This is a genomic window from Bifidobacterium sp. LH_743 (assembly GCF_056355775.1).
The window spans coordinates 1-57,671 of record NZ_JBKESZ010000004.1; the positions used below are offsets into that span (position 1 = coordinate 1).

50 protein-coding genes, 2 tRNA genes and 1 riboswitch (1 of these 53 running past the window's edge) are annotated in these 57,671 nt (G+C 58.8%); of the genes, 39 read left to right on the plus strand and 13 right to left on the minus strand.

The annotated features are described in order from the left end of the window. Positions 1-250 precede the first annotated feature (250 nt). The 8 genes from AC1ATL_RS06260 (at position 251) to AC1ATL_RS06295 (ending at position 6,823) form a co-directional block, all read left to right on the plus strand. Positions 251-727: a MarR family winged helix-turn-helix transcriptional regulator gene (locus AC1ATL_RS06260; RefSeq protein WP_476569374.1), complete on the plus strand. Its 477-nt coding sequence runs from the start codon at positions 251-253 to the stop codon at positions 725-727. Further along, positions 724-2,100, plus strand: a complete 1,377-nt coding sequence (locus AC1ATL_RS06265) for an MFS transporter (RefSeq protein ID WP_476569376.1) — start codon at positions 724-726, stop codon at positions 2,098-2,100. The genes AC1ATL_RS06260 and AC1ATL_RS06265 overlap by 4 nt, the downstream gene beginning before the upstream one ends. 59 nt (positions 2,101-2,159) lie before the next feature. Continuing rightward, a riboswitch (Fluoride riboswitch) is annotated at positions 2,160-2,237 on the plus strand. A 93-nt stretch (positions 2,238-2,330) separates the two neighbouring features. Next, the gene (locus tag AC1ATL_RS06270) at positions 2,331-2,786 is read left to right on the plus strand and encodes a fluoride efflux transporter FluC (RefSeq protein WP_476569378.1); all 456 of its coding nucleotides are present in this window, start codon (positions 2,331-2,333) and stop codon (positions 2,784-2,786) included. Next, positions 2,783-3,151, plus strand: coding sequence for a fluoride efflux transporter FluC (locus AC1ATL_RS06275; protein WP_476569380.1), 369 nt, complete (start codon positions 2,783-2,785; stop codon positions 3,149-3,151). The genes AC1ATL_RS06270 and AC1ATL_RS06275 overlap by 4 nt, the downstream gene beginning before the upstream one ends. A gap of 177 nt (positions 3,152-3,328) precedes the next feature. Beyond that, positions 3,329-3,946, plus strand: a complete 618-nt coding sequence (locus AC1ATL_RS06280) for an MptD family putative ECF transporter S component (protein ID WP_476569382.1) — start codon at positions 3,329-3,331, stop codon at positions 3,944-3,946. Next, entirely contained in the window at positions 3,946-4,632 is a 687-nt protein-coding gene (locus AC1ATL_RS06285) for an energy-coupling factor transporter transmembrane component T family protein (RefSeq protein ID WP_476569384.1), read from the plus strand. Before AC1ATL_RS06280 ends, AC1ATL_RS06285 begins: the two co-directional genes overlap by 1 nt. Continuing rightward, positions 4,626-6,158: an ABC transporter ATP-binding protein gene (locus AC1ATL_RS06290; RefSeq protein WP_476569386.1), complete on the plus strand. Its 1,533-nt coding sequence runs from the start codon at positions 4,626-4,628 to the stop codon at positions 6,156-6,158. Before AC1ATL_RS06285 ends, AC1ATL_RS06290 begins: the two co-directional genes overlap by 7 nt. Beyond that, positions 6,155-6,823, plus strand: coding sequence for a hypothetical protein (locus AC1ATL_RS06295; RefSeq protein ID WP_476569388.1), 669 nt, complete (start codon positions 6,155-6,157; stop codon positions 6,821-6,823). Before AC1ATL_RS06290 ends, AC1ATL_RS06295 begins: the two co-directional genes overlap by 4 nt. 43 nt (positions 6,824-6,866) lie before the next feature. Here AC1ATL_RS06295 and AC1ATL_RS06300 read toward each other — a convergent pair whose 3' ends face one another. Further along, entirely contained in the window at positions 6,867-9,404 is a 2,538-nt protein-coding gene (locus AC1ATL_RS06300) for an excinuclease ABC subunit UvrA (RefSeq protein WP_476569390.1), read from the minus strand. A gap of 23 nt (positions 9,405-9,427) precedes the next feature. Between AC1ATL_RS06300 and AC1ATL_RS06305 the strand changes: the two genes are divergently transcribed. Continuing rightward, complete coding sequence (locus AC1ATL_RS06305; RefSeq protein ID WP_476569392.1) at positions 9,428-9,841, plus strand: GNAT family N-acetyltransferase; 414 nt, start codon at positions 9,428-9,430, stop codon at positions 9,839-9,841. Between the two features lie 104 nt (positions 9,842-9,945). On the opposite strand, the gene AC1ATL_RS06310 is transcribed toward AC1ATL_RS06305, so the two are convergent. After that, positions 9,946-10,947 (minus strand): alpha/beta hydrolase, encoded by a 1,002-nt coding sequence (locus AC1ATL_RS06310; RefSeq protein WP_476569394.1) that lies wholly within the window; start codon positions 10,945-10,947, stop codon positions 9,946-9,948. 257 nt (positions 10,948-11,204) lie between these two features. Between AC1ATL_RS06310 and AC1ATL_RS06315 the strand changes: the two genes are divergently transcribed. The 3 genes from AC1ATL_RS06315 (at position 11,205) to AC1ATL_RS06325 (ending at position 14,171) form a co-directional block, all read left to right on the plus strand. Next, the gene (locus AC1ATL_RS06315) at positions 11,205-11,825 is read left to right on the plus strand and encodes a 50S ribosomal protein L25/general stress protein Ctc (RefSeq protein WP_476569396.1); all 621 of its coding nucleotides are present in this window, start codon (positions 11,205-11,207) and stop codon (positions 11,823-11,825) included. Between the two features lie 253 nt (positions 11,826-12,078). After that, on the plus strand, positions 12,079-13,206 hold the full coding sequence (locus AC1ATL_RS06320; protein WP_026645883.1) for a branched-chain amino acid aminotransferase: 1,128 nt from the start codon (positions 12,079-12,081) through the stop codon (positions 13,204-13,206). 215 nt (positions 13,207-13,421) lie between these two features. Next, on the plus strand, positions 13,422-14,171 hold the full coding sequence (locus tag AC1ATL_RS06325) for a trimeric intracellular cation channel family protein (protein ID WP_476569398.1): 750 nt from the start codon (positions 13,422-13,424) through the stop codon (positions 14,169-14,171). A 71-nt stretch (positions 14,172-14,242) separates the two neighbouring features. On the opposite strand, the gene rpsT is transcribed toward AC1ATL_RS06325, so the two are convergent. Beyond that, on the minus strand, positions 14,243-14,503 hold the full coding sequence (gene rpsT / locus AC1ATL_RS06330) for a 30S ribosomal protein S20 (RefSeq protein ID WP_003835031.1): 261 nt from the start codon (positions 14,501-14,503) through the stop codon (positions 14,243-14,245). Positions 14,504-14,659: 156 nt separating this feature from the next. Between rpsT and lepA the strand changes: the two genes are divergently transcribed. The 9 genes from lepA to AC1ATL_RS06375 all read left to right on the plus strand — a co-directional run bounded on the left by lepA (position 14,660) and on the right by AC1ATL_RS06375 (position 28,944). Next, positions 14,660-16,540 (plus strand): translation elongation factor 4, encoded by a 1,881-nt coding sequence (gene lepA / locus AC1ATL_RS06335; RefSeq protein WP_476569401.1) that lies wholly within the window; start codon positions 14,660-14,662, stop codon positions 16,538-16,540. Between the two features lie 8 nt (positions 16,541-16,548). Then, positions 16,549-17,712 (plus strand): radical SAM family heme chaperone HemW, encoded by a 1,164-nt coding sequence (hemW, locus tag AC1ATL_RS06340; protein ID WP_476569404.1) that lies wholly within the window; start codon positions 16,549-16,551, stop codon positions 17,710-17,712. 263 nt (positions 17,713-17,975) lie between these two features. Beyond that, positions 17,976-22,547 (plus strand): glutamate synthase large subunit, encoded by a 4,572-nt coding sequence (gene gltB / locus AC1ATL_RS06345; protein ID WP_476569406.1) that lies wholly within the window; start codon positions 17,976-17,978, stop codon positions 22,545-22,547. A 1-nt stretch (position 22,548) separates the two neighbouring features. Next, positions 22,549-24,096, plus strand: a complete 1,548-nt coding sequence (locus AC1ATL_RS06350; RefSeq protein WP_476569408.1) for a glutamate synthase subunit beta — start codon at positions 22,549-22,551, stop codon at positions 24,094-24,096. Positions 24,097-24,220: 124 nt separating this feature from the next. After that, positions 24,221-24,682, plus strand: coding sequence for a tripartite tricarboxylate transporter TctB family protein (locus AC1ATL_RS06355; RefSeq protein WP_476569410.1), 462 nt, complete (start codon positions 24,221-24,223; stop codon positions 24,680-24,682). 245 nt (positions 24,683-24,927) lie between these two features. Then, complete coding sequence (gene glgA / locus AC1ATL_RS06360) at positions 24,928-26,184, plus strand: glycogen synthase (protein WP_476569412.1); 1,257 nt, start codon at positions 24,928-24,930, stop codon at positions 26,182-26,184. Positions 26,185-26,303: 119 nt separating this feature from the next. Further along, entirely contained in the window at positions 26,304-27,155 is an 852-nt protein-coding gene (locus AC1ATL_RS06365) for an ABC transporter ATP-binding protein (RefSeq protein WP_476569414.1), read from the plus strand. A 69-nt stretch (positions 27,156-27,224) separates the two neighbouring features. Continuing rightward, complete coding sequence (locus AC1ATL_RS06370) at positions 27,225-28,286, plus strand: tRNA (adenine-N1)-methyltransferase (protein ID WP_476569416.1); 1,062 nt, start codon at positions 27,225-27,227, stop codon at positions 28,284-28,286. Between the two features lie 97 nt (positions 28,287-28,383). Continuing rightward, positions 28,384-28,944 carry a SixA phosphatase family protein gene (locus AC1ATL_RS06375; protein ID WP_476569418.1) on the plus strand — a complete coding sequence of 187 codons (561 nt, stop codon included), beginning with the start codon at positions 28,384-28,386 and terminating at the stop codon, positions 28,942-28,944. A 100-nt stretch (positions 28,945-29,044) separates the two neighbouring features. Here the strand turns inward: AC1ATL_RS06375 and AC1ATL_RS06380 are convergent, their stop codons facing one another. Continuing rightward, positions 29,045-29,413, minus strand: a complete 369-nt coding sequence (locus AC1ATL_RS06380) for an acylphosphatase (protein ID WP_476569420.1) — start codon at positions 29,411-29,413, stop codon at positions 29,045-29,047. Positions 29,414-29,593: 180 nt separating this feature from the next. Here AC1ATL_RS06380 and metE point away from each other — a divergent pair, with 180 nt between their 5' ends. The 3 genes from metE (at position 29,594) to AC1ATL_RS06395 (ending at position 35,978) form a co-directional block, all read left to right on the plus strand. Beyond that, positions 29,594-31,900, plus strand: coding sequence for a 5-methyltetrahydropteroyltriglutamate--homocysteine S-methyltransferase (metE, locus tag AC1ATL_RS06385; protein ID WP_476569422.1), 2,307 nt, complete (start codon positions 29,594-29,596; stop codon positions 31,898-31,900). 42 nt (positions 31,901-31,942) lie between these two features. Beyond that, a complete protein-coding gene (metF, locus tag AC1ATL_RS06390) occupies positions 31,943-32,782 on the plus strand; it encodes a methylenetetrahydrofolate reductase [NAD(P)H] (protein ID WP_476569424.1) in 840 nt (279 codons plus the stop codon). Between the two features lie 97 nt (positions 32,783-32,879). Next, positions 32,880-35,978, plus strand: a complete 3,099-nt coding sequence (locus AC1ATL_RS06395) for a bifunctional [glutamine synthetase] adenylyltransferase/[glutamine synthetase]-adenylyl-L-tyrosine phosphorylase (protein WP_476569426.1) — start codon at positions 32,880-32,882, stop codon at positions 35,976-35,978. 58 nt (positions 35,979-36,036) lie between these two features. Here the strand turns inward: AC1ATL_RS06395 and AC1ATL_RS06400 are convergent, their stop codons facing one another. After that, entirely contained in the window at positions 36,037-36,309 is a 273-nt protein-coding gene (locus AC1ATL_RS06400) for a hypothetical protein (protein ID WP_432624665.1), read from the minus strand. Positions 36,310-36,608: 299 nt separating this feature from the next. Between AC1ATL_RS06400 and pyrB the strand changes: the two genes are divergently transcribed. The 7 genes from pyrB to pyrE all read left to right on the plus strand — a co-directional run bounded on the left by pyrB (position 36,609) and on the right by pyrE (position 42,993). Beyond that, the gene (gene pyrB, locus AC1ATL_RS06405; protein WP_432624666.1) at positions 36,609-37,571 is read left to right on the plus strand and encodes an aspartate carbamoyltransferase; all 963 of its coding nucleotides are present in this window, start codon (positions 36,609-36,611) and stop codon (positions 37,569-37,571) included. Further along, positions 37,571-37,990 carry an aspartate carbamoyltransferase regulatory subunit gene (locus AC1ATL_RS06410; RefSeq protein WP_003809368.1) on the plus strand — a complete coding sequence of 140 codons (420 nt, stop codon included), beginning with the start codon at positions 37,571-37,573 and terminating at the stop codon, positions 37,988-37,990. The genes pyrB and AC1ATL_RS06410 overlap by 1 nt, the downstream gene beginning before the upstream one ends. 3 nt (positions 37,991-37,993) lie before the next feature. Next, positions 37,994-39,412 carry a dihydroorotase gene (locus tag AC1ATL_RS06415; RefSeq protein ID WP_476569429.1) on the plus strand — a complete coding sequence of 473 codons (1,419 nt, stop codon included), beginning with the start codon at positions 37,994-37,996 and terminating at the stop codon, positions 39,410-39,412. After that, positions 39,412-40,374 carry an orotidine-5'-phosphate decarboxylase gene (gene pyrF, locus AC1ATL_RS06420; RefSeq protein ID WP_476569431.1) on the plus strand — a complete coding sequence of 321 codons (963 nt, stop codon included), beginning with the start codon at positions 39,412-39,414 and terminating at the stop codon, positions 40,372-40,374. The genes AC1ATL_RS06415 and pyrF overlap by 1 nt, the downstream gene beginning before the upstream one ends. A 61-nt stretch (positions 40,375-40,435) precedes the next feature. After that, positions 40,436-41,254, plus strand: a complete 819-nt coding sequence (locus AC1ATL_RS06425; protein WP_476569433.1) for a dihydroorotate dehydrogenase electron transfer subunit — start codon at positions 40,436-40,438, stop codon at positions 41,252-41,254. Further along, positions 41,242-42,210, plus strand: coding sequence for a dihydroorotate dehydrogenase (locus tag AC1ATL_RS06430; protein ID WP_432622583.1), 969 nt, complete (start codon positions 41,242-41,244; stop codon positions 42,208-42,210). The genes AC1ATL_RS06425 and AC1ATL_RS06430 overlap by 13 nt, the downstream gene beginning before the upstream one ends. Positions 42,211-42,297: 87 nt before the next feature. Beyond that, on the plus strand, positions 42,298-42,993 hold the full coding sequence (gene pyrE / locus AC1ATL_RS06435) for an orotate phosphoribosyltransferase (protein WP_476569435.1): 696 nt from the start codon (positions 42,298-42,300) through the stop codon (positions 42,991-42,993). 123 nt (positions 42,994-43,116) lie between these two features. Here the strand turns inward: pyrE and AC1ATL_RS06440 are convergent, their stop codons facing one another. The 5 genes from AC1ATL_RS06440 to AC1ATL_RS06460 form a co-directional block, all read right to left on the minus strand. Next, positions 43,117-44,040: a LysR family transcriptional regulator gene (locus tag AC1ATL_RS06440; protein ID WP_281775129.1), complete on the minus strand. Its 924-nt coding sequence runs from the start codon at positions 44,038-44,040 to the stop codon at positions 43,117-43,119. 91 nt (positions 44,041-44,131) lie between these two features. After that, entirely contained in the window at positions 44,132-44,767 is a 636-nt protein-coding gene (locus AC1ATL_RS06445) for an HAD family hydrolase (RefSeq protein WP_476569437.1), read from the minus strand. A 104-nt stretch (positions 44,768-44,871) separates the two neighbouring features. Next, positions 44,872-45,327 (minus strand): AEC family transporter, encoded by a 456-nt coding sequence (locus AC1ATL_RS06450; RefSeq protein WP_476569439.1) that lies wholly within the window; start codon positions 45,325-45,327, stop codon positions 44,872-44,874. Next, complete coding sequence (locus AC1ATL_RS06455; RefSeq protein ID WP_476569441.1) at positions 45,321-45,848, minus strand: AEC family transporter; 528 nt, start codon at positions 45,846-45,848, stop codon at positions 45,321-45,323. Before AC1ATL_RS06455 ends, AC1ATL_RS06450 begins: the two co-directional genes overlap by 7 nt. A 108-nt stretch (positions 45,849-45,956) precedes the next feature. Then, positions 45,957-47,732: a bifunctional ADP-dependent NAD(P)H-hydrate dehydratase/NAD(P)H-hydrate epimerase gene (locus AC1ATL_RS06460; RefSeq protein WP_432622573.1), complete on the minus strand. Its 1,776-nt coding sequence runs from the start codon at positions 47,730-47,732 to the stop codon at positions 45,957-45,959. A gap of 110 nt (positions 47,733-47,842) precedes the next feature. Between AC1ATL_RS06460 and AC1ATL_RS06465 the strand changes: the two genes are divergently transcribed. The 3 genes from AC1ATL_RS06465 (at position 47,843) to AC1ATL_RS06475 (ending at position 48,821) form a co-directional block, all read left to right on the plus strand. After that, on the plus strand, positions 47,843-48,544 hold the full coding sequence (locus AC1ATL_RS06465) for an ABC transporter ATP-binding protein (protein ID WP_432622571.1): 702 nt from the start codon (positions 47,843-47,845) through the stop codon (positions 48,542-48,544). Between the two features lie 95 nt (positions 48,545-48,639). Further along, positions 48,640-48,712 (plus strand) — tRNA-Asn (locus AC1ATL_RS06470). 36 nt (positions 48,713-48,748) lie between these two features. After that, positions 48,749-48,821, plus strand: a tRNA-Asn gene (locus AC1ATL_RS06475). A 150-nt stretch (positions 48,822-48,971) separates the two neighbouring features. On the opposite strand, the gene AC1ATL_RS06480 is transcribed toward AC1ATL_RS06475, so the two are convergent. Further along, complete coding sequence (locus AC1ATL_RS06480) at positions 48,972-49,349, minus strand: transcriptional regulator (RefSeq protein WP_432622569.1); 378 nt, start codon at positions 49,347-49,349, stop codon at positions 48,972-48,974. Between the two features lie 174 nt (positions 49,350-49,523). Between AC1ATL_RS06480 and AC1ATL_RS06485 the strand changes: the two genes are divergently transcribed. After that, on the plus strand, positions 49,524-50,144 hold the full coding sequence (locus AC1ATL_RS06485) for a M23 family metallopeptidase (protein WP_432622567.1): 621 nt from the start codon (positions 49,524-49,526) through the stop codon (positions 50,142-50,144). 109 nt (positions 50,145-50,253) lie between these two features. Then, the gene (locus AC1ATL_RS06490) at positions 50,254-52,083 is read left to right on the plus strand and encodes an AMP-dependent synthetase/ligase (RefSeq protein ID WP_432622597.1); all 1,830 of its coding nucleotides are present in this window, start codon (positions 50,254-50,256) and stop codon (positions 52,081-52,083) included. 88 nt (positions 52,084-52,171) lie between these two features. Here the strand turns inward: AC1ATL_RS06490 and AC1ATL_RS06495 are convergent, their stop codons facing one another. Both AC1ATL_RS06495 and AC1ATL_RS06500 read right to left on the minus strand, forming a co-directional pair. Then, positions 52,172-53,680 carry a type 1 periplasmic-binding domain-containing protein gene (locus AC1ATL_RS06495; protein WP_476569444.1) on the minus strand — a complete coding sequence of 503 codons (1,509 nt, stop codon included), beginning with the start codon at positions 53,678-53,680 and terminating at the stop codon, positions 52,172-52,174. Between the two features lie 124 nt (positions 53,681-53,804). Then, a complete protein-coding gene (locus AC1ATL_RS06500; protein ID WP_432622563.1) occupies positions 53,805-55,025 on the minus strand; it encodes an NADP-dependent isocitrate dehydrogenase in 1,221 nt (406 codons plus the stop codon). A gap of 135 nt (positions 55,026-55,160) precedes the next feature. Between AC1ATL_RS06500 and AC1ATL_RS06505 the strand changes: the two genes are divergently transcribed. The 3 genes from AC1ATL_RS06505 to AC1ATL_RS06515 form a co-directional block, all read left to right on the plus strand. Beyond that, on the plus strand, positions 55,161-56,279 hold the full coding sequence (locus tag AC1ATL_RS06505; RefSeq protein WP_476569446.1) for a GuaB3 family IMP dehydrogenase-related protein: 1,119 nt from the start codon (positions 55,161-55,163) through the stop codon (positions 56,277-56,279). Between the two features lie 153 nt (positions 56,280-56,432). Then, on the plus strand, positions 56,433-57,071 hold the full coding sequence (locus tag AC1ATL_RS06510) for a hypothetical protein (RefSeq protein WP_476569448.1): 639 nt from the start codon (positions 56,433-56,435) through the stop codon (positions 57,069-57,071). Positions 57,072-57,179: 108 nt separating this feature from the next. Then, positions 57,180-57,671: the 5' portion of an AMP-dependent synthetase/ligase gene (locus AC1ATL_RS06515; protein ID WP_476569450.1), read on the plus strand. The gene runs 1,557 nt beyond the window's last position; only the first 492 of its 2,049 coding nucleotides appear in the window; the start codon lies at positions 57,180-57,182; the stop codon falls past the right edge of the window.

Genomic DNA, 57,671 nt, shown 5'->3' on the forward strand with positions numbered 1-57,671 from the left:
CGACGCCAGATACGACTCGAGGGACGCACCCCGGAGGAGTTCCGGGGCATGTCCCTCGCGGTCTAGGGCTGTATCCTAATTAACAGCGTCCAACAATCGGGGCGCAGTTCAAAGCGGGATGGCCCTTTTATTGTTCAGGGCGATAACGGTTTGAGGCCTTGCGGCGGGTGCTTGCATACAAGGAAATCCACAAACAGATTGTACAAGTAGCTTGTATAAGTGCTATGGTGGCCAGCTGGAGGCAATCGAAATGGATGCGAAAGACGAATATTCGACATCGGATGTCGCCATGGAATTGGCGATTGCAGTCAGCAGACTGCAGGCTCGGATGAGGTATGAGGCCGGCATCGCGGAACGGGGCATCACGGCGTCGCAGCTTGCCATGCTGAAACGGCTGGACACTGAAGGGGAGCTGTCGGTATCGACCTTGGCCGCATACGAACATGTATCGCAGCAGGCCATCACCCAGCGTCTTGAATTGCTGAGACCCACGGGGTACGTCGTGCAGCATGCCGATCCGAATGACCGTCGCCGTCGGTTGATCGGGCTGACCGATGAGGGTCATGCGCTGCTGGACCATATAGCCGCCAGCCAAACGACCTGGCTGTCTCATGCCATCGAGCGTTCATTGGATGACGCTGAGCGCGGGGCGCTCGCCGCTGCGACCGCATTGATGGAGCGCATCGCGTCTATGGAGTCGCTGCCGGAAGAAGATGACGCGCGATGAAGACGGCTGATGAGACAAAAGAGGCTCCCGCATTCTCCGGAATCTTCATCATGGCGATGATATTCGGAGTCGGGCTCAACCCGGTCAACAGCACGCTCATCTCGACGGCTCTCGCGCCGATTTCACACGATTTGCGAATCGATGCAGGACAGGCGACCCTGCTGATATCGGCACTGTACCTGACATGCGCCATCGCGCAGCCGACGGCTGGCAAGCTTTCCGAAATCATCGGTCCGCGCTCGGTGTTCATGGCAGGTGCGGTATTGGTCATGATCGGAGGGCTGATTGGCGGTTTCGCTCCGAATCTCGGCGTGCTGCTGACTTCGCGTGTGCTCATCGGCGCGGGAACGTCCTGCGGCTATCCTGCCGCCATGTTGCTGGTGCGAAGACGCGCCGATCGCATGGGATTGGCGGAACCGCCTTCCCTGGTCCTTTCCATACTCGCCATGGTGGGTTTGGTCCTTATCGCTGTCGGTCCGCCGTTGGGTGGCCTGCTGGTCACCTTCCTGGGATGGCGTTCCACCTTCCTCGTCAACGTACTGGTCGGCATTATCACTATTGTGTTGGGATTGGCAAGCATCGAACCCGATCCAAAGCGGGGGCGTCGTATGACCGTGTCCTTCTTCGCCTCGCATCTTGATGTCGTGGGCCTGCTGCTGTTCTCCGCAGCAATCAGCGCGCTACTGGTCTTTCTTATGAGTCTGCCAAGACCCGATACGATGTCCGGCTGCATCACCGTCATCGCTTTGATTGCTTTCATCATGTGGGAATCGCATGCGACGACGCCTTTCGTCGATGTGCGCTCGCTTGCATCGGATAGCGCGATGACATTGAATTTTCTGCGCGCGATGCTCACCATGCTTGGCGCTTATGTGGTCATGTACGCCCTGCCCCAGTGGTTGGAGGATGCCTGCCATATGAACGCAGGCATTTCAGGCATGTTCATCATTCCGATGGGCGTGGTGGCGACGGTGGCTTCGCTGTCCATCGCGAAGACGCCGAAAGTGCGGCTGCCGTTGATCGTATGCTGCTTGGCGATGATTGCGGTGGGCGCGTTATTGGCTTGCGCATCATCCACTGGCATGGTCGTATTGCCGTTGGCCGCCTCCGCGGTCGCGGGATTGGTGCTGGGACTGAGCATGTCGACCAGCCAGACCGTCCTGTACCGCAGGGCAATCGCCGAACACATCGGTACGGTATCCGGCCTGCTGCGCACGTTCATATACATCGGTTCCATCGGCGCGTCCTCGGTGAGCGGCATGTTCTTTGGGAAAACGGTTACGGATGGCGGGCTGCACGGCATTGGCGTCACGGTCGCGATTCTGGGCGTTGTCGCATTGCTGGCGACGACCATGGATCGTACGTTGCGATAGCGCGATGTGTCTGTCCGCATCGTGAATGATGATGCGGACAGACACATGCGGCGGATATACTGGGCTACGGTGATGGAACTCGCCTGAAGCCCTTACGGGTTTCGAACCGCAATTCCGCTGATGGTTCCTATGGCATGGGGTGTGCTGTACCCTATGGCATTCAGCGGTTGCGGCAATGCCGTCCGTTTGTGTCTGCCATGTGGTGCGTCGCCTCGTTGAAAAGAGGATGCATGGCACGACAACATATCATTCGGCTTGACCTTGTATGCGTGGTGTTTCTCGGCGGATGCGTCGGCACCGCATTGCGCTACGCCTGTTCGAATATTCCCGATTACGGTGCGTTCCACATAGGTACATTCGCGGCGAATATGGTCGCCTGCTTTGTATATGCGACGCTTTCGGCATGGCTGGGAGAAACCCGCAGGGTCGCAGGACGGGCGAAGGAATATGTGAACCGGGGATTCGGCATGGGCATGTGCGGAGGTCTGTCCACCATGTCCACCCTCGCCTTGGAGGAATTCGTTATGCTGCATGGCGGCAGAACCTTGGATTGCGCGGCATACTGCTGCGCGACCTTCATCGTCGGATGTGCGCTGGCATATGCCGGGGCGCTTGTTGGTTCGCGTGTCGCCGATTCGGAACGAGATGACAGGCGCGATGCGTCGGATGGTGAGGTGGACCGATGAACGTGATCATCACCATATCGGTATGCCTTTTCGGCGGTCTCGGCGCCGCCGTCCGATACATCTGCGATTCCTGCATCAAGGCCCATTGGCATAGGGCCTTCCCTTTGTCGACATTCGTCATCAATGTTGTGGCCGGTTTTCTGGCAGGCGTGGTCGCGGGATTGTACGCGCGTCGGTCCATGCCAGATTCCACGCATGTTTTGCTGGCGACCGGCTTTCTTGGCGGATTCTCCACATTTTCGACCATGATGAATGAATCCGTGACGTTGGTGCGTGGCAGCCGGTTCGCCGTGTTCGTGGGATACATGCTCACATCGGTTGCGGTTCCCGTGGCTGCCGCGGCGTTGGGATATGCCATCGTCTGAGATTGGGGAGTGACATGAATCATGGCATCCGCCTTGTCATGGCTTGATCGATCGCTGTTCGAATCGTTCGATATGGCATGGATTCTCGTGGGAAATTAGGGAAAAACTATTGTCTTTTCCTTGTTCCATCGATACATTGGTGGCTGGCCCATCCAAGCAATATCGAAAGGACCCACCATGACGCAACGGGACACGTCGACCAAGTCGAAGCACCTGGATGTTCCCGATCTCATCATGATCGGAGTGTTCACCGCCTTGTATTTCGTGCTGGTCGCCGTGGCCACGCTGTTCAGCTCCGTCGTCCTGATGGGGTTCGGCATGATCCTTCTTCCCGCGGTCGCCGCGTTGATCTGTGGTTGCGTATACATGCTCATGGTCGCCCGGATCGGGAAATTCGGCGCGATCAGCGTGATGGGCATCGTTGTCGGACTGTTCCTGTTCGTGTCCGGGCACTTCATTCTCTCCCTTGCTGCGAGCGTCGTGTTTCCTGTCATCGCCGATGCCATAGCGCGTGTCGGGGAGTATCGGAACAAAGCAGGCATCCTGGCAAGCTATGTCGTGTTCTGCTACAGCCTCACCGGTCCGATTCTGCCATTGTGGTTCATGAAGGATGCGTATGTGGCCAATCTGCAGGCACGTGGCAAGGACGTGTCCTATATCGATGGTGTTTTCGCGCATGTAAATACCGGTACGTTTGTCATCGCCATGGCGGCGATACTCGTATGCGCGTTGCTTGGAGGCTGGTTCGGACAGCGTATGCTGAAGAAGCATTTCGCGAAAGCCGGCATCATCTGATGGCCTTGGATCCAAGAACCAAATTGTACTTGGTGGCGTTGGCCAATCTGCTGCTGTTCTTCCACGTCGACGTGGCAGTGGAGGCTCTTACGATGCTGCTGCTCTTGCTGCCATTGGCCATTGCGGGAAGACGTACGGTCGCGGCGCGTTCCGGATGCATCTATCTTTTGCTGTTGGCGGGAACGTGGGCATCAACGCTCGATGATGGCGGCGGCTGGTTGCATATGCTTGGATTGCTGTGCGTCGGAATCCGGATGATGATGCCTTGTCTGGTCGCCGGCATATACGCATTCGCCACGACCACGGCCAGCCAATTCGTATGTGCCTTACGACGTATGCGCATTCCGGAGTCGATTGTGATCCCGTGCGTCGTGTGCATCCGTTTTTTCCCGACGATTTATGACGATTACCACCAGATTCGAGACGCGATGGCGTTGCGCGGCATTGCACAGGGATCGTTTGCCTTGCTCCGTCATCCGGCGCAATCGTTGGAATACATCCTTATGCCGTTGCTGATGAACGCCACGGGCGTTGCTCAGGATTTGTCTGTCGCCGCACTGACCAAAGGAATCGGCATCAGTGGGCCGCATACGTGTCATACCGAAATCCGCATGCATTGGGTTGACTGGGTGTGGATGCTCATCTGCACGGTTCCTCTGGCATTGGGCATTGGAGGTGTGTGGTGAGCATCGGAAACGAGATGGAGCGTGCGGTCGCATGGACACGACGGTGCTCGTTCGCATACCGTGCAGACGAAGCCGACGAGGCCGACGCGTTAAGTGATGTCAGTTGCACCATATCGCGTGGCGAAATCGTCATATTATGCGGGCAAAGCGGCTGTGGAAAAACCACGTACACGCGTCTGCTCAATGGTCTGATACCTGGTTTCCACTCCGGTGATCTGCGGGGTTCCCACGTGACCTGTGGAATCCAAGCGGGATCGGCTCCTGTGGAAAGTTATGTGGGCCGGGTCGGCAGCGTGTTCCAGAATCCGAAAACCCAGTACTTCAATGCTGATTCCACCGACGAATTGGCATTCCCCTGTGAGAATGTGGGCATGCCTCCGGCGCGGATTCGGCAACGCGTGCATGATGTCGCCGAACGGTTCCATGTCAGGCATCTACTGGGTCGCCGGATCATGTCGCTTTCAGGTGGCCAGAAGCAGCAACTTGCCGTGGCAGCGTCGACCATGCTGACCCCCAGCCTGATCGTCATGGATGAGCCGACAAGCAATCTGGATATGCCGGCGATTCGTCGGTTGCATGACATGATCGCTGGATTGAAGGCCGATGGAATGACCATCGTCATCGCCGAACATCGTCTTGCATGGTGTGCGGATCTGGTCGACCGTTTCATAGTGTTCAACCACGGTGCGATTCATGGCGAATACAAGGCATCCGATTTCCGGGCGTTGCCCGAACAACGTGTTGCGGAATTGGGATTGCGCGCTCTCGATGACGAACCATACAAACTTGCTGTGCGTCGAAAGCTGTTGCATGTCGACGCTGCATCCAACAAGGATGGAAGGCAAACCGTCATTGGTGTGCGCGGTCTGAACGTGGGTCATGAGGAACGGGGATTCCTGGGTCGTAAGACTCCCGTGTTCGTACGGGGCATTCCCGATTTCGACATTCATGAGGGTGAGATTCTCGGCCTTATGGGACCGAACGGAGCCGGCAAAAGCACTTTGGCGCGTACGTTATGCGGACTCGCCTCTCCATTGGGCGGCATGGTGTTGCTGGACGGAATGAAAGTCGGACGCAATGCCTTGACCCGTTCCGGGTTCCTTGTCATGCAAGACGTCAATTACCAGCTGTTCTCCGACAGTGTTCGCGAGGAGGCGTTGCTGGGACTTGATGGAATGGACGCCGAAGTGCGTGACCGATGCGATGCGGTGCTGCGGGACCTTGACTTATTGGATTGCGCACGGCGACATCCGATGAGCCTGTCCGGCGGGCAGAAGCAGAGACTGGCCATCGCCTGCGCGCTGATGAGCGACAAGCGGTTCATCGTTCTGGACGAGCCTACCAGCGGGCTGGACCGGCTGCACATGACCCAAGTCGGCGGGCTCCTGCGCAAGCTTGCCGACAACGGCAAGGCGGTACTGGTCGTGACGCATGATTACGAGCTTGCCGCCCAGTGGTGCGACGGCATCATAACGCTGGAGAACGAAACCTATGACGAACCTGAAGGAGAGGAACATCCGGCATGAATTTCAATGTGAACGAGTGGCTGGGGGACTGGGTCAGCTTCGAACATCTGATTGACAGTCGTGATCCGAACTTGGAACAGGCTTGGAAGGATTCCACGAAAGCCATGCGTTCCAAACCGTTGTTCGCAATCATGATGCTTGGCGATGCGCGACGCTTCTGGTCGAAGGCATGCAGGACCTCGGGCAAGGAGCGGCGGGACGGCATCGGTGGATGGCATATCGATCGGCTGCCGGCGAACGGCGACGATGAAGGTGCGGCAGATTTCCGCCTGACCTGGTTGGACGAAGAACGCAAGCCTATCGCAACGCACGAATATCGTCTCAATCACGTACATGATAAGGGGCTGGAAGGCAAGCCCTGCTATGTGTTCCATGCGATTGATGCCGGCGCTTCCGATCCATTCGCCGTGCTTGTCGCGATGAATCCCATGCCCGAACGCTCTGCGCTCAGACATGGGGGACTGCTTAGCCACCTTCATTTTCAGTATGCCTCCGATGAAAACAAGCTCATCAAAGGCAGGGGGAAGCAAGCCGTATTGCGCCGTCGCATGTGGTATCCCACGATGTGTGCCGGCGAAGGAGCGCTGATCGATCAATGCAACATCGTGCGCGCGCTTCATCATCTTCCGGCATGGAAGGAACTGCCCATCCCACCATCGGATTGACCTTGGACGGCGAGGCGGGACGGCGGTCGCGTCTCGCCCGAAGTCATAGGTAACGCCCTGTGACGCTTTCCGGACATACGGCGACCTGTGAGGGGGATCCCGCGCATACCACGCGTCCGCCCGCGTCTCCGCCGCCCGGTCCCATGTCAACCACATAATCCGCGTTCGCGATCACATCCAGATCATGTTCGATGACGATTACCGTGGCGCCACTCGCCACAAGCTCATCGAACACGCGCAGCAACACCCGGACGTCAAGTGGGTGCAGGCCGATCGTCGGCTCGTCGAACACGAACACCGCATCATGCTGCTTCCGCCCCATCTCGCTGGCCAATTTCAGACGTTGGGCCTCCCCGCCGGAAAGCGCCGGCGTCGGCTCTCCCAAGGCAAGATAGCCCAGACCCAGCTCATGCAACGTGGCAAGTTTCGTCCGAATCGATTTGATGCCGCTCAATACGGGCATGGCATCATCGACGGTCATCGCCATCAACTGCGGCATCGAATATGCTGTTCCGTCCGCGCAGGGGAGCGTCAGGTCAGCAACCATATCGGAATACCGCGAGCCATGGCATGCCGGACATTCGATATCGACATCGGGCAGGAACTGCACGTCAAGGGAGATCGAGCCTGTACCATCACATGTCGCGCAACGCAGTTTGCCAGTGTTGTAGGAGAATGCCCCCGCCTTCATGCCGACGGCCCGCGCGGCATCGGTTTTCGCGAATGCGCGACGAAGATCGTCATGGACACCGCAATAGGTCGCGACGGTGGAACGCACATTCGCGCCAATGGGCGTGGCATCGATCAGATTCGCCTTCGCCACGCCATCCGCTTCGAAGACACGTATCTGCGAAGGACCCGCTGAGCCATCAATCCGCGAGCATAGGGCGGGCATCAGCAGCTCCAATACCATCGTGGTCTTGCCGGAACCGGAAACCCCTGTCACGACGGTCAGCCGTCCCCGGGGAATGTCGATCGACAACGGTCCGACGGTATGCAACCGGCCCGTCTCCATATGAATGCGTCCCGCGGAGAACATCTCACGGTCGCCGGTCGTCCCGCGCACACGGTCATGGACGTTGCCTCCATGAGCAAGAAACGGCGCTATGCGAGATCCGGTCGTGCCGATCACCTGCCGTACCGTTCCCTGCACGATCACGCGACCGCCTTTCGCGCCGGCGTTCGGTCCCATTTCGATCAGATGGTCGGTTTCGGCCAGCACGCGGGTGTCATGGTCGACCACCACCACCGAATTGCCGTCATCCACCAGATCGCGCATCACGCCAAGCAGCCCGTCGACATTCGCGGGATGTAGGCCAATCGAAGGTTCGTCCAGCACGTACAGCACGCCGGTGGTGCGATTACGCACGGCGCGGGCAAGCTGCACGCGTTGGCGCTCGCCGGTGGACAGGGTCGCCCCGGCGCGGTCCAGCGACAGATATCCGAGCCCAAGCTCCAGCAAACGCCGTGACGTGTCAAGGAACGAATCGCAGATGTTGCCGGCCATGGACCGCATATGAGGTTCCAACGATTCCGGCACGGACCGTACCCAGGAGACGAGTGAGCTCAATGGCATCGCGGTTGCTTGGGCCAGATTGATGCCCTTGATCCGTGGCTGCCGGGCACGTTCGGAGAGTCTGGTTCCGCCGCAATCGCCGCAGGGGCGTTCCTTGAGGAACCTCGCCACGCGTTTCAGTCCTTTTTCGTCCTTGGCTTTGGCCAGTGCGTTCTCCACGGTGTACACGGCGTTGTAGTACGTGAAATCGAGTTCGGCGAAATCGTCGCCTTTCTTCGGTTTGTACAGGATGTGTTTCTTGACGGCGGGGCCGTTGAAGACGATGTCGCGTTCTTTGTCGGTGAGCTGGTTGAACGGCACATTGGTGCGCACCCCCATGGCTCCGCACACCTGTTTCATCAGATCCCACATCAGCGATCCCCAAGGCAGCACGGCCCCATCATCTATGCTTTTCGATTCGTCCGGCACCAGCGATGCGCGATCGACGTCGCGCACTATGCCGGTACCTGAGCAGGTCGGGCATGCACCGGCGGAATTGAAAGCAAGGTCCTCCGCGGACGGCGGATGCATTAGTTCACCGCAATTCGTGCAATGCATCGGCAGTTCTGCGGCGACATCCATCGTCGGCTTGTTGCGGAATCCGCAATGGCCGCACACATGCTCGCCGACGCGGGAGAACAGCAGACGCAGGCTGTTGAGCAGCTCGCTCATCGTGCCGAACGTGGAGCGGACGCCGGGCACTGACGGGCGTTGGTGCAGCGCCAATGCCGCCGGAACATGCCTCACCTCGTCGACGGTCGCGCGGCTTGCCTGCGTCATGCGTCTTCTCGTATAGGTCGACAGTGCCTCAAGATAGCGTCGCGACCCTTCCGCGTACAGTACGCCTAGCGCAAGAGAGCTTTTCCCCGAGCCTGAGACTCCGGCCACTCCGACCAGACGGTTCAGCGGTATGTCGATGTCGATGTCCTTGAGATTGTGCACGCGGGCTCCGCGCACTTCGATGCATGACGGCGAGGGCCGATGTTCTTGCGTTCCAGATAAGAAGACGGGTGAGGATGATTCCATGCCTGCAATTCTATGCTGGCCATATGGCTATTACATATACTGACGAGAAGAAATTCACCAAGGAGCAGACCCAGCGCCTGTTCCTTTCGGTCGGTTGGGTGTCCGGCCAATACCCCGAACGTTTGCATAAGGCGTTGATGGGGTCGTCCACTGTGTTCAGCGCGTGGGACGGCGATCGTCTGGTGGGTCTGGTGCGTGTGCTCGACGACACGGAGATGGTGGCGTACATGCATTATGTGCTGGTCGACCCCGAATACCAAGGGCATGGCATCGCCGGCCACCTTGTCGGCATGGTCAAGCAACGTTATCGCGATTACCTGTATATCGAGGTCATGCCTGAGGAAAGCAAGAACGCGTCATTCTACCAGAAGCATGGATTCCATATCATGGAGGATGGCGTCGCCATGCAGATATGCAATCCGGGGGAGCGGCGCTGATAGGGCAGGCGTTAGCGCCGACGTGATTCCATAGGACAAGTGATGGAATCACGATTGTCCGGATGAACTCCGTCACCTGTCCCGATCGCGCCGGTGCCGAGCTGTCAGATTTTGAATGAACGGTGGATGAACCCGTATACGGTATCCCAGTAAAGCTTTGGATTCACGGCGGAGCTTTCCATATGTCCGGCGTCTGGAATCAGTAGCCGTTCGCGGTCGATGCTGGCGCAGGCGTTGTAGTTCATGTCCAGGAAACGTGGGCTGACCATGAGGTCCTTCCCTCCGTGGATGAACAGCATCGGAATGACCGCATGCCGCAATGACGGTATGCAGGACGCCTCGGTGAAATCATAGCCGGCACGGCGCTTGCAGATCAGACCCGCCGCGTCCACGCATGCCGCGGCGAGAAGCTTCGGCATGTGGAACATGCCCCGCGCGCTGTCGATGAATTCCATGCGGGCGGAAGTGTATCCGCTTTCGGCGATCGCTGCAACGACATTGCGCGGCAGTCTCGGATCGCCGGCCGTCATCATCACGGTCGTGGCGCCCATGGATCCTCCGGACAGTAGGATGCGTGCCTGACCGTCGCTCTCCACGATCAGGCGTATCCAGTCGAGCAGATCGTTGTGCTCCAGCCATCCCATGCCTACATATCGTCCCTCGCTCAAATCCTGTGCCCGCTGGGAGGGGACGAGGGCGGTGAATCCCAAGCGGGCGTACCGATGCGCCCATTTGGCCTGTTCATCGGGAGCTCCGGTATAGCCGTGCACGCAGATGGCGTATAGGTGCGGCGTCGGGTCTATACGATCCGGATCGAACAGCCAGCCATGCAGTCTGAGCCCATCATGGCTGGTGATGGATACCGGCTGCTGTGTCTCGGAGAACCATTGTCCGGCCTCTCTGGCCTCGCCTTGATCCATCTTCTCCTTTCGGTCCGGAGCGATTAACGCCTGGTGGAAGATGGAATGCTTCCATTGCGTGTCGATGGCGAAGCGGAACAGCATGTCCGCCGTCGCGGTGAACAGTCCCGTCGCGGCGACGGTCGTGATGCCGGCCGCAAGCTGGACATTGCGTATGAGTTTGGAACGGTCATGCATCGTCGCCATTTTCTCGATTCCTTACCACTGGTTGGTGTTGCCTGAATATGATTGTACGTGCCTCAACGCGTGTCCGCCGTCGTGCGCGCTCCATGGTTTTGGGCATCGTGGAATGTCGTGGCGTGCGGTATACTGAAGAACTGTTGTCTTGGCGAGGGAGGCTTATGCCTCCGTTATCGACTTGGCGTGTGGTGGAGACTCCTGGGTTTCCGTGCGGCCCGTCGATGCGCTGAAACATGGAAACGATTTACAAGGAGATATTGATTATGGCTACCACCATCACTCTTGAAGGCGCCGCCCGCACTGAGTTCGGCAAGGGCGCTGCCCGCCGTCTGCGCGTCGCCAACCTCATCCCGGCCACCGTGTACGCCGGCGGCGAGGACCCGGTCTTCGTGCAGCTGCCGATGAAGGAGACCACCCTGTCCCTGCGCCACACCAACGCCTTGTTCACCATCAAGTATGGTGACGAGACCAAGATGGCCGTCGTCAAGGACGTTCAGCGCAACCCGGTGAAGCGCATCGTCGAGCATGTCGATTTCTACGAGGTCAAGGCCGGCGAGAAGATCGACGTCGAGGTGCCGGTGTTCGTCGAAGGTACCCCGAAGGGCGCCGCTGTCGCGTTCGTCGACATTCAGGAGCTCAAGGTCCGCGCCGATGTGGCCAACCTGCCGGAGAAGATCGTGGTCAACGTCGATGGTCTGACCGATGGTTCCAAGGTCTTCGCCAAGGATGTCGTTCTGCCGGAAGGCGTCGTGCTCGACATTGAGGATCCGGAAGAGTCCGTCGTCACCGTCGAGATTCCGGAAGACACCGTTCCGGAGACCCCGGCTGCCGATGACACTGCCGCCGCTCCGGCTGCCGACGCTCCGGCTGCCGACGCTCAGTGAGTCCGGTTTTCCCGATTCAGGTCTGATTCCGACGCGTGGAGCGTCGGCACCGCAAGGTCCATGCGTGTTTGTGAAAATACGCATGGACCTTTGCGTTTCCCTGTGGCTCCTCGTTATCTCATATCGCGAACGCCGGTTATCGAAAGCGTTTATGGTGTGAGAAAGTACATACCAGAACCCGGCGCCACAAGCGCCGGAAACCAATAACCGCTGGCCGCCTTCGGACGGCTGATGCAACTAGAAGAAGTAAAGAATGACTGAACAGAATCATCACGATCCGGCGGAGCTTGACAAGCTCGCCGAGAAGTTCACCGTGCTCCCGAACGACAACCCGGCATCCGACGCCAAGCGTGCCGAACTCATCGACAAGCCGGCCTTCGGTCAGGTCTTCTCCGACAACATGGCCCACATGACTTGGACCAAGGGCGAAGGCTGGTCTGACCGTCGCATCGAGCCGTACGCGCCGTTGAAGATGGACCCGGGCGCATCTGTTCTGCATTACGCCCAGGAATGCTTCGAAGGTCTGAAGGCCTACCGTCACGCCGACGGCTCCACCTGGCTGTTCCGTCCGGACGCGAACGCCGAGCGTTTCCAGAACTCCGCCAAGCGACTGTACCTGCCGGAACTGCCGATCGACGACTTCATCGGCTCCGTCGCGGCGCTGGTCAAGCGTGATGTGAACTGGGTCCCGTCCCGCCGTGAATACACCCTGTACATGCGTCCGTTCATGTTCGCCTCCGAACCGTTCCTGGGTGTGCGCGCGCCGCAGGAAGTGGACTACTGCGTGATCGCCTCCCCGTCCGGCCCGTACTTCCCGGGCGGCGTGAAGCCGGTCAACATCTGGGTTGAGGACAAGTGGTTCCGCACAGGCCCCGGCGGCACCGGCTTCGCCAAGTGCGGCGGCAACTATGCGGCCTCCCTGCTCGGTGAGTACACCGGCATCGACCACGGCTGCCAGCAGGTCTGCTTCGTCGACGCCGCCACCAAGACCTATCTGGAGGAGCTTGGCGGTATGAACATGATGGTCGTGCACAAGGACGGCCACGTGGAGACCCCGTCCCTGACCGGCAACATTCTGCCGGGCGTGACCCGTCGCTCCCTGATTCAGCTCATCCAGGACAACGGCCACGATGTGGTCGAGACCATGATTGCTCTGGACCAGCTGCTCGAGGACATCAAGTCCGGTGAGGTCACCGAGGTGTTCGCCTGCGGTACCGCCGCCATCATCACCCCGATTGGCCGCTTCAAGTCCGAGAAGTTCGATGTGACCGTTGCCGACGGCGGCTCCGGCGAGTTCACCATGGCACTGCGCAACCAGCTGCTCGGCATCCAGCTCGGCGAAATCGAAGATCCGCACAACTGGATGTGGAAGGTCTGCTGATTCTCCGATCGACTGTCCGCGATGACGGATAGTGACATATACCGCTGAAGGGCGGGATATGCGTTATGCAACATGCTCCGGTCTTTTGCCGGGCTCTTATGGTGCATGGCTCATATCCTGCCCTTTGGCTTTCTTGTTGCGGGTATCGTTCCCCATTGTGCTATTTTTGACTGTTGTTCGGAAAAGAAGCATGCGGGGGAAAAGGGGAGCGGAACATGGAAATCGCGTTGGAAAGCAACGGCTTTTTCATGGGCATCGAATATCTGGCAACATTCTGTTGCGGTATGGTTGGCGGACTTGCCGCAGTACGCAAAGGTTACGATGTCTTCGCGATTCTCGTCACCACTTGGCTCACCGCATTGGGCGGCGGCATCATCCGTGACGTGCTGCTCGGCGCGCTCCCTCCCGCCGGCGTCTCCGACAAAGGACTGGTCGTCACGGCCTTGCTTGCCGCCGTAGCCGTTGCGGTCATCCATCCTGAAATCAACAGGCTCAAATGGTCCATGCTGTCTCTGGACGCGTTGGCTCTGGGGCTTTATGCGGTTAATGGCACGTCCAAGGCCATGATGTACCACATGTCCGGCACCACGGCGGTGTTTCTTGGCATGTTCACCGCATTGGGAGGCGGCCTCATCCGTGACATGCTCATCAACGAGGTGCCCATGGTGATTCGGGACAGGCACTGGTATGCGGTACCTTCGGCCGTCGGTTGCGTGCTGACGGTGCTGGTATGCAAGGGAGTGAACTTGGGAGTGGTCAGTTTCGCCGCCGAAGTGGTGCTGGATGTGCTGATTGTGGCGCTGATGGTGGGCATGCGACTGATATCCGTGATTTTCGACATCCAATTGCCGGGCGCATTGGTCAGGCACAATACCTATCTGCCGAGTGAATCCAAATATCTCAAACGTCCGGTCATCCATCCCGATAAGGACGATGACGATGTCGACCGCGATGGCCGTCAGTAACGGAGCATGAAAAGGAAGAAGCCCCGCAGGAAAACCTGCGGGGCTTCTTTTATGCTGTGAGTTGTGAAAACTCAGAGAGCGTTGATGGCCACGGCGAGACCGGACTTACGGTTGGCAGCCTGGTTCTTGTGGATCACGCCAGCGCCGGCGGCCTTGTCGAGCTTCTGGGCTGCGACCTTGTAGGCGGCTTCGGCGGCGGACTTATCGCCAGCGGCGATGGCTTCGCGGGTGGCGCGAACGGCAGTCTTCAGGCTGGACTTCACGGCCACGTTACGCTTGTGCGCCTTCTCGTTGGTGAGAACGCGCTTCTTCTGCGACTTGATGTTTGCCACTATTTCTCCAAACGACGTTTGCTATAAGGACATACAAACGATGATGATAACATGGCACGCGGATAAATCGCCAATGCATACAGGAGTGTCGTGTAGGGACATGCCGACACTACCGGTTAGAATCGTGTGCGTCGAATATTTCCAGAGGAGGATGGCGTGGGGCAGCAGCATAATCAGCCCGGGTACACCGATCAGTCGTTGATCCGCAATTTTTGCATCATCGCGCATATCGATCACGGCAAGTCGACGGTGGCGGACCGTATCCTGCAGCTGAGCGGCATCGTGCCGGAACGAGAGATGCGCGACCGTTTCCTCGACCGCATGGACATCGAACAGGAGCGCGGCATCACCATCAAATCGCAGGCGGTGCGTGTGCCATGGACTGTCGATGGTACCGAATATACGCTTGGTATGATCGACACTCCCGGCCATGTGGATTTCACATATGAGGTGTCTCGTGCGCTGGCTGCCTGCGAGGGCGCGGTGCTGCTTGTGGACGCGACACAGGGCATCGAGGCGCAGACCCTGTCGAACCTGTATATGGCCATCGACCATGATCTGGCCATCATCCCAGTGCTGAACAAAATCGATCTGCCGAGCGCTGAACCTGATAAGCACGCCGAAGAGATCGCTGGCCTGATTGGCTGCGACCCATCCGACGTGCTGCGTGTCTCCGGCAAGACCGGCGAAGGCGTCGCCGAGCTGCTCGACCGCATCGTCGCGGAGGTCCCCGCGCCGAAGGGCAATCCGGATGCTCCTGCCCGCGCGCTGATCTTCGATTCCGTCTACGACTCCTATCGTGGCATCGTCACCTACATCCGTATGGTCGATGGCGAGCTGAAATCCCGTGAGAAGATGCACATGATGGGCATCGGCATGACCCATGATCCCATCGAAATTGGTGTCATCAGTCCGGACATGACGCCGACCAAGGCGCTTGGCGCGGGCGAGGTCGGTTATGTGATCACCGGCGCGAAGGACGTCAGCCAATCCAAGGTGGGCGACACCATCACCTCCGCAATCAACCCTGCAACCGAGCCGCTCGACGGCTACCGCGACCCCCAGCCGATGGTGTATGCCGGCCTGTTCCCGATTGACAACGCGCAATATCCGGAATTGCGTGAGGCCCTCGACAAGCTCAAGCTCAACGACGCGGCTCTGATTTACGAGCCGGAGACCTCCGTGGCGTTGGGATTCGGCTTCCGCTGTGGATTCCTTGGTCTGCTGCACATGGAGATCGTCACCGAACGGTTGGACCGTGAATTCGGACTCGACCTGATCTCCACCGCCCCGAATGTGCCGTACGAGGTCACCTCGGAGGACAATTCCGTGCATCGCGTTACCAATCCGAGCGAATTCCCCGAAGGCAAGATCAAGAAGATCGTCGAGCCGATGGTGGCCGCCGACATCATCACGCCGAAGGAGTTCATCGGCCCGGTGATGGATCTGTGCCAAGACCATCGCGGACAGATGGGCACCATGGAATACATCTCCACCGAGCGTGTGGAGATGCACTACCGCATTCCGCTGGCGGAGGTCGTATTCGACTTCTTCGACCAGCTCAAGAGCCGCACCAAAGGTTACGCCTCGCTCGACTACCATGAGGACGGCGAGCAGGCTGCTGATCTGGTGAAGGTGGATATTCTCATCCAAGGCGAGAAAGTCGATGCGTTCAGCGCCATCGTGCACCGCGACAAGGCATACAGCTACGGCGTGATGATGACGAAGAAGCTGCGCGAGCTCATCCCACGCCAGCAGTTCGAGATTCCCATCCAAGCCGCCATTGGTTCACGCATCATCGCACGAGAAAACATCCGCGCCCTGCGCAAGGACGTGCTCGCCAAGTGCTATGGCGGTGACATCTCCCGTAAGCGCAAGCTGCTCGAGAAGCAGAAGGCCGGTAAGAAGCGCATGAAGATGCTCGGCCATGTGGAAGTGCCGCAGGAGGCTTTCATTGCGGCTCTGTCCACTGGCGAGGCGGGCAACGACCGTGACACCAAGGACAAGATCCGCGCCGCGCAGAAGTCCGAAGGCTGAGTCCGCCCGTGACGTTCGAGGTTTACATCCATGTCCCGTTCTGTCTACGTCGCTGCGGGTATTGCGATTTCAATACCTATACGGCTTCGGATATGGGCGAGGGAGTGTCCCGGGGCCATTACGCGAGCATGGTGATTCGCGAAATGGCAATCGTCCGTGATTGGCAGACGGAACACGGCGTATCGGAACCGAACGCGTCCACCGTCTTCTTTGGTGGCGGCACTCCGACCACGCTCAAGGCATGCGATTTGGTGTCCATGCTGGATGCGGTGCGCAATACATGGGGCATTGCGGATGATGCGGAAATCACCACCGAAGCGAATCCTGATACGGTGGATGCCGACTATGTGAAGGAACTTGCTGATGGTGGTTTCAACCGTATTTCCTTCGGCATGCAGTCCGCGGTGCCGCATGTGCTTGAAACGCTCGACCGTACGCATACTCCGGCGAATGTCGCCGCTGGTGTTGCCGCGGCCGACGCGGCGGGCATGCGTTCCAGCGTCGATCTGATTTACGGCGCGCCGGGGGAAAGCCTTGACGATTGGCGCACCTCCGTGCGCACGGCCATCGATCTGGGTGTCAACCATATCTCCGCATATGCGCTCACCGTGGCGCCAAATACGAAAATGGGACGGCGAATCGCGGCGGGCACGCTTCGAAGGCCGGATGATGACGACGAGGCGAACAAATATGAGATAGCCGATGCGATGTTTTCCGAGGCCGGTCTCGAATGGTACGAAATCAGCAATTGGGCTCGTCCCGGCTACGAATCGCAGCATAATCTCGGTTATTGGAGGAATGTCGATTGGGCCGGTCTCGGACCGGGGGCGCATTCGCACTATAACGCCCATGGCGGCGTGTGTGGAATTCGTTCCTGGGACATCGCGCATCCGAGGCTTTGGGGGGCTGCCGTCAACGAAGACTCCGTGCCATGGTCCGGGAATGAGGCCATCGATGCCGGAGAGGATGTCGAAGAGACCATCATGCTTGGTCTGCGTCTGCGTGAGGGGCTGGATACCACACGTCTCGAGGGTGTTATTCCGGAAGACGCTTGGCACGGACTCGAGGACGATGGACTGATTACGCGCGATGGAATGCGGGTGGTGCCCACATTGCGCGGCCGGCTGCTCAACGACACCATCATCGAACGACTGTTCTCATTCCTTGATTGAGGAGACGCGCCGTGGTGTTCGGACAGGGAGGAGGACACGCCGGACGGTTCTTTGTGCGACGCAAACGGATATTCGCGAAACATATTGGAATCTAGCCGTTTACACGGAGGAAATATTCCGCGGTGAAGTAGTTGACCATTGACTTTTCCGGGCATTCGTTATATGGACACGTGACAGTGGATGACATATGGGCGCGGTATTCTAAACCACGCATTAAAGAACCGCAAGACTTTTCTTGCCCAAAAACATTGAAGGTGGTTTCGGTGACTTTCCACGCCCCGTTAGATCTGACGATCCATGATTCCCAAGGTATGTATGATCCTGGAGCCGAGCACGACGCTTGCGGTGTGGGTATGGTCACCACCCTCAACAAGCGTCCGGAACGCAAGATCGTCGATGACGCCATCGAGGTGCTGGTCAATCTGAACCACCGTGGTGCCGTGGGCGCCGAGGAGAACACGGGTGATGGTGCCGGCATTCTGATGAGCATGCCGGACGAGTTCATGCGTGCCACCGCCGGTGTCGAATTGCCTGAGGAGGGTCATTACGCCGCGGGCATCGCTTTTCTGGACCGTGACATCGCCACGTCCGGCCAGCAGGAGCAGGCCATCTCCGAAATCGTTCGGGAGGAGGGCCTCGATGTGCTCGCATGGCGCGTCGTGCCCACCAATCCGGATGGACTCGGTCTGCAGGCCCTGGCCAGCATGCCGGCGTTCAAGACACTGATTGTGGCCGATCCGGAAGGCAAGCTCGGAGGCATCGAGCTCGATCGCAAGACGTTCCGCATCCGCAAGCGCGTGGAACATGAAGTGGGCATCTACTTCGCGTCCTTGTCCGCACGCACCATCACCTACAAGGGCATGCTTACCACCATGCAGCTCAAGCCCTTCTTCCTTGACCTGTCGGACGAGCGCATGAAGGCGAAGATTGCCATCGTCCATTCCCGTTTCTCCACCAACACGTTCCCAAGCTGGCCGCTGGCCCAGCCTTTCCGTCTGCTGGCCCACAATGGCGAAATCAACACCATCCAAGGCAACCGCAACTGGCTGTCCGCACGTGAAGGCCGTCTGAGCTCCGAACTGCTTGGTGAGTTCAAGCCGTTGTTGCCGATTACCACTCCGGGCTATTCCGATTCCGGAACCTTCGACGAGTGCCTCGAACTGCTGCATCTCGCAGGTCGTTCCATGCCCCATGCCATCTCCATGATGCTGCCGCCGGCATGGGAGAACAACGATCAGCTCGATCCGGACGTCAAGGCGTTCTACGAATACAACAACACATTGATCGAACCGTGGGATGGTCCGGCGCATATTGTCTTCACCGATGGCACTCAGGTCGGCGCACTGCTCGACCGCAACGGCTTCCGTCCGGGACGCTGGCAGGTCACTGATGACGGCTACGTCGTGCTTGCCTCCGAGACCGGCGTGCTGCCGGAGATCGCCGAGGAGCACATCGTCACCAAAGGACGCTTGGAACCGGGCAAGATGTTCCTCGTCGACACCGATGAGGGACGTATCATTCCGGATGAGGAGATCAAGAAGAGTCTGGCGTCCCAGCATCCGTATCGCCAGTGGGTGGAGGGTAACTCCGTGGAGCTCAGCCAGCTGCCCAAACGAGAGCATGTCAATCATTCCGGTCAGTCCGTGCAGCGAAGGCAGCGTGCCTTCGGCTACACCGAAGAGGATTTGAAGCTGCTGCTTACGCCGATGGCCAATACCGGCAAGGAGCCGTTGGGCTCCATGGGCAACGACACGCCTCTTGCGGCGCTTTCGAAGCACAGTCGCATGCTGTTCGACTACTTCACCCAGAAGTTCGCGCAGGTCACCAACCCGCCGCTCGACTGGGAACGCGAGAAGATTGTGACAAGCCTTGAATCCGCCATCGGCCCGGAGCCGAACCTGCTGGCTGATTCTGAGCTGCATGCCAAGAAGATCCTCATTCCGCTGCCGGTGCTCAATTCCGATGAGATGGCGCAGCTCAAGCGTCTCGACCGCGCCAAGATTCTCGGTGGCTACTACAAGCCGTTCATCGTCAAGGGTCTGTATCAGGTTGCCGGAGGCGGCCAGGCATTGAAGGAACGTCTTGACGAGATCTTCCAGGAAATCGATGAGGCGATTGAGAACGGCGCCAACTTCCTGGTGCTTTCCGACCGTGACTCCAACTATGCGTGGGGTCCGATTCCGTCGCTTCTGCTCACCTCCGCGGTGCAGCACCACCTGTTGCGTCGCCATACGCGTACGCAGATCTCTATGGTGGTCGAGGCCGGAGATGTGCGTGAGATCCATCATGTCGCGCTGCTCATCGCCTACGGCGCCGCCGCGGTGAATCCGTATCTGGCTTTCGAGTCAGTCGAGGACCTGTCCCGTAAGGGCTATCTCAAGGTCGATGCGGAAACCGCCGTGAAGAACCTGACCAATGCGCTGTCTACAGGCGTGCTCAAGATCATGGCCAAGATGGGCGTCTCCACCATCATGAGCTATCGTGGCGCCCAGCTGTTCGAAGCCGTCGGCCTCAACAAGGACGTCATCGACGAGTATTTCACCGGCACCACATCCCGTGTGGGCGGCGTCGGTCTCGACGAGCTCGCCGAGGAAGTCGCCAGCCGCCACCGCGTGGCCTATCCGACCCAGTGGACCGCCCGCCCGCATCGCAACCTGCGCACCGGTGGCGACTACAAGTGGCGTCGTACCGGCGAGGACCATCTCAACGATCCCGAGGCCATCTTCCTGCTGCAGCAGTCCACCCAGCGTGGTGACTACAACCTGTTCAAGAAGTATTCGAACCACATCAACGACACGTCCAACCGTCTGATGACGTTGCGCGGCCTGATGAAGTTCAAGCAGACCCGCAAGCCGATTGACATCTCCGAGGTCGAACCGGCCAGCGAAATCGTCAAACGCTTCTCCACCGGCGCCATGAGCTACGGCTCCATTTCGCAGGAGGCGCACGAGACGCTCGCCATCGCCATGAACAAGCTCGGCGCGCGCTCCAACTCCGGTGAGGGCGGCGAATCCGAGGACCGCATCAACGATCCGCTGCGTTACAGCAAGATCAAGCAGATCGCATCCGCGCGCTTCGGCGTGACCAGCGACTATCTGGTTCATGCCACCGACCTGCAGATCAAACTCGCCCAAGGCGCCAAGCCTGGCGAGGGCGGCCATCTGCCGGGAGCCAAGGTTCCGCCGTGGATCGCCAAGGTGCGTCACGCGACGCCGGGTGTCGAACTGATTTCCCCGCCGCCTCACCACGACATCTACTCGATCGAGGATCTGAAGCAGCTGATCAACGATGCGAAGATGGCCAACCCCAAGGCTCGCATCCACGTCAAACTCGTCTCCGAGTTCGGCGTGGGTACCATCGCTGCAGGTGTGGCCAAGTGCCATGCCGACGTGGTGCTGATCTCCGGCTACGACGGCGGCACCGGCGCGGCTCCGCTCAACGCCATCAAGCATGCCGGCACCCCGTGGGAGATCGGTCTGTCCGAAACCCAGCAGACGCTGGTGCTCAACGGTCTGCGCTCCCGCATCACCGTGCAGTGTGACGGCGAGCTCAAGACCGGTCGTGACGTCGTGATCGCGGCGCTGCTCGGCGCCGAGGAATTCGGCTTCGCCACCGCGGCACTGATCGTGGAAGGCTGCGTTATGATGCGCGCCTGCCAGAAGAACACCTGTCCGCAGGGCATCGCCACGCAGGACCCCGAGCTGCGTGCGCGCTTCAAGGGTAAGCCGGAGCATGTGATCAACTTCTTCATGTTCATCGCGGAGGAAGTTCGCGAACTGCTCGCCCAGCTTGGCTTCCACACGCTGGAGGAAGCCGTAGGCCATGTCGAATGCCTTGATCAGGACGACGCCATCAAGCGTTGGAAGTCCGATGGCATCGACCTGAGCAATGTGCTCATGCAGCCGGGCCCGGTTCCGGGAACGATTCTGCACAAGACGATCGAGCAGAACCATGAGCTCGACAAGGCTCTCGACAACAAGCTCATAGAGCTTGCCCAGCCGGCCCTCGACAAGAAGGAACCCGTGCGCATCGAAATGCCGATTCGCAACGTGAACCGTACCCTCGGCACCATGCTCGGCTACGAGATTACCAAGCGGTACGGCGAGGACGGACTGCCGGACGACACCATCGACATGACGTTCCATGGTGCGGGCGGCCAGTCCATCGGCGCCTTCATCCCACGTGGCGAGACCATCCGCGTATATGGCGAGGTCAACGACTACGCGGGCAAGGGACTGTCCGGCGGCCGCATGGTGGTCCGTCCGGAGGACGGCATCACCTTCGACCCGCATACGAACGTGATCGCCGGCAACGTCACCGGTTTTGGCGCCACTTCCGGCCAGATGTTCGTGGCAGGCCGTGCGGGAGAACGTTTCGCCGTGCGCAACGGCGGCGCCACATTCGTGGTGGAGGGAGTGGGCGACCACGGCTGCGAATACATGACCGGAGGCACGGTCGTGATTCTCGGCTCCACCGGACGCAATCTCGGTGCCGGCTTCTCCGGAGGCAACGTCTACGTGCTGGATCTCGACATGAAACAGGTCAACCCGACCGCTGCCACCAATGGTGCATTGCTGTTCGAGCCGTTGGACGCCAAGGAGAACGAGTTGGTGCACGCTCTTGTCAAGCAGCATGCGGAAGAGACGGGCTCCGCTTTTGCGAAGACCCTGCTCGAGGACTGGGACAACAGCGCCAAACGATTCACCCACATCGTTCCGAAGCACTTCCTCGCCATGCAGAAGGCGATGAAGGAAGCCGAAGAGAAGAACATCGATTTCAATACGCCCGGCGTCTGGGAACAGGTGTACGAGCAGGTTATGGAAGGAGCGCGCTGACATGGGAGATCCTCGTGGATTCCTGAAGGTCCGTACCCGTCGCGAACTGGCCGAACGCCCCGTCGAGGAGCGAATCAAGGACTGGTTCGACGTTCACACTGAATCCGGCCTGCAGTCGTGGACCACGGAACAGGCCGCACGATGCATGGACTGCGGTACTCCGTTCTGCATGAACGGCTGCCCACTGGGCAACATCATCCCCGAGTTCAACGATCTGGTTCGTCAGGAGAAGTGGGAGGATGCCTACAACAGGCTGTCCGAGACCAACAACTTCCCGGAAGTCACCGGCCGCATCTGCCCGGCTTTGTGCGAGGCGGCCTGCGTGCTTGGTATCCATCAGCCGGCGACAATGATTCAGAACGACGAGCGCACCATCATTGACCAGGCTTGGAGCCTCGATTACGTCAAGCCGCTGCCACCGCAGCGTCTGACGGACCAGACCGTTGCCGTGGTCGGTTCCGGTCCGTCTGGCCTCGCCTGCGCCCAGCAGCTCACCCGCGCCGGTCATACGGTTGTCGTGTACGAGCGCGATGACGCCATCGGCGGCCTGATGCGCTACGGCATCCCGAACTTCAAACTCGACAAGCGTCTGATTGACCGCCGTGTGGAGCAGATGGAAGCCGAAGGCACCGTGTTCCGCACCGGTGTGGAGATCGGCAAGGACATCTCTTGGGACGATCTGCGTTCCCGTTACGATGCCGTGGTGGTGGCCATCGGCTCCACCGTGCCGCGTGACATGAAGATCCCCGGCCGTGAGCTCAAGGGCATCCACTTTGCCATGGAGTTCCTGCCCGACGCGACCCGTCGTGTGTACGGCGTCAAACCGATTAACGACATCACCGCCGAAGGCAAGCACGTCGTCATCATCGGCGGCGGCGACACCGGTTCCGACTGCCTCGGCACCGCCATCCGTCAAGGTGCGAAGGACGTCACCGTGCTGCAGATCATGCCGCAGGAACCGAAGCAGCGTCCCGACAACCAGCCGTGGCCCACGTTCGCACGCCTGTACAAGGAGACCTCCTCCATGGAGGAAGGCTTCGAAACGCAGCGCGCCGAATACGTGTACAGCACCGATTCGGTGAACTTCGTCGGCTCGGAAGAGGACCAGGCCAAGGTGAAGATCGAGCACTCCACCGCGACTGAAGGCTTCGTTTCCGACGAGAACGGTCATGTCACCGGTCTGAAGGTAGTGAACGTCGCTCCGGGAGAAAACGGTCCGTTTACCCGTCAGGCCGGCACGGAACGTGTGATTCCCGCTGACTTGGTGCTCATCTCCGTGGGCTTCCTGCATCCGGACACCACCACGCTGGTGGACCAGCTGCCAGTCGATCTCGACGGTCGCGGCAACGTGGCCCGCAACGACAAATTCGCCACGTCCCAGGATGGTGTTTTCGCTTGCGGTGACGCCGGCCGTGGACAGAGCCTCGTGGTGTGGGCCATTTCCGAAGGCCGCTCCTGTGCGGCTGCGGTCGACGAATACCTTACCGGTGCCACTGAGCTTCCGGCGCCGATCGTCGCATCCAAGCGTCCGATGATGCTGCCGCGCTGAACAACGGCGTAATCGCAATAAGGGAAGGCAGGCAGCCCGACTCACGAATGGTGAGCCGGGCTGCCTGCCTTTTGCCGAGAATGCGGTAAAGTAATCCCAGCACCATGTAACAAAGGAGTGACCAATGCCAAATCGTGCCGAACGACGTGCCCAGGCCAAGCGCAATCGCCGAGGAGTGCCGCAGCAATATGACCAGACTCAGGGGCGCGCGCGTTCCGGAATGCTGGACGAATACCAGCTGCAGGAGAAGTCCCGTCGTCTGCAGGACGGCACCGATGGACCGTGGAAGCCGAGCGCCAGTACGATCACGGAAAACGAAAGCGTGCTGAACACCAATCCCGATTACAGGAATCCGAAGATGTTCAAGGCCCCGCATTCCATTCGTCAGTGGTTCCGTGTGGCCAGTTGGGTGCTGATTGCCGTCGCGGCCATCGCCTTCCTGGTGATCATGTGGCTTCCGTCGCATCCGATGTGGCTGATTGCCACGGTTTCCATTGTTTTCGCGGTCGGTGTGCTGAGCCTGTTCTTCACGGCCGGTGACTCGAAACACAATCCGAACCTCGACCAGAATGGCACAGCCGTCTGAACCGTCCGGTTTTTTTGGGGGGAGAATCGCTCATGTCGTCGAACATATGAGACGGCATGGGCGATTCTCGCATATTCCGTGGAACAAAGAGGCAGGCAGTGGCATGAAAACGAACGTCAAATTGCAGTCGTTTTCAGAAAATGAAAAAAAGAGATGATGAGGGAATGAAACAATACGGCATTTTCTGAAAAACTGTTTTACAGTAGTACTTGGAATGACTGGCAGACTCGAGGAGGAGAACAGACATGAAAGTAGACATTCTATCCCGCGAATACCCCCCCAAAGTGTACGGAGGCGCTGGAGTGCATGTGGAGGAGCTTTCCAAAGTGCTGGCGGAACGGGTTGATGTGACCGTCCGGGCGTTCGACGGCCCACGCACGCCATCCGATGTTCCCGAGATCCCGGGTGCCGATCCAAAGGGGTCCCTCAAGGTCGTCGGCTATCGCGTGCCGGAGGAAATGCGGGATGCGAACGGCGCTTTGAAGACGTTCAGCGTTGATTTGCAGATGGCCAACGACGTCGATGCCGACATCATCCACGCACACACGTGGTATGCATGCCTTGCTGGATATCTTGCCAAGATGCTGCATGACACACCATTGGTCATTACCGCGCACTCGCTTGAACCCTTCCGTCCTTGGAAACGTGAACAGCTTGGCGGCGGATACAATCTGAGCTCGTGGGCGGAGAAGGACGCCTACGAACATGCCGATCGGGTCATCGCCGTGTCCGCCGGCATGCGCAAGGACATTCTTACGGCCTATCCGGACCTCGACCCGGACAAGGTGGTCGTGGTGCACAACGGCATCACCATGAGCCAGTTCGAGACTCCAGCGGATGACGATCCCGGCTGGCAGGTGTTCGACCGTTATCATATCGACCGTACCAAGCCGACGCTACTGTTCGTCGGCCGTATCACCCGCCAGAAAGGTCTGCCGTACCTGCTTCGGGCGCTGCATTTCGTCGATCCGAACGTCCAGGTCGTATTGTGCGCGGGCGCTCCCGATACGCCGGAGATCATGGAAGAAGTCAAAACCGCCTTTGCCAAACTCGACGAGGAACGTGGCAATATCATCTGGATCGAGGAGATGCTGCCGAAGCCGGAACTTAACGCGCTTGAACATGGATGCGACGCGTTCATCTGCCCGTCCATCTACGAGCCTCTCGGCATTGTGAATCTGGAAGCCATGGCTTGTGGCCTGCCGGTTGTCGCTTCCGCCACCGGTGGTATCCCGGAGGTGGTCGTGGACGATGAGACCGGCTATCTGGTCCCGATAGACCAATTGCATGATGGCACCGGCACACCCACCGATCCGGACAAATTCGTGCATGATATGGCTGATGCCATCAACCGCATCATGTCCGATCCCGAAAAGGCGAAGCGCATGGGACGCGCGGGTTATGAACGTGCGCGCGACCATTTCAGCTGGGAATCCATTGCGGACAAGACGGTCAAGGTCTATGAGGATGTGCTCGCCGAACATAAGCGGGCGGAGAAATAATCCGGGGACGGGAAACCGGCCATAGGGCAAGACCCTGCATGAATGCCTTCTGCCGACGCATTACGCTGGTAGGAGGCATTCATCATATCCAAGCTGTCATTTGGAATCGTGGAGGAACTATGAGCGAACAGGATGTCGCATTGAAACTGTCCGGTGTGGAATTCCGCCGTCGCAGGCGTGTGATTCTCACCAAAGTCAATCTGGAAATCAAAAAAGGCGAGAAATGGGTGTTGTTCGGCCCCAACGGCATCGGCAAATCCACCTTGGTGCAGATGATGAGCACCCGGGGCTTTCCCTCCGAGGGAACGGTGGACATCCTCGGCAACCGTCTCGGCAAGGTGAATGTATTCTCCTATCGCAACCGTATAGGACTGAGCTCCGCGGAACTCGGCCGCGCGTTCCCGCCACAGGAGGATCCTCTCGACGCCATCGTGACGGCTTTGACCGCCACGACCGGCCGCTGGCGTGACACCTACACCGATGAGGATTACGCCAAGGCGCGTTCGCTTATGCGCGAATTCGGCATCGAATATCTGGAAGGCAAGATGATGTTCAAGCTTTCCGAAGGTGAGCGCACGCGCGTGCTCATCTGCCGCGCATTGATGGCCGATCCCGACCTGCTGATTCTTGACGAACCGACCACGGGGCTTGATCTGGGCGGGCGCGAAATCGCGTTGCGCGCATTGAGCCGTGTTGGTGCCGAACAGTCCGACCGTGCCGTGATTCTGGTGACGCACAGGCTTGAGGAGATTCCGCAAGGTTTTGATCATGTGGCCATCATGGGCCGTATCACCGGCAATGAGGCGGACGCTTACGCGGACAATGTGGCCGGGAACGATCCGGCGCCGGGCACCATCGTGTATACAGGTGATCTGGAGCATGGCTTCACTTCCGAACGGTTGAGCCAAGTGTTCGGCTTGGAGTTGAACGTGACTCATGCGAATGGGCGTTGGAATGCGTACGCGGTGTGATGTCCGGATGATGCCGCCGATAAGGTAGCATGTATGTTCGGATTGTCCGGTGACGAACGGTAAGGAGAGATGTCCATGCGTCGAGGCGCGTTGAAGGCCGGTGAAAAGGTACAGTTCACGGATCGAAGGTCCAACAAGATCACCGACCAATTGGTGCCTGGTGGTGTGACGCAGACCTCGCATGGCATCATTCTGCATGATGACGTGATCGGACGGCCGGAAGGTTCGGTCGTGGTGACGGTGAGCGCGAAACGCGAGGCCCAGGTCAACCAAATTCATCCCGAACGTGACGCGAACAAGCCATGGAAGGGCACGCGTGCCATCGGCGGTTGGGAATTCGCCGTGATGCGTCCGCGTCTGGCCGATTATGTGCTGTCCATGCCTCGCGGCGCGCAGATCATGTATCCGAAGGACATCGCGCAGGTCATCCAGCTTGGGGATATCCGTTCCGGAATGAATGTGCTGGAATCCGGTGCCGGATCGGGGGCGATGAGCATCAATCTGCTGGATGCCGTGGGGGAGAAGGGCAGTCTGACCACCATCGAGATGCGTCCGGAATTCGCTCGCGTCGCCGAAGCCAATGCGACGGTGTATTTCGGGGAACGCCCCTCATGGTGGGATTTGAGGACCGGTGATTTCGATTCGGTTGCGGCCGAACTGCCGGAACATTCCTTTGACCGCATCATGTTGGATATGCTTGATCCGTGGAACCGGCTTGAACAGGCGTACCGTGTGATCGCGCCCGGTGGCGTGCTCGTGGCCTATGTCACCACCACGACGCAGCTCAGTCGTATGGCCGAGGCTTTACGTGATGCCGGTTGCTGGACCGAACCGGATATTCAGGAGACTCTGGAACGCGATTGGAAGGCGCAGGGACTGGCGGTGCGTCCCGACCATCAGATGATAGGACATACCGGGTTCCTCATGGTCTCTCGCGCGATGGCTCCGGGGTTCCAAGCGTTGCGCAAACGCGACCGAGCCACGAAGGACACGATTACCGACATCGATTCGATGACGGACGAGGAACGCGCCGAACAGCTTGAGGACCTGCAATTGCGGGACATCTCCGATCGCAAGTTGCGCAAGGTGCTGCGGGATCTCGACGCGCAGGTCGAAGCCATAGGTGAGTAGGATTCCCGCGTTTCCTGCCATGTTCCGCAGGAATATCTGCGACAATGGAACACGGATATTGAAACGCGGCGATGGATTCTGATCGGAGCGGACCATCATGGGAACAAGTCTGAAAAAGGTTGCCAAAAAAGCCAAGGGATACAAGTATGTGCTGCTGGTGATGCGCCATGCCAAAACCGAACCATTCGGAGGCGATGGCAATGATTCGGGCCGTGAGCTCACCGACAAAGGGCGCAAGCAGGCCAAGGCCGTGGCGAAAGGTCTGGATGCGATGAAGATGGTGCCGGACCGAATCGCATGTTCCAGCGCCACCCGTGCGCGTCAGACCTGCGATAGACTGCTGAAGGTCTTCGGCGACGAACCGAAGGTCGATTATCGACAGAACCTGTATGAGGGCGGAGTGCAATCCGTGTTCGACGAGCTTGCCCAAACCAAGGACAAGCATCATAGATTGTTGGTGCTTGGCCATGAGCCGACCGTGTCGATCGCCTGCCAGTGGCTGGCGAGTGCGGAATCCGACCCGACGCTGCTCGACATGCTGAACCTGGGTATGTCTCCTGCATCGATCGCCGTGTTCGGCTCCAACGAGCCGTTCGGCAAATGGCAGCTGCATAGTGGCGAGCTGATCGCCCTGCTTACGGCCAAGGATTTCGAATAATATTCGTGTCTGGGCGAAGCCGGCAACGCTGTGACGCGGACCGGCGTATTACGATTCCCGGTGATCTCGCCGCGTGCTCCCATCATGGGACGAAATCGGATCATTCGTCGTACTTCACATGGAACGTACGCTCTCCTTGCGATACGGGGATATTCGTGACGTCCACATGCGATACGCGGCTCCATTCCGGTCCTTCGCAAAGTTTTTCGTACATGGCGAACAGTGCCTGCTGGGACCCCTGCGCCTCCACCTGCACGCTACCGTCGCGCAGGTTGCGCACCCAGCCTGTCACATTCAGCTTGTGTGCCGCAAGAGCGGTGAAATAACGAAATCCCACGCCCTGCACCCTTCCCGATACGGTGGCGCGCATACGCAACAGCTTGCTTTGCGAAGCCACCCATGCCTCCAATTCCTCTGTATTCCTCTTGCTGGCATGCCGGTCGTTCTGCGTCATTGCGTCCTCCACCATCGAAGCCCCCTTACATGATGTTTTCCCTGGTCATCAGGCCACGTTATCATGGATTCGGGTATTTTGGGGTGTTGATATAAGGCCGCCTTATAACGACACTCAAATTTTCCTAATGCCTTATGGCAAGTGGTTTTGTGATAGCTTGAGCGGGTTGCATTGTTCATTTCAGATGGAGGATTCATGTCCGCTCTCACTTCCGTCTCCGGTTTTCCGCGCATCGGCCAGAACCGTGAGCTGAAGAAGATTATCGAAGCGTATTGGAAGGGCAACGCCGCCCTTGAAGAGGTGCGTGCCACCGCCAAGGAGCTCCGAGCCAAGCATTGGAAACTGCAGAAGAATGCGGGCATCGACCTGATTCCGAGCAACGATTTCAGCTATTACGATCAGATGCTTGACACCGCCATCCTGCTGAACGTGATTCCGCAGCGCTACCAGCGTCTCGCCTTCGACAACCCTGAGGAGACCCTGTTCGCGATGGGCCGCGGCTATCAGGGCGACAAGGGCGATGTGACCGCCCTACCGATGAAGAAGTGGTTCACCACCAACTACCACTACCTGGTTCCCGAGATCGACGAGGCCACCGAGATCAAGCTGGGCAGCACCAAGCCGTTCGACGAATTCAACGAGGCCAAGGAGCTGGGCATCCTCACCAAGCCGGTGCTCATCGGCCCGTACACCTTCCTCAAGCTTGCCCGCAACCCGCAAGCCGAAGAGCTCGAATACGACAAGGGTCTCGTCAACGCCGTCGCATCCGTGTACGCCGAAATCGTCTCCAAGTTCGCGCAGCTGGGCGCCGAATGGATTCAGATCGATGAGCCGTATCTGGTGCTCGACAAGGAGCCGGGTGACATCGAACTATTCAAGAGCCTGTATGCCAAGATCCTGCCGGCACGCAACGGCAAGGTCAAAGTGCTGCTCAACACCTACTTCGGCCACATCGCCGACATCTACGAGACCGTCAATCTGCTCGGTTTCGACGGCATCGGACTCGACCTCAACGAGGGTCGTGAGGAGAACCTCGCCGCCGTCAAGCAATATGGCGTCGCCGAGAACACCACCATCTTCGCCGGCGTGATCAACGGCCGTAACATCTGGCGCAACAACTATGCTGTGAGCCTCGGCCTGATCGACGCGCTCAGGCAGGTCACCGGGAGCGTCGCCGTCTCCACCGCCAGCTCCCTGCTGCACGTGCCGTTCAGCACCGAGGGCGAGACCGGTCTCGCCGACGATGTGCGCAAGCACTTTGCCTTCGCCGTCGAGAAGCTCGGCGAGTTGCACGAAGTGGCTGTGCTTGCCGACGCCACCGATGACGAGAAGAAGGCTTCCACCGAACTTGCCGCCAACCAGGCGCTGTTCGACGGTACCCGCGTCGCTCCCGATCCGGCTGTAGCCGCCCGTCTCGCCGCACTGACTCCTGACGACTTCGTTCGTCAACCGGCCCGCACTGAGCGCCAGAAGGAGCAGCGTGAGGCGCTTGGCCTGCCGCTGCTGCCGACCACCACTATCGGCTCCTTCCCCCAGACCAGGGAGATTCGCGCCGAGCGTGCCAAGCTGCGCAAGGGCGAGATCGGCAAGGCCGAATACGACGAATTCATGAAGGCTCAGATTGACGCCTGCATCAAGCATCAGGAGGAGATCGGCCTCGACGTGCTCGTCCACGGCGAATTCGAACGCAACGACATGGTCGAGTATTTCGGCCAGAACCTCAACGGCTTCCTGTTCACCAAGAACGCTTGGGTGCAGTCCTATGGCACCCGTTGCGTGAAGCCTCCGATCGTGTGGGGCGATGTGTCCCGCGCCAATCCGATCACCGTGGAGTGGAGCGCCTACGCGCAGTCCCGCACCGACCATGTAATGAAGGGCATGCTCACCGGCCCGGTGACCATCCTCAATTGGTCCTGGCCGCGTGAGGACATCACCCACGAGCAGCAGACCCAGCAGCTCGCCCTCGCCATCCGCGACGAAGTGCTCGACCTGGAGAAGGCCGGCATCAAGGTCATCCAGATCGACGAGGCCGCACTGCGCGAGAAGCTGCCGCTGAGGAAGACCGATTGGCACAAGAAGTACCTTGACTGGGCCATCCCAGCCTTCCGCCTGGTGCATTCCGCGGTCAAACCGACCACGCAGATCCACACCCACATGTGCTACTCGGAGTTCAACGACATCATCAAGGACATCGATGCGATGGACGCCGACGTGATCTCCTTCGAAGCCTCCCGCGGCGATCTGGTGGTACTTGACGCCATCCATGACGCCAACTTCGAGACCGAGGCGGGCCCGGGTGTCTACGACATCCATTCCCCGCGCATCCCCTCCGAACAGGAGATCGAGGACCGTATCTACGAGATCCTGAAGAAGATGGACGTGGAAAAGGTCTGGATCAACCCGGATTGCGGTCTGAAGACCCGTGGCAACGCGGAGACCTGGCCGAGCCTGGAGCATTTGGTGGCCGCGGCCAAGGCCGTGCGCGCCAAGCTCTCCAAGTAACATCCGTAAAGGCAGACAAGGCAAGGATTTCCAAGGAATCACATGCATTCGCCAATGTTCTCGCTGGAGGTGTTCCCTCCCAAGCGCACCAGTCCCGTAGGAACCATCTACGACACGTTGGATGGTCTGCAGGGACTGGATCCCGATTTCATCTCCGTCACCTACGGCACGGGCAAATCATCCGATCGCACACTGACCGCGCGCATCGCGCACACGGTGGGTGAGTACGGCATTCCCTGCGTCGCCCACCTGACCGCGCAGTATCTCGACAGAGACGACGTGGACGAAGCGCTCGACCTGTTCGACCAGGCCGGCGTTTCCGGCGTGCTCGCCCTGCGTGGAGACCGTGTCGAAGGTGCCGAACCGGCGGGAGTGTTCGACCATGCGAGCGATTTGGCCGCCTACATCCGGCAGAAAAGGCCGAATCTCAAGATCTATGGCGCCTGCTATCCGGAAAAGCATCCTCAGGCGGCGACGCTTGACGAGGACATTGACAATCTCAAAAAGAAGGTCGACGCCGGTGTGACGCATCTGATTTCGCAGCTTTTCTACGATAATGAGGATTTCCTGCGATTCGTGGACAAGGTGCGCGCCGCCGGCATCGATGTGCCGATTGAAGCGGGCATCATGCCGGTGATGAACGCGAAATCGGTGCTGCGCATGTCGAAGATGTGTCAATCGCGTGTGCCGGAGAAACTTTCCGTCCTGCTCGACAAGTGGGGTGGGAATATCGCTTTGCTGAAGGAAGTCGGCATCACGTATGCGTCCGAACAGATCTGCGATCTGGTGGCACGCGGTGTTGATGGCGTGCATCTGTACACGATGAACCATCCTTGCGTCAGCCGACGCATCTGGTCCAACGTCAAACCATTCTTCGTCTGATTCCAGGCGATGCAACAAAACGATAAAGGGATGGCCCGGTCACGCCGAGGTCATCCCTTTGTCATATTCAACGGCATAGGCAGTTATCATGGGAACCATGGGTTCTACGCAAAAGTTTGGGGTGCTCGATCTGATTCGGGCTGGATTGCAGGATTTGGACATGGCACGCGAATTGCTTGACGAGCTGCGTGCCGACGGCATCGACGACGACCGGCTGCATCTGCTGATGGAGACATTGGAAAAGACCTGCGATCCCGACGTCGCGTTGCGCAATCTCGTGGACATCATCAAGGCCCTGCAAAGCCAGGGACGCGATTTCCGGCAGGTCATCACCGACGATGAAGGACTTGTCCGGCTGGTCACCGTGCTCGGCGTGTCCGACGAAATGGGCAAACTCATGCGGTTCCGCCCCGAACTCGTCATGGCCGCAGCCAGCGACTCATGCGAAAGCCACCTGTACAACCACACCCAGCGACGCGCGCACGTGCTCGAAGCGGTCGGCGCCGACCCCGCCGACAACCGCATGCCAAAAGCTTCGAAAACCCTTGCGGAGGCGGCGACCGCCTTGCGGCAGACCTATAGGAAACAGCTCGCCGCCATCATGGCGCAGGACGCCACCGCGGAAGACCCCATCCAAATCCAGCCGAGAATCAGTCAGGAATTGTCCGACCTTGCCGACGCGGCTTTGGAGGGAGCGCTTGCCATCGCCCGCAATGAGGTGGACGGCAGCGAACACGTGCGCTTCGCCATCATCGGCATGGGCAAACTTGGTGCGAGGGAACTCAACTACGTGTCCGACGTTGACCTGATTTACGTGGTGGAGCCCGCCGATAAGGACACCAACGGCATGATGCTCAACCGCATCGGTACGAAAATGGCCACGACCCTGCAACGCGTATGCCAATCCGTCATCATGGGAGTCGCCGAACCCACCCTCTGGCAGATTGATGGGGGATTGCGCCCCGAAGGCAAGGACGGTCCTCTCGTACGCAAGCTCGAATCGCATAAGGCATATTACGAGCAATGGGCGGAGAACTGGGAATTCCAAGCCCTGCTCAAGGCACGTCCCGTCGCTGGAGACCCCGATCTTGGGCAAGCCTATATGGATATGACCCGACCGTTCGTATGGACCGCATCCAAACGAGACAACTTCGTCTACGATTGCCAAAAGATGCGTAAGCGTGTCGAAGACCTCATCCCGGCACCGTTGAAGGACCGTGAGATCAAACTCGGCCGAGGAGGTCTGCGCGACGTGGAATTCACCGTGCAGATGCTCCAGCTCGTCCACGGCCGTGCCGACGAGTCGCTGCGCACCAGCTCCACCTTGGAATCATTGAGGCGTCTCGCCGAAGGCGGATACGTCTCGCGCAGGCAGGCCAAAAAACTCTCCTGGGATTACCGGTTCGAACGTGTCATGGAACACCGCCAGCAGATGTGGGCGCTGAAACGCACCCACCTGTTCCCGGACCTCGGCAAAGCCAGCATCGGCGGCATGGAACGCAAACGCGACACCAACGACGACGAGCTCAACCACAACCTCGAGCTTCGTCGACTCGCGCGTGCCTTCCGCATGCATCCCGAGGAACTCGTGGACAAATATGACGAAACCCGACGTGAGGTTCGTCGCCTGCACATGGACATCTACTATCGGCCCATGCTGCCCATCAGCGCCGGACTTGATGACGAGCAGGTGGAACTGTCCGCCAGCGCCATGCAGGAACGCTTCGCATCCATCGGATTCGACGACCCTGACGCCGCCATGCGCCATGTCACAGCGCTGACCGCCGGCATCTCGCGAGCCGCGAAGATCAACCGCATCCTGCTGCCCGCCGCTCTCCAATGGCTCGGCGAAGGACAGAATCCCGACATGGGACTGCTCAACTGGCGCAAGCTCGAAGAGCATTTCGGCACGGAAAGCGAATATCTAGGATTCCTGCGCGACTCGCCGTCGGCCGCGCAACGACTCTGCCACGTATTGTCCAATTCCCGTTTCCTAGGCGACGCGCTCAACAAATCCGTCGAATCCGTCACATGGCTCGGCGATGACGACGATCTGCAACCGCGCTCCCGTGAAAGCCTCGACGTGCAGACCCACGCGTCGCTCGAACGCAATGCGGACAACATCAACGACTTCGCCAATTCCATCCGAGCCATGAGACGTCACGAAATCGAGCGTATCGGACTGGGATGGATGAGCGGCGTCATCGATGACAAGGCGTCGCTCGCAGGTATGACCGACGTATACGACGCGGCCATCGACGCGTCACTCACCTGGGCCATCCGCCATCGCACGAAAGACATGGGACTGGCCGAGTCTCCTGCCGCGATCGCGATCATCGCCATGGGGCGTTACGGCGGAGGCGAAGTGAACTTCAGCTCCGACGCGGACGTCATCATCATCTACCGTCCCACGGATGGGGCCGACGACGCCCAAGCCAACCTTTTCGCAAGGAAAGCGCAGGAGGACCTCCGCGCCATCCTGCAAGGACCGACCACTCTCGAACCCAAAATCGAACTCGATATGGATTTGCGTCCCGAAGGCAAGAACGGTCCACTCGTACGTTCCTACGCATCCTGCGAGGAGTACTACCGCTCCTGGGCCAGCACCTGGGAACACCAGGCGCTGCTGCGTGCACGATACGCGGCGGGCGATGCGGCGCTCGCCGAAGACTTCCTTATGAACATCGCCGACCCATTGCGTTATCCCAAGACAGATTTGACGGAGCTTCAAATCGCGGAGATCCGCAAACTCAAGGCGCGCATGGAAGCCGAACGGCTGCCGCGCGGCGTGCGCAGGGACCGGCATCTGAAGCTCGGAAAAGGCGGGCTGTCCGATGTCGAATGGACGGTCCAGCTGTTGCAATTGCGGCATGCCGGAGACAATGCGAACCTGCGGGTCAATGGAACGTTGCAGGCGCTGGATGAATTGGAACACCGCAGGCTGATCAGCGCCGGCGATGCCGTTGTTCTGCGCAAGGCATGGCGCATGTGCACGGCGGCGCGCAATGGCAACTATCTGTGGAGTGGGCGCGTCAGTCAGGCGGACATCCTTCCCGACGACACGTATTCGTTGGGTGGAATCGCCGTTTATCTCGGTTACGATGCGAATCGTGGACAGCATTTCGAGAATGACCTGCTCGCCGTGATGCGCAAAAGCCGCGATGTGATGGAGAGGCTTTTCTACGACCGTTCATGACGGACGGCATATCGCCGTGCAGGACAGATTCGGTACGCCCGATTCCCCTCCGGCCGGTTCAGCGGACGTACATCGACAGCACGATTGCGACCAGCGCTACGAGGACCGCTGCGCCGAGAGCAAGGGCTTTGCTTCCGTGCTTGTGCGTACCGAACACCGTTATCAGCGAGATGACGGCGAACACGATGGACACGTCCACGAAAATGGAGCAGAAGAACTTCGCCAGCACGGGTCTGCCGAACGCCAGCGGGATGGAGATCACTGCGAACACGATGGCCGCGATCGCGCTTTTGGAAATGGGCTTCTTCATTGAATCATTCGTATTGCTCATATCCGTATGTTCCTACCTCGGTCTGACATTGCCATTGTTTATAGAACTATAGATAGCATGGTCTCATGCTTCCTCCATTTGTGCCGACCGGCCGATGCCTGTCTTCGCATATGGGAGTCTGATACGTTCCTCCATGCTGGTTTTCGATTTGACGCAAAGATATGAACACGCGGTGAATGATGGGAGTCAGCGTTTCAGGCTATAGTTGGCTAGGTCACTTCGAGTGGCCACCTTCAACCACAAGTTGCATGAAAGGTGAGCCGTTGTCCTCAGTACTCGAACCGGCGATTGAAACGCCGATGGTCGGAAAAAGCGTCATCACGCTTGATGATCTTTCCATTCGTCAAATCCAGGAACTGCTCCGTAAAGCGCAGTACATCGATTCCCATCGTAAGGAAGTGGCGCACACCTGCGAAGGCAGGGTGCTCGCCACTTTGTTTTATGAGCCGAGCACGCGCACGCGTCTGAGCTTCGAAACCGCCATGCTGCGACTTGGCGGCAAGGTGATTGGCTTCGCCGGTGCTCAGCTTGCGTCCGTCACCAAGGGTGAGACCATCGCCGATACACTGAAGACAGTCTCCAACTATGTGGACGTCGTTGCCATCCGCCACCCGAAGGAGGGCGCGGCGCTCGTCGCCTCCCGTGCCGCATCCGTGCCGGTCATCAACGCCGGCGATGGCGGGCACATGCATCCGACGCAGACCTTGGCCGATCTGGCCACCCTGCAGTCCCGCTTCGGTCGCGTCACCAACCTGACTGTCGGCCTGTGCGGCGACCTCACCTTCGGCCGCACCGTGCACTCCCTGATTGAAACGCTGTGCCGCTTCGGCAATGTGAACTTCGTGCTGATCAGCCCGGACGAGCTCAAGACCCCGCAGTACGTGCTCGATCGCATCAACGCCACCGACTCCTGCTCCTATACCGAGGTCAAGGATCTCGTTTCCGTCATCGGAGACCTCGACGTGCTGTATATGACCCGCGTGCAGAAGGAACGCTTCTTCAACGAGGACGATTACCTGCGTCTGCGCGACACCTACATTCTCGATGAGGCGAAGATGGCGTATGCCAAGAAGGACATGGCAGTGCTGCATCCGTTGCCGCGTGTCAACGAGATCGCGGTGGAAGTGGATGACGACCCGCGCGCCGCCTATTTCGAACAGGTCAAGAACGGCATGCTCATGCGCATGGCGCTGGAAAGCTCGGTGGTCGGCGACGAACTGCCGGGATACGAACCGTCGGAAGCCAAGGAGGTACAGGCCTGATGGAGGTCACCAGCATTCAGAACGGCATCATCATCGATCACGTGCCGGCCGGCACCGCGCTCAAGGTGCTCGAATATTTGAAGATCGATCCGTCCAAAACCAAGCTCGCGCTGATCATGAACACCGACAGCCATATGTACGGCACCAAGGACATCATCAAAATCGAGGACGAGACCGAGTCCATCGACCTTGACGTGCTGGGGCTCGTGGCCCGCACTGCCACCGTTGGCATCGTACGCGGCGGCAAGATCGTCGAGAAGAAGAAGCCGACCCTGCCCGAGCATGTGGTGAACATCATCAAATGCGTGAATCCGCGTTGCGTGACCACCACCGAACCTGCGGTGCAGATGTTCCATCTGGTGCATTCCGATCGTCAGGAATACCGCTGTGACTACTGCGACGAGGAAGCGAAGTTCTGACCCATGTCCCTCACCCTTCACGACATCAAGGTCTGGAACACCGGAGAGATCATCGACCTGGTCATTCCCTCCGATACGAACGAATCCGTGGATGCCTCGGCGATGACCATCGCTCCCGGATTCGAGGATCCGCATGTTCATTTCCGCGATCCCGGGCAGACGTACAAGGAGTCCATGGTCTCCGGCTGCGCGGCCGCCGCATCCGGAGGATACACGAACGTGCTCATCATGCCGAACACCGTTCCCGCGATGGATGGCATGAAGGTGGAGTCCGGTCAGCCGGGCGCGTCCGAAGTGCTTGATGCCGGATATGACACCGTCATTGATTATTTGCAGCATTACGAGGCTGCACATGATGTCAAATTGCCGGTCCGCTATGACCTGTGCGTGTGCGCGTCGAAGGGGCGTGCCGGCAGAGAGGCCACCGATGTGGCCGACTGGATCGGATATCTGCCGGGACATGATGACGACCACAAGGACGCCTACCAACTGGCGCATCCTGTGACCGCCGTCAGCGATGACGGCGCGGCCGTGACATCGGACATTCTCAAACAGGTGTTCGAGAATGTCAAGGAATCGGGCTTGTATCTCATCGAACACTGCGAGCATCATGACACCGGCGCGGTCAACGAAGGACCGGTATCGCGCGAACTCGGCGTTCCCGGCATCCCGGAGGACACGGAGCTCAAAATCGTCGAACGCGACATCGAGATGGCCCGCGAGACCGGTGTGCACGTGCATTTCCAGCATGTCAGCACTGCGATCTCCTTCGAAGCGATCCGCAAGGCCAAAGCCGATGGGCTTCCAATCACCTGCGAGACGGCACCACACTATATCGCATTGAACGACGAGGCGTTGCTCAAATACGGCACATTGGCGAAGATGAATCCGCCGCTGCGCTCCGAAGCTGACAGGCAGGCCACCATCGCAGCCATCGCCGATGGCACGGTGGATCTACTGGCCACCGATCACGCGCCGCACACCATGGAGGAGAAGGAGCTTGGTTTCCTCGCTGCTCCCAATGGCATCATCGGATTGGAATGCGCATACGGTGTGTGCCATAAAGTGCTTGTTGACGGGGGATTCATCTCCGATGAGCGGCTCATCGAGCTGATGTCCACTGGTCCGGCCGCGCTCATGGGCCACGACAAGACCGACATCACCGTCGTACTCGACGAATACGCCGATGCCGTGCCCGGAGACGATGCCACCAAACGTGTGCTCGACCTGGGCCGTGTTCCTGAAAGCGAACGAGTGGATCTGGTGGTGCTGGATACCGATGAGGAATGGACGGTCGACCCGGAACAGTTCCACTCCTCGGCACGCAACACCCCATTCGGCGGTTGGCAGGTCACCGGCCGGCCGCTCGCCACCGTCATCGGCTCGCAACTGGCATTCAGCCGTATCAACAAGGAGGACTGATGGACCGTCTCATCGAAGCCATCGAAGCCAAGCAGAACCCAAGCGTCGTAGGTCTCGACCCCACCGAAGCCTTGGTGCCGGAACAGATCGTGGCAAGCTTCGCGGAGGAGATTGGCGAACAGGTCGAGGATCCGACGGAGGCGCCGGCCACCCAGCTTTCCGTCGCTTTCTTCGAATTCAACCGCGCCATCATCGACGCCGTGGCTGACATCGTACCGGCGGTCAAACCACAGATTGCCATGTACGAGGCGCTCGGTCCCGCCGGCATCGACGCCTACGCCATGACCTGCGAGTACGCCAAACAACAGGGACTGTACGTGCTCGGAGACGTCAAGCGCGGTGACATCGGCTCCACCGCCGCTGCCTACGCCCACCACCTGAGCGGAGTCGGAACGGGGGAGGACGCTTTCGATCCGTGGCATGAGGATGCGGTCACTGTGAACCCCTATCTCGGCACCGACGGCATCTCGCCGTTCGTCGAGGCCGCCACTTCGGCCGATAAGGATATTTTCGTGCTGGTGCGCACCTCCAATCCATCCAGCAGCGAACTTCAGGAGCTTGAACTCGCCTCCGGCGAACATGTATATGAACATGTCGCCGATTTGGTCGAAGGCTGGGGTGCCGAAACCGTCGGCAAGAGCGGATATTCGCGTGTCGGCGCCGTGGTCGGCGCCACACATCCCGAGGAAGGCAGGACTCTGCGCGCACGCATGCCACATACGTTCTTCCTGGTGCCGGGCTACGGCGCGCAGGGAGGCACTGCGCAAGGCGTGGCCGGCATGTTCGACAAGGACGGCATGGGAGCGCTCGTCAATTCGTCACGCGGAATCATCGGCGCGTGGAGGAAATCCGGGAAATACGACGAATCCATGAGCGCGGACGACGCGCTGGACCTAGTCGCCGAATCGGCACGTGAGGCGGCGAAGAACATGCGTGACGATTTGCGTGCCGTATTGCCGTAAGCTGTGGAAAATCAATCCCAAGTAACATGTCCCATCACACGAAGCATAAAGAGAGGAAGCCATGACCGCCGCAGCAACGTTCATGCCGACCGTCACGGAGGCAAGGGAGGCTGGATTCTTCCCCAGCCGACATACGGTCGAAATCGTCGATAACCATAAATTGGCCGACGGTGTGTACCGTCTGACGTTCCGTGACGAATACATCGCCGGGCACGCCAAGCCGGCGCAGTTCGTAGACGTGTATTCCAACGATCCGACCCGACTCATGCCCCGCCCGTTCGGCGTGGCCGAGGTCGAAGGCGACGAGGTGAGTCTTATATTCGCCGTCGTGGGCAAAGGCACCGCCGAGTTCGCCGAGCTGAGCGCGGGAGACGCAATCCGCGTGATGGGGCCCCTTGGCAACAGTTTCGACACCAAGCGGACGGCGAATTACGTACTGGTGGCCGGCGGCCTCGGCGTGCCGCCGTTGGTGCGTGCCGCGCAGCATATCGCAGGCCTGGAGCACGCTACAAGCACTGCGGTGTTCGGTTATCGCAATGTGCGTTTTGGCGATGAGTATGTTGGCCGATACGCGGACAAGGTGTACAGCATCGACGAATCCGAAGGCAACGTCATCACGTTGCTCGATCGTATCGAAAACGAACTGACGACGGGGGAGAGGAAGCCAGTCATCCTTTCATGTGGTCCGTTGCCGATGATGAAGGCCGTTGCGGCATGGGCGGCGAAACGCGGCATCGAGGCTCAGCTGAGCCTCGAACAGCGTATGGGCTGTGGTTACGGCACTTGCGTGCTCTGCACCGTCGACACGGCCGAAGGGCGGCTGAAGGTCTGTTCCGACGGACCGGTATTCACCCGTGAACAACTGGGATGGGGGGAGTGAGCATGAACGTGGAGCAACCGCAGCATGCGAACCTGTACGAACAGCACGAATGGAAGCATCCCACACAGGTGGCGGGTGTTCCATGGAAGAATCCGGTGGCCACGGCTTCCGGCACATTCCAATACGCGGCGGTGCGCTGGTTCTACGATGTGAGCCAGTTGGGGGCTGTCACCACCAAAGGTGTCTCTCCGGTGCCGTGGGAAGGCAACCCCGGCGTGCGTACCGCGGAAGGTCCGTCCAGCAACATCAACGCCGTCGGGTTGCAGAATCCGGGCGTCGACCATTATTTGGAGGACGACCTGCCCAAGCTCAAAGCCATCAACGCGACGGTCATAGCCAACGTCGCAGGCCATTGCGACGACGACTACGCCGAAGTGGTGGCCAAACTCAACGATTCGCCGGCCGATATGCTGGAAATCAACGTGAGCTGCCCGAACGTGTCCGCCGGTGGCATGAGCGTCGGCACTGATCCGGTGGCATTGTCCAGGCTCATCACCCGGCTGCGCAAGATCACCGATAAGAAGATGATCGTCAAGCTCACGCCGAACGTTACCGACATCACCGTGCCGGCGCGCGCCGCCGTGGAAAGCGGTGCCGATGCGTTGAGCCTGATCAACACGCTGCTTGGAATGCGCATCAATATCCGCACTGGCGAGCCGATTATCACGCACGTCACCGGTGGTGTTTCCGGCCCTGCCGTGCTGCCCGTCGGCCTTGCCGCGGTGTGGCGTGTGCGTGCCGCATTGCCGACCATACCGATCATCGGCATCGGCGGCATCGACTCCGGTGAGACGGCCCTCGAATATCTGTATGCCGGAGCCAATGCCATTGAAGTCGGTGCGGCGGCGTTGTTCGAACCGACCGCACCGCTGCGTGTGGCCCGCGAGCTTGATGACCTGCTCGACGAGCGTCCCGAGCTTGCCGACAAGCTCGCAAAAGGGGAGACCTGGCGCTGATTCGGCCGCCGGCACGGCGAATAATCATCCATCGCGGCCATAGGTCGCAGTCAACCGTCGAAAAGTCGAAAAAAGGATAACCAACAAATGACCGCTTCGCTCGATCATCGTTTCACCGAATTCCTACTGGAGGCGCAGGCGCTGAAATTCGGCGAATTCACCTTGAAATCCGGCCGCCAATCGCCGTATTTCATCAACGCCGGCGCATTCAACGACGGACGCAAGATTGCTCATCTTGGCTCGTTCTACGCCGAGAAGATCATCGCGGAAATCGAAGCCGGCAACCTGCCGAAGGATATCGACACCGTGTTCGGTCCGGCCTACAAGGGTATTCCTCTGGGTGTATCCACAGCCATCGCATTGACCAATGCCCACGGCATGGAAGTCGGCTACACCTTCGACCGCAAGGAGAAGAAGGACCATGGAGACGGCGGCATGATGGTCGGCACCCAGCTCAGGGATGGCATGAAGGTACTGCTCGTCGACGATGTGATGACCGCCGGAACCGCCGTGCGTGAGGTCATTCCGAAACTCAAGGCCGAGGCCGACGTCGAAGTCGTCGGACTGGTGCTGAGCGTGGATCGTATGGAAAAGACCAAGGACTCCGATACGTCCGCGGTGAAGGCCGTCGAATCCGAATTCGGTTTCCCTGTGTTCGCCATCGCCAACGTAAGGGAGATCTTCGAAGCAGGTCAGCATATCCGGACGGCGGACGGCGCTCCATACGTCACTCCTGAGATCAAGGCGGCCGCCGACGCGTATCTGGCACGATACGGCGCCTGATGACAGTCCAAGGTTGTCGTAAGAGACAGCTGTAACAAGAAAGTCCCGCACCATCCGTGAGTTGGTGCGGGACTTTCTTGTTACCTTCAGGGTCTGAGCCTGACAGACCTGCCAACGGTCAATCTAATCGATGAGGTTATAGCCGTGGCTTGAAACCACCGACTTCAGCTTTTCCAAATATGTTTCTGCGGCCTTCGAAAGCTTGGCGCGTTCGTTGGTAATCCAACCGACCAGCATCGTCTCATCGGTATCAAGCGGCACGGTGACGATTTTCTCGTTATTAAGGTCGCCGTTATCGATACCGGTGCAAACCGTGTAGCCGTTCAAGCCGATGATGAAGTTCAGAATGGTGGCACGGTCGGTCACGTTGATCTGCTTGGGGGAATACTCCGGCCAGACGGCCTCCTCCGCGAAGAAGAAGCTCCCTTCCTCACCCTGCTCGTATTGGATGAAGGGGAACGGTTTCAGGTCGTCCATGGTGACCTTCTTCTTGCCGGCAAGCGGATTGTTGCGCGAGATGAACACGTGCAACGGCGCCCGGAACAGCGGATGGAACTCAAGGTGCTTCTCCCGCAGCATCTTGCCGATCACATCCTTGTTGAAATCGGACAGATAGATGATGCCTATCTCCGAAAGCATGTTCGCCACCTGGTTGATGATGTCCTTGGTGCGGGTCTCACGGATGGTGAACTCGTATTCGTCGGACTTGATGGAGTTGATCATCTCCACAAAAGCCTCCACGGCGAACATGTAATGCTGAGTCGACACGGAGCACAGCTGTTTGCGTGGCTTCGCGTTCTTGTAACGTTCCTCGAGCAGCGAGGCCTGGTCGAGGACCTGACGCGCATAGGTGAGGAACTCCGCACCGTCCACGGTCAAGGCGATGCCTTGCGAGGAGCGGGTGAAGATCTCGATGCCAAGCTCATTCTCAAGCTCCTTCACCGAGGAACTCAGCGCGGGCTGGGAGACGTACAGTTCGTGCGAGGCTTCGTTCATGGAGCCGCATTCGACGATTTTGACGATGTATTTCAGCTGAAGGAGGGTCATAACTACTACTTATACCAGCGTCGCTTTACGAAACGGCGATTTATAGGATTCCTTTTTGCATAATGGACATGCGATTGCGTGTCATTCCGTCCTACACGCGCACGCCCAAGGATTCGAGATTCTCACGTGCCTGTTCCGCGTCCATAAAGCGGAAGGCATGCATTCCAACCACCTGCGCACCCGCAACGTTCTTCGCCGTGTCATCCAGGAACACGCTGTGCTCCGGCTGCAGGCCGAAACGGGACATCGCCAGTTCGTAGATGTCGGCGTTGGGTTTGTGCATCTTCTCCACTCCGGAAACGACGGTGCCGTCCAACAGCTCGGCAAGCTGCGGGAACTTGTCGAATGCGAAATGGAATGTCTCATGCGACCAATTCGTCAATCCCCATACGCCGTAGCCGGCTGACTTCAGATCGCGCAGCAGCCGCTCCATTCCAGGCAGCATGCGCGGCAGCGCATCATCGTAATGGGCGATGTAGTAACGGAAGATGTCGGCGATTTGCTCGCCCTGCTCCCGCACCACATCGGGCCAGATCGAATCGAAATCCTCACCGGCGTCCATACGGTCCTCATATCTGAAGAAACCGCACGGGTCGTCGTCCGCGCAAATGCGGTCGACAAGTCCTTCATCGAATTTGCCTTCAAGACATGCGCGCGTCCGCCAATCCAGCAGCACTCCGCAGAAATCGAAGACGACGTCGGTGATCGATGATGTTGCGGTAACCATCGGAATCCTTTCCGTAGACATGTGTCCGTCCTCGTCAGTGTACCGTACCCATGATCACGGGAAAGTGCTCCATCTCGCCTTGCGTCGCAGTCTGCCGTGAAACGTCAGAACGTCAGATACGATACGACAGGCAGTGTGAACAGGCTCGCCACGGTGGTGGCCAGCACCAGTCCCACCGCGTATTCGGGCATATTATGCTCGCGTTCCGAGAACATGACGATGGCGCTCATGGTCGGCAGTCCCGCGATGATCGTCATCATATCCGCCATGCTGCGGGGAATCGTTCCCAGGCCGAGCATCGGCGGCACGGTGACGAGCAGCGCATGGAACGCGATGGGAAAGAGCACCATCTTGACCGCGATGCCCACATACAGCTCGTACCGTTTCAATACGCCAGCCCAGTCACGCAGCACGAACAGCCCACCGAGATAGATCATCGACAACGGTGTGGAGATGGCGCCAAGCGAATGCAGGGGAGCGATCACCGCCTGCGGTACCGGAATGCCGATGAGCACGATCGCGATCGCCAGAATCACCGCCACCAGTGCGGGGCTCAACATGCCGAGGATCCTCGACCCCAGCGTCTTTGCCGGATGCTCGTCCATATACGTCTGCCGATTCGCCTTCGGCTTGGTGATCCATACCCCGTAGGTCCAGAAAAGAATTGATCGGTCAGCGACATCAGTGCGAAATACAATGCGCCCTGTTTGGGAAACAGGGCCAGAATCAACGGAAGCCCGATGAATCCGGCGTTGCCGAAGATGAACGCGCCCTGGAACATGCGTCCACGCTCGCCCGGCAAACGAAGCAGCTTCGCCAGCAGCCACATTGATAGGATGAGCAACGCGTACAACACGATTGTGATGCCGATGACCGCCGCAGAACCGAACAGGTCCTCGCGAGTGGTCCCGGAAACGGCATTGGAGAACACCAACATCGGAATGCCCACGTTCAGAATCAGACGACACACTCCCTGCAGGGAATCCTCGTTCAATAGTTTCGTCCTGACACATACCACGCCCACAACCAGCATGACGCCCATGCCGATGAGCTGGTTCAGGACCACGGAAAACTGTTGCATGCATCCACCTCTCTTGTCAGGCATCCAACATAAGAGGCGGGTGGGAAAACAGTCGATATGCCGACGTGATACCGATCGAGCAGGGAGGCCCCGAACCGGCATCGGCATTCAGCGAATCAGTTCGTCGAATGCCTGGGGGATGGCGGCGATGACATCCGTGGCGACGATCGGATGGCCTACCGCATTCGCGGAACTCCTAGTGGCGTGACCGTACAGACGCGGACGGCACCAGCCGCGTTGCTTCGATCCGCTGGCGATCGCACCAGCAAGCCCATGCATGTATGCGGCGGCCGCCGCCACTTCCGGCACCAAAGCGGGATCGTCGTTGAGCAGATCATCCTGTTGCGCCATCAACGCTCCCAACATGCCGGCCAGTACGTCTCCCGAACCTGCGGTGGCCATCCATGCGGGTGCTCGTCCCGACAGGATGATTCGGTCGCCTCCGTCGCCGTCGGAACCAACCACAATGGTGACGGCACCTTTGAGAAGCACCGTTGCGCCGGTCAGCTTATGCGCCCGCAACGTCGAACGTAGGGGATTGGCCTCCACCTGTTGCCTGGAAACGGGCTCGGCAGCATCGCCGTCCAAACGGTTCAGCAAAGCGGCCAATTCTCCGGCATGCGGCGTGGCCACTACCTGCGGCGCGACGCGATCCGGCAGCAGATCCAATGCGCCTGCATCCACCACGATGGGAGGCATGGCCAAGGCCCGCGCGTTCATCTCGTCATCGGTCTCATGCAAAGCGTAATGCTCCAGCAAAGCCGCGGTTGTGACGCGCTGCGTGTCATCCTCACCCATTTCAGCGCCTGCGGCCGGCACTCCGGAACCAACCACCCACGACTCGACCCTTCCCTTGCCGAGCACAGCCTCCGGCAATACGGAGAGTACCATATCCTGCGCGCGTTGAGGTCCCAGATACCGCACCATGCCGGTATTCGTCCGGGCCGCGGCCCTCGCCGACAATACGGCGGCACCGGGATAGCGTGTCGAGCCAGTCACCAATCCAACCACGCCACGCGAATACTTGCCATCCGCAAGCCGAGGCAGACGAATCGAATCCGAGACAAAATTGCCATCCGTCATCTCGGCGAGCGGAACGGCGTCATCAATGTCGAAGCCAAAGTCCACCAACGTGACCCGGCCGCACGCGTACGAGGCGGGAGGCACCATCGCGCATGGCTTCATCGCGCCAAACATCACCGTTGCATCCGCGGGAATGTACGGTCCCGGCAGCGAACCGTCATCAACCCCCACCCCGGACGGCACATCGATGGCCACTACCAACGGCAGATCGGCGGACGGCTCATTATCCGGCAATGCGGGTTTGTCCGGCAGCTCGCCATCCGATCCAATGGACGCGGCCAACGTACCTGCGATGCCCCGCAATGCGCCGACCGACCCGATGCCGGTCATCGCGTCAAGCACTACATGCGAGCTCCTCGCATATTCAATCGCCGCCTGAAGCCTCTCACCGGCCTCGCCTGCGGAAAATCCGGATGTGCATCCCGGAATATCGGCCGCTGAATCAAGCACCAGTACGCGCCCGCCGGCATGCACGAATGCCCTGAATGCCTCCTCATGCAAAGAACGTCCGACCGCAATCGCGGTCACCTGTGCCCCCTCATTCGCCAATTTGGCGCCCGCGTACAGTCCATCGCCACCATTATTCCCGGCACCAGCCAACACGGTGACACGCGCATCCTCAATCGGAAGGTCCTCGTCATCGAGTAGCGCCATCGTCACTTGAGCGGCGGCGGAAGCCGCCATGCGCATCAGCGGCACGCCATCGTCCAGCAGAGGACGTTCCAACTGCCGTACGGTATCCGCTGAATAGGAGCTGTACAGCAGCGTTTGCAAACGGTCGGCATCATTGGAGACATCCATGGAAAAATCCTTTCCTCTGCATGGAACCACAAACCCTACTTTAGTCGTATAGTCAAAGAAAAGGCCTATTGGCCCGGACATGGACGTCGGACAGGGGAACGGAGTGCGACATGGCATACATCGAAATGAGAAACAGCACCAAGCGCTACCATATGGGATCCACCACCATCACAGCCAACGACAATGTGTCCTTCACCATCGACAGAGGAGAACTCGCCATCATTCTCGGTGCATCCGGCGCTGGAAAATCGACAGTGCTCAACATTCTGGGCGGCATGGACACCAACACCTCGGGACAGGTGATCATCGACGGCAAGGACATCTCCGGCTACACACCCAAACAGCTGACCGCATACCGTCGGACTGACATCGGATTCGTATTCCAGTTCTACAACCTTGTGGCGAACCTCACGGCACGTGAGAACGTGGAGCTCGCCTCCCAGATCGTCTCCGACGCGCAGGATGCCGACAGCGCGCTCGCCGACGTGGGATTGTCCGATCGGGCCGATAATTTTCCCGCGCAGCTGTCCGGCGGCGAGCAGCAGCGAGTGGCGATCGCACGCGCGGTGGCGAAGAATCCGAAGATTCTTCTTTGCGATGAGCCTACAGGTGCGCTTGATTACAACACGGGCAAGCAGGTGCTGCGTATTCTTCAGGACATGAGTCGTAAAAAGGGCGCGACAGTGGTGATTGTGACGCACAATTCAGCAATTGCCCCAATCGCTGATCGAGTGATACGTATGCATGACGGGCGTGTCTCATCGATCGAAACCAATTCGCATCCGATGGACATCGAAGAGCTCGAATGGTGATACGACACGCTGTGGTGCTTCCGATTTGCATGATTGGATGATTCGTGTAATATATGTGACTTGTGCACGGAAGCTTGTCTTCCGGGCGGGAACATTCCTGCGTAGCTCAGTTGGCAGAGCATCCGACTGTTAATCGGACGGTCACTGGTTCAAGCCCAGTCGCAGGAGCGAAATCCCAGATTATATGTTTGGGATGAATAACATTCCTGCGTAGCTCAGTTGGCAGAGCATCCGACTGTTAATCGGACGGTCACTGGTTCAAGCCCAGTCGCAGGAGCTTAGATGGAAGCCTTTATGGGAGTAGGGTTCCGGCATGATTCAAGTGAGAATTACGGGAATGTTCCAGACCGTAGTTCTCTGACATTCTCAGACAAAACTCGTGTCGAGTGCATGAAATTGTTTCAACTTAGTCTCTCCCTGAATAGAATTACTCCAAAGTGTCGAGCACATTGTCGACAAGCGTGCGCCCATGCGATGCATTCGTCTTGAGTCGGGGAAAACGGCGCAACACGTTGTCCGGACTCGCGCCCGCAGCACGTGCCACATTCGATTTCGATTCGCCACGCGCCACGGCGATTTCGGCAAGCCTGTCCACCAAGGAATCCGACACCTGCCGCAGCTGTTCCGCGACCCATAGCTGGGCGAGCTCGGGGGAAAGGGCGTAATCGTCCTGCAGTTCGCTTGACGCTTCCTGCACGGCCGCCCATAGCACCATGAATGGCTTGCGATAGTAAGCGATGCGCTCCTGGTCTGGTTCGTCCTGCAGCTGTTGCAACGCCTTGCGTTGCGTGGTGTTGTCGCTCATGCGTTACATCGTATGCCACACGAGGAGACGTCTGTGGCAGCTTCGGGCGCGACACGCCCGAAGCATGTGGATAAGTGCGGTTCTCCGACCACAAGGTCGTTTTGATTGGACAACCGGTTCGCAACGATGGCATGCTTTCGATTCCCGACCGCAACGCAGGCAAAGGAAATCACCATGGATAGCAGAGAATACCGTCGGCGAATTCGCCGCAGCAGAATGTCCGATGATGCCGAGGAGCGCAATCGCCGTCGATGTGCGGCCGCGATGATCGTATGTGTGTCGGCGAGCGCCGCATTCGTGGCTTGCGGTCTGCGAGTTCCGCCGGCATATGCGCATGCGGAGACCGCCACGGCGGGTGATGCTGCGCAGGTGGAATGCCGGGCGTTGATGCGATGGCCTTTGGAACAGACGCGAATCGTCGGCGCATACGATGCGCCGGCCAAACAATGGTTGCCGGGCCATCGTGGGGTGGATTTGCAGGCCCGGGCGCAGGATGCCATTCTCGCGCCTGCAGACGGGACGATCGCCTTCAGTGGCAAAGTGGCTGGCAAATCCGTAGTGACTCTTCGCCATGGCGCGAATGCGGGGAACCTTACATCGACGTTCGAACCGGCCGCCACGACACGCGCGGTTGGGACATCCGTCGTCAAAGGGGAACGTTTCGCACGTGTCGAAGGTGCTTCGGAGCACTGCTCCGATCAGTGTCTGCATTGGGGTCTCAAAGGCATTGGACGTGACTATTCGGATCCATCAGGCAGAGTGGAGGCGATGAGGGTAGGTCTTAAGGCAGCATGATCGGCTTGTCCCATGCATCTCGTTGCCGTGGAGTCGCGGCTTCGGAGGAAAGTGCGGCATGACGGTTATGATGCTGTATGTACAACGGATTTCGAGAAGCGGGAAGCTTATGATCAAGGAATACACGCGGCCTCTGGAACATGCGATCGATGCGGACAGGAACATCTTCTCAGTGCTCGAGAAGCGTGCGGAACGCACTCCGAACGACAATCTGGTTGAATACAAGAACGACCAGGGAGAATGGGATGCGTTCACCGCCGCACAATTCAGGGATAAGGTGGTGGCCCTCGCCAAAGGGCTTATCGCGCGCGGCGTGATGCCCGGGGATTCCGTGTCCATCATCGCGCACACATGCTGGCAATGGACGGCGCTCGACGTGGCCATCATGTCCATCGGCGCGCTCACCGTTCCGGTGTATGAGACGAACTCGCCGGCCCAAGTAAGGATGATCTTCAACGACGCCAACGTCAAAATGGCTTTCGCCGAGGACGACGCCCAGCGCGACAAGATTGAATCCGTGCGCGGGCAATGCTCCGATCTCGGTGACGTGTATGTCATTGGACTTGGCGCTCTCGATACCATCATTGAATATGGCCATGCGGTCTCGGATGCTGAGTTCCTTGAACGTGAACAGGCGGTCAAGGGTTCTGATTTGGCCACCATCGTGTACACATCCGGGTCCACCGGCACACCAAAAGGCGTCGAATTGACGCACGCCAATTTCGTGTTCATCACCTATTCCGGTGTCAATTCCATGCCGGATATCGCCATGAAGCCGAATCGTCGCCTGTTGCTGTTCCTGCCGTTGGCCCACGTATTCGCAAGGTACATGCAGTTCTTCTGCTTCGCCGGCAATGTCTCGCTTGGCCTTTCCAGCAATCTGAAGACCATTCTCGCTGATTTCAAGGCGTTCAAGCCGACATTCATCCTCGCCGTGCCAAGGATTTTCGAAAAGATCTACAACGCGGCATCGCAGAAGGCCGGTTCCGGTTTCAAGGGACGTGTGTTCGCGGGCGCCACCCGTACCGCATATGACTGGTCCCATGCTCAGCAATCAGGCAAGGGGATTCCCTTCGCGTTGAACGCGAAGCATGCCTTGTATGACAAGCTGGTGTATTCATCGATCATGGACGTGTTCGGCGGTCATGTCGAATACGCGGTCTCCGGTGGCGCGCCGCTGGACTCCTCCATCGCGCACTTCTTCAACGGCGTCGGTCTTCCGTTGCTGGAAGGCTATGGCATGACCGAAACCTGTGCTCCCTCAAGCGTCAACCCGACCGAAGGCTACAGGATAGGCACCATTGGACTGCCCTTGCAAGGAGTGACCATGGGTGTGGACGAAGATGGAGAGCTGTGCATCAAAAGTCCTGCCGTGTGCGCGGGTTACCATAACAATCCCGATGTCACCAGGCAACAGATCGTTGATGGATGGCTGCATACCGGAGATCTTGGTTCCATTGACGACGACGGTTTCGTTTCCATCGTCGGTCGTAAGAAGGATCTCATCATCACCGCTGGCGGCAAAAACGTTTCCCCGTGCGAGATGGAGGCCTCCATCATGACTTCGCCGGTGGTGAGCCAATGCGTGATGATCGGCGACCGTAGGCCCTTCATCGCGGCCATCATCTCCCTTGATTTGACCGAGACGAACCTGTGGTTGGAATCCAAGGGTGCGGAACGCGTTGCCGATCTGGATGAAGCCTCGAAGAACCCCATTGTGCGTGCCGAGGTCGAACGCGCGGTCAACAAGGCCAATGAGCTCGCTTCGCGTGCCGAGTCGATCCGCAAGTTTGAAATCGTCCCCGATGAGTTCACCGAGGAGAACGGTCTGGTCACGCCGAGCATGAAAGCGCGCCGGCAAGCTGTGGTCGAGCATTATCGCACCTTGATAGACAAGGTCATCTATGTGCCGAGGAAGCCGGCGTCCCACGCCGAATAAGCTTTGAGCACTATCCAAAAGAAGCCCGGGAGACGTTGTTCCACATCTCCCGGGCTTCTTCCGGATTCCATCACAGTTGAGGCGGCGGTCACAGACCGGCGTCCGCCAGGGATATATAGTTGGGTTCGATCAGGGTCTTCTTGAGATTACCCGCGCTTATCGCCAGAACGTCCTCATGGATGGTCGGCGTTTTCTTTCCTTCAACCGTCGTTGAGATGATGAAGTCGAACTTGGACAGCTTGCCTGCGACGTTCAAACGCACGCAAGTCCGTGCGATGTCCCTGGCCAGGGTCTTGCGATTCTCCATCGCGGTCATCCATTGTTTGCCGTTGACAATATTCGGCATGGAGCTGATATATGCTCCGTATCCGGTGATGATCGGCCACTGCGCGTTCTCCTCATCATCCGATTCCTTGTTGCCGTCATCATCGGTCGAGGCGCTCGTAGGACTGGGCACCGTCTTTCTCTCCAGATCTTTTTTCCCGGTGATGCTATCCACGATGCCGGAGATGGTGATGGACGGATTGACGTCCGCCGAGGAACCGGTATAACCGAGTTTTGCCAATTCATCGGCTACGTTCTTTGCCACATAGTCGTTGCATGAGATGATGCCGTCGATGCGGGTGGGGTGAGTGTCGTCCTCATCCATGCCGAGACGTTCGGCGAGTGCGGATTTAACCTGCTCGGCTTTCGCGGATTCGAACGCCACGGATTGCCAATCGGATTCATCGGTTGACGCGGTGAGCGTTCCGGAGGGGGAGACGGCCTTGCCGTCCTTGAAATACGGTCCGAGAATCTGCCAGATTCCCTTGAACACATGCTGTGCGAAGGACGTGTCCTCCTTATTGCCGTGCTCGTCCGTCTCATCGTAGGGGAGCAACACCTCGATCTGCTTGGGGGCATTGGAAGACGCTTTGTCGAGTTCGAGCTTGCTGACAAGTTCCCGTGCCTGCAGCTTTCCGATCTGCTCGGCGGTGACCATTGGAACGTACACGTCCGGAGCGTATCCCTGGAGAGTGTTGGAAACCAGAACCACCTTCATGCCCTCGTTCTGGGCGAGGCGCAGTGCCGATACCAGACGTTGCGCCGATTGCGCATGATCTTTCGCATCCTCGTCCGACGCATCGGAATCCCAAGTGATGCCATGTCCCGCATAGTCGCCGTACTGCCTATCGGATTCCGACAGATCCGCGACCGGTGCCACCACCAAAGTGGTTCCGCCCTTCGAGGATGAATGTTCGGAGCCGTTGATGTGGTCCACCACATAGTCCTGCACGCTTTGACTCTGCTTGGCGAGATTCGAAGAGGTCTTGACGGTGATGTCGCCACTCTTGACGCCCTCTTGCTTCAATGACGACACGATTTCGGGAACGATCTTCTCCCATTTGCTCAATGGCGTCTGCTGGGAGATGGTGATGCCGTCGGCCGGCGTGAAGATCGCCACGCTGCCGGTCGGATTCACCGTGCTGGACTGTGTGGCCTTGTCCTGCGGCTGCGCGCCGTCATTGGACGAGCACGCGCCCATGACAGCCACCATGCAGGCCGATGCCAGCAGGGCGAGCAGCCGTTTCGTCGTGGTCGTGCGATGCAGTGTCATGCCATGTCCTTTGCGAAATACGGTGGGCGGATTTCTCATACTGACCATCGATTGTAATATCCGAGCATTGAAAAACCCGTATACGCGTGTAGACGCATACGGGTTTCCCTTTGAGAGCCGACGATTATTCCGCCAATGCCTTCGCCAGATTCTCATCGAGCGCGTCCATGAAGCCCTCGGTATCAAGCCATGGCTGGTCGGGACCAATGAGCATGGCGAGGTCTTTGGTCATCTGGCCGCCTTCGACGGTCGAGATAATGACCTTTTCCAAAGTCTCGGCGAAATGCCTGACCTCCGGAGTGCCATCAAGGTCGGCACGGTGCTTCAAGCCGCCCGTCCATGCGAAGATAGAGGCAATCGGGTTGGTCGAGGTCTTCTCGCCCTTCTGCCAACGGCGATAATGGCGGGTCACCGTGCCATGTGCCGCCTCGGCCTCGACGGTCTGCCCATCGGGGGTCATCAGGACGGAGGTCATCAGGCCAAGTGATCCGAAGCCCTGTGCCACGGAATCGGACTGCACGTCGCCGTCGTAGTTCTTGCAGGCCCAGATGTATCCGCCATGCCACTTCAAGGAGCTGGCCACCATATCGTCGATCAGTCGGTGCTCATAGGTCAGTCCGGCCGCCTCGAACTTGTCCTTGTATTCGGTTTCGAACACTTCGGCGAATATATCCTTGAACTGCCCGTCGTATGCCTTGAGAATCGTGTTCTTGGTGGACAGATACACCGGATAGCCGCGCATCAGTCCGTAATTGAAGCAGGCTCGGGCGAATCCGCGGATGGAGTCGTTGACGTTGTACTGCACCTGGGCGACGCCGCCATCGGGGCCGTAGTTGTACACGACGTGCTGGATGGGTTCGCCGCCGTCTTCCGGCGTGAACGTGACGGTGAGCTGTCCGGCTCCCGGAACCTTGAAGTCCGTAGCCTTGTACTGGTCGCCGAATGCATGACGGGCCACGACAATCGGCTTGGTCCATCCCGGCACCAGACGCGGCACATTGCTCATGACGATCGGCTCGCGGAAGATGGTTCCGCCGAGGATGTTGCGAATGGTGCCGTTGGGGGACTTCCACATCTTCTTAAGGCCGAATTCTTTGACGCGAGCCTCGTCCGGGGTGATGGTGGCGCACTTGACACCGACGTGCTCCCGCTGGATGGCCTTCGCCGCGTCCACGGTCACCTGGTCGTCGGTGGCGTCTCGGTTTTCAATGCCCAGATCGTAGTAATCCAGGTCCACGTCGAGATATGGCAGGATCAGACGGTTCTTGATGTCCTTCCAGATGACGCGGGTCATTTCGTCGCCGTCGAGTTCGACGACTTTGCCTTCGACCTTGATTTTGGCCATGGTTTGTCCTCCTGTCAGGATTGAGGTGATGAATCCCGTCTTAATACATATGTGTTAATTACGCGCGGAAATGTCCAAAACCATGGAAGGACACGCTTGAAGCCACTGTCATAGCTGAGCATTAGCCTTGAAACCATGTCTCAGGAAATTGAAATCGGTTTGGGCAAGAAAGGCCGTCTGGCCTACTCGCTGGACGATGTCTCCATCGTCCCCTCCCGTCGTACCCGTGACCCTCAGGACGTATCCACTTCCTGGCAGGTCGATGCCTATGAATTCGACGTGCCGGTCATCGGCGCTCCAATGGATTCCGTGACCAGCCCGGCCACGGCCATCGCCATGGGCAAAATGGGCGCGCTCGGCGTGCTTGATCTTGAAGGGCTGTGGACTCGTTACGCTGATCCTCGGCCGCTGCTTGACGAAATCGCGCAGTTGCCGGCGGACAAGGCCACTGAGCGCATCCAGGAGATCTATGCCGAGCCAATCAAGCCGGAGCTCATCGTCGAGCGCCTGCATGAGATTCGCGACGCCGGCGTCACCGTCGCCGGAGCGTTGTCGCCCCAGCGCACGCAGGATTATTATTCGACGGTGCTTGAGGCGGGCGTCGACCTGTTCGTCATCCGTGGCACCGTTGTGTCCGCGGAGCATGTCTCCAAGGACCACGAGCCCCTCAACCTCAAGAAGTTCATCTATGACCTGGACGTTCCGGTCATCGTCGGGGGTGCGGCCAACTACACGGCGGCTTTGCATCTGATGCGTACCGGCGCGGCCGGCGTCCTCGTCGGCTTCGGCGGAGGAGCGGTCTCTGCCAACCGCAACACGATCGGAGTGCATGCGCCGATGGCCACGGCCATCGCCGACGTTGCCGAGGCGCGACGTGATTACATGGATGAATCGGGTGGTCGTTACGTGCAGGTGATCGCCGATGGAGGCATGGGTGATTCCGGAAGCTTTATCAAGGCCTTCGCTCTCGGCGCGGATGCGGTGATGCTTGGCTCTCCGTTGGCCCGTGCCAAGGAAGCACCCGGCCAGGGCATGCACTGGGGTGCCGAGGCGCGTCACCAGACATTGCCGCGTGGTTTCCGTACCAACGTGGGAACCGTGGGCACTTTGGAGGAAGTGATGTTTGGCCCGAGCCACAACGCGGATGGCACCACCAATTTCGTCGGCGCTCTTCGCCGGGCCATGGCCACCACTGGTTATGTCGATCTGAAGAGCTTCCAGCGTTGTCCGGTCACCGTCACCCCGAACCGGTGACCGAATGATCGCGGCCCACCCCTGAAGGGTGGGCTGTCCATATATTCGATAATTCCCTCCATCGACTTGACGGGGGGAATTTCTTATGTCTAAATGGTCATTACGTCCTTCTCAGCAGAGTCGGATGACATCCGATAAAGGAGGCCATTTTATATGGACGATTTATTCAAAGAAGATGTTCCACCTCCGGGTTCGCAATCCAATCCCGAGCAGGAGGTGGATAACGAAGATGTTTTGCGAGATGACGAACTGGACAGGATTCCATCATCAGGATTGGATACGTTATTGGACTTCAACGAAGAAGATAACCGGCTGTTAGAACAGCTGAAAAGAGAGAAGAGAGCCCTTTCCTCATACGATGGTTTTCTGGAATCGGAATTGTCTCACAAACGCATCCCGTATCATATCGTCCGCATCGACGACACGCCGTGGGACGTCGGGCAGGCTCATTATCTGGCGCTTTTGGGGGCGCGCCTGTCGTGTGATGTCATCGACATCTTCCGTGGCCGCCGGAAGCCGGCGCACGTTGAACGCATCTTAACGGAGGACTGCATGCGTCGGTTGAAGACGGCGTCAGGTCTTTTGATCAATCACATGAAGGAGGACATCAGACTTCACGCCAGGTTCGGTCTGCTGCCCATCAACGTGTTCATGGTCAGCGGATGGCTGGTTTCGCCGACGAAGTTCGAATGCACCGTGCTGCTCAGCATCGGTGACCTGCGGATGAGCTGCAATACGACCTTCGTGTTCAAGGGATCCGTATGGAGATGCACCGTGGCTGATTTCGGCTGACGTTTTTTAAAGCGGAATATTAAGGCAAAACCCTTGAGATTGGCTATTTACAGCTGATTTCAAGGGTTTCCAGTGCGCCTTGGAAGAACGGCAACTACTATAGAAACCATGTTGAGAGAATTTGTACCGGAACCGGCTTACAGCACCACGGATGAGGACACGGTCTACGCATTGCTGGCACGTCGTGCGGGGAAGACCCCGGATGACCTTATTGCGCAATGGCAGGATGACGATACCAGGCAATGGCATGATGTGACGGCGGCCCAGATGCTCGCTCGCGTGCGCGCTGTGGCGAAAGGACTTATCGGTCTTGGCGTTAAGCCGGGAAACATGGTGGTCATCTATTCCCCGACCTGTTATGAATGGGGTGTAGTGGATTTTGCCTGCGCCGCGATCGGTGCGGTGAGCGTCCCGATATATGAGACGGATTCGGCCAAGCAGGCAGCCTCCATTGTCGAGGAGGTTGAGCCAATCATCGCCTTCGCCGGGGATTCCTCGCACACACAGACCCTTGAACAGATTCGCGACGAATATGAGGGATTGCGTTATGTGTTCAACTTCAAAGCCGATGGACTCGATGCGGTCGTGGATTTCGGGGAG

Excerpts from the sequence above, each read along its gene's own strand:
- AC1ATL_RS06260 (WP_476569374.1), top strand. The coding sequence starts at position 251 with ATGGATGCGAAAGACGAATATTCGACATCGGATGTCGCCATGGAATTG.
- AC1ATL_RS06265 (WP_476569376.1), top strand. The coding sequence starts at position 724 with ATGAAGACGGCTGATGAGACAAAAGAGGCTCCCGCATTCTCCGGAATC.
- AC1ATL_RS06270 (WP_476569378.1), top strand. The coding sequence starts at position 2,331 with ATGGCACGACAACATATCATTCGGCTTGACCTTGTATGCGTGGTGTTT.
- AC1ATL_RS06275 (WP_476569380.1), top strand. The coding sequence starts at position 2,783 with ATGAACGTGATCATCACCATATCGGTATGCCTTTTCGGCGGTCTCGGC.
- AC1ATL_RS06280 (WP_476569382.1), top strand. The coding sequence starts at position 3,329 with ATGACGCAACGGGACACGTCGACCAAGTCGAAGCACCTGGATGTTCCC.
- AC1ATL_RS06285 (WP_476569384.1), top strand. The coding sequence starts at position 3,946 with ATGGCCTTGGATCCAAGAACCAAATTGTACTTGGTGGCGTTGGCCAAT.
- AC1ATL_RS06295 (WP_476569388.1), top strand. The coding sequence starts at position 6,155 with ATGAATTTCAATGTGAACGAGTGGCTGGGGGACTGGGTCAGCTTCGAA.
- AC1ATL_RS06300 (WP_476569390.1), bottom strand. The coding sequence starts at position 9,404 with ATGGAATCATCCTCACCCGTCTTCTTATCTGGAACGCAAGAACATCGG.
- AC1ATL_RS06305 (WP_476569392.1), top strand. The coding sequence starts at position 9,428 with ATGGCTATTACATATACTGACGAGAAGAAATTCACCAAGGAGCAGACC.
- AC1ATL_RS06310 (WP_476569394.1), bottom strand. The coding sequence starts at position 10,947 with ATGGCGACGATGCATGACCGTTCCAAACTCATACGCAATGTCCAGCTT.
- AC1ATL_RS06315 (WP_476569396.1), top strand. The coding sequence starts at position 11,205 with ATGGCTACCACCATCACTCTTGAAGGCGCCGCCCGCACTGAGTTCGGC.
- AC1ATL_RS06320 (WP_026645883.1), top strand. The coding sequence starts at position 12,079 with ATGACTGAACAGAATCATCACGATCCGGCGGAGCTTGACAAGCTCGCC.
- AC1ATL_RS06325 (WP_476569398.1), top strand. The coding sequence starts at position 13,422 with ATGGAAATCGCGTTGGAAAGCAACGGCTTTTTCATGGGCATCGAATAT.
- AC1ATL_RS06350 (WP_476569408.1), top strand. The coding sequence starts at position 22,549 with ATGGGAGATCCTCGTGGATTCCTGAAGGTCCGTACCCGTCGCGAACTG.
- AC1ATL_RS06355 (WP_476569410.1), top strand. The coding sequence starts at position 24,221 with ATGCCAAATCGTGCCGAACGACGTGCCCAGGCCAAGCGCAATCGCCGA.
- glgA (WP_476569412.1), top strand. The coding sequence starts at position 24,928 with ATGAAAGTAGACATTCTATCCCGCGAATACCCCCCCAAAGTGTACGGA.
- AC1ATL_RS06365 (WP_476569414.1), top strand. The coding sequence starts at position 26,304 with ATGAGCGAACAGGATGTCGCATTGAAACTGTCCGGTGTGGAATTCCGC.
- AC1ATL_RS06370 (WP_476569416.1), top strand. The coding sequence starts at position 27,225 with ATGTCCATGCGTCGAGGCGCGTTGAAGGCCGGTGAAAAGGTACAGTTC.
- AC1ATL_RS06375 (WP_476569418.1), top strand. The coding sequence starts at position 28,384 with ATGGGAACAAGTCTGAAAAAGGTTGCCAAAAAAGCCAAGGGATACAAG.
- AC1ATL_RS06380 (WP_476569420.1), bottom strand. The coding sequence starts at position 29,413 with ATGGTGGAGGACGCAATGACGCAGAACGACCGGCATGCCAGCAAGAGG.
- metE (WP_476569422.1), top strand. The coding sequence starts at position 29,594 with ATGTCCGCTCTCACTTCCGTCTCCGGTTTTCCGCGCATCGGCCAGAAC.
- metF (WP_476569424.1), top strand. The coding sequence starts at position 31,943 with ATGCATTCGCCAATGTTCTCGCTGGAGGTGTTCCCTCCCAAGCGCACC.
- AC1ATL_RS06395 (WP_476569426.1), top strand. The coding sequence starts at position 32,880 with ATGGGTTCTACGCAAAAGTTTGGGGTGCTCGATCTGATTCGGGCTGGA.
- AC1ATL_RS06400 (WP_432624665.1), bottom strand. The coding sequence starts at position 36,309 with ATGAGCAATACGAATGATTCAATGAAGAAGCCCATTTCCAAAAGCGCG.
- pyrB (WP_432624666.1), top strand. The coding sequence starts at position 36,609 with ATGGTCGGAAAAAGCGTCATCACGCTTGATGATCTTTCCATTCGTCAA.
- AC1ATL_RS06410 (WP_003809368.1), top strand. The coding sequence starts at position 37,571 with ATGGAGGTCACCAGCATTCAGAACGGCATCATCATCGATCACGTGCCG.
- AC1ATL_RS06415 (WP_476569429.1), top strand. The coding sequence starts at position 37,994 with ATGTCCCTCACCCTTCACGACATCAAGGTCTGGAACACCGGAGAGATC.
- pyrF (WP_476569431.1), top strand. The coding sequence starts at position 39,412 with ATGGACCGTCTCATCGAAGCCATCGAAGCCAAGCAGAACCCAAGCGTC.
- AC1ATL_RS06425 (WP_476569433.1), top strand. The coding sequence starts at position 40,436 with ATGACCGCCGCAGCAACGTTCATGCCGACCGTCACGGAGGCAAGGGAG.
- AC1ATL_RS06430 (WP_432622583.1), top strand. The coding sequence starts at position 41,242 with ATGGGGGGAGTGAGCATGAACGTGGAGCAACCGCAGCATGCGAACCTG.
- pyrE (WP_476569435.1), top strand. The coding sequence starts at position 42,298 with ATGACCGCTTCGCTCGATCATCGTTTCACCGAATTCCTACTGGAGGCG.
- AC1ATL_RS06440 (WP_281775129.1), bottom strand. The coding sequence starts at position 44,040 with ATGACCCTCCTTCAGCTGAAATACATCGTCAAAATCGTCGAATGCGGC.
- AC1ATL_RS06445 (WP_476569437.1), bottom strand. The coding sequence starts at position 44,767 with ATGGTTACCGCAACATCATCGATCACCGACGTCGTCTTCGATTTCTGC.
- AC1ATL_RS06450 (WP_476569439.1), bottom strand. The coding sequence starts at position 45,327 with ATGTTGAGCCCCGCACTGGTGGCGGTGATTCTGGCGATCGCGATCGTG.
- AC1ATL_RS06455 (WP_476569441.1), bottom strand. The coding sequence starts at position 45,848 with ATGCAACAGTTTTCCGTGGTCCTGAACCAGCTCATCGGCATGGGCGTC.
- AC1ATL_RS06460 (WP_432622573.1), bottom strand. The coding sequence starts at position 47,732 with ATGGATGTCTCCAATGATGCCGACCGTTTGCAAACGCTGCTGTACAGC.
- AC1ATL_RS06465 (WP_432622571.1), top strand. The coding sequence starts at position 47,843 with ATGGCATACATCGAAATGAGAAACAGCACCAAGCGCTACCATATGGGA.
- AC1ATL_RS06480 (WP_432622569.1), bottom strand. The coding sequence starts at position 49,349 with ATGAGCGACAACACCACGCAACGCAAGGCGTTGCAACAGCTGCAGGAC.
- AC1ATL_RS06485 (WP_432622567.1), top strand. The coding sequence starts at position 49,524 with ATGGATAGCAGAGAATACCGTCGGCGAATTCGCCGCAGCAGAATGTCC.
- AC1ATL_RS06490 (WP_432622597.1), top strand. The coding sequence starts at position 50,254 with ATGATCAAGGAATACACGCGGCCTCTGGAACATGCGATCGATGCGGAC.
- AC1ATL_RS06495 (WP_476569444.1), bottom strand. The coding sequence starts at position 53,680 with ATGACACTGCATCGCACGACCACGACGAAACGGCTGCTCGCCCTGCTG.
- AC1ATL_RS06500 (WP_432622563.1), bottom strand. The coding sequence starts at position 55,025 with ATGGCCAAAATCAAGGTCGAAGGCAAAGTCGTCGAACTCGACGGCGAC.
- AC1ATL_RS06505 (WP_476569446.1), top strand. The coding sequence starts at position 55,161 with ATGTCTCAGGAAATTGAAATCGGTTTGGGCAAGAAAGGCCGTCTGGCC.
- AC1ATL_RS06510 (WP_476569448.1), top strand. The coding sequence starts at position 56,433 with ATGGACGATTTATTCAAAGAAGATGTTCCACCTCCGGGTTCGCAATCC.